The sequence below is a fragment of the Shewanella litoralis genome, assembly GCF_009828585.1.
GTDB classification, from domain to species: Bacteria; Pseudomonadota; Gammaproteobacteria; order Enterobacterales; family Shewanellaceae; genus Shewanella; species Shewanella litoralis.
Genome location: NZ_WSRZ01000026.1, coordinates 1 through 57,671, shown reverse-complemented (window position 1 = coordinate 57,671; position 57,671 = coordinate 1). Strand labels below are relative to the sequence as shown.

At 43.5% G+C, this 57,671-nt stretch carries 54 protein-coding genes, 1 tRNA gene and 1 pseudogene (1 of these 56 running past the window's edge); 26 read left to right on the top strand and 30 right to left on the bottom strand.

The features are described from left to right. Both GQA99_RS17435 and GQA99_RS17430 read right to left on the bottom strand, forming a co-directional pair. On the bottom strand, positions 1 to 207 hold the beginning of the coding sequence (locus GQA99_RS17435; RefSeq protein WP_160056058.1) for a dienelactone hydrolase family protein. The gene continues 531 nt to the left of window position 1, outside the view; only the first 207 of its 738 coding nucleotides appear in the window; it begins with the start codon at positions 205 to 207; its stop codon lies off the left edge, out of view. Between the two features lie 54 nt (positions 208 to 261). Continuing rightward, positions 262 to 1,251, bottom strand: coding sequence for a 2-hydroxyacid dehydrogenase (locus tag GQA99_RS17430; RefSeq protein ID WP_160056056.1), 990 nt, complete (start codon positions 1,249 to 1,251; stop codon positions 262 to 264). A 320-nt stretch (positions 1,252 to 1,571) separates the two neighbouring features. On the opposite strand from GQA99_RS17430, the gene GQA99_RS17425 reads away from it, so the two are divergent. From GQA99_RS17425 to GQA99_RS17395, 7 genes and pseudogenes are all read left to right on the top strand, one after another. Beyond that, entirely contained in the window at positions 1,572 to 1,991 is a 420-nt protein-coding gene (locus GQA99_RS17425; RefSeq protein ID WP_160056054.1) for a hypothetical protein, read from the top strand. Between the two features lie 14 nt (positions 1,992 to 2,005). After that, the gene (locus GQA99_RS17420; RefSeq protein ID WP_160056053.1) at positions 2,006 to 2,296 is read left to right on the top strand and encodes a hypothetical protein; all 291 of its coding nucleotides are present in this window, start codon (positions 2,006 to 2,008) and stop codon (positions 2,294 to 2,296) included. 134 nt (positions 2,297 to 2,430) lie between these two features. Then, positions 2,431 to 3,108 (top strand): bifunctional tRNA pseudouridine(32) synthase/23S rRNA pseudouridine(746) synthase RluA, encoded by a 678-nt coding sequence (gene rluA / locus GQA99_RS17415; protein WP_160056052.1) that lies wholly within the window; start codon positions 2,431 to 2,433, stop codon positions 3,106 to 3,108. Between the two features lie 111 nt (positions 3,109 to 3,219). After that, a complete protein-coding gene (gene asnC / locus GQA99_RS17410; protein ID WP_160056051.1) occupies positions 3,220 to 3,681 on the top strand; it encodes a transcriptional regulator AsnC in 462 nt (153 codons plus the stop codon). 230 nt (positions 3,682 to 3,911) lie between these two features. Further along, positions 3,912 to 7,538: a S8 family serine peptidase gene (locus GQA99_RS17405; RefSeq protein WP_160056050.1), complete on the top strand. Its 3,627-nt coding sequence runs from the start codon at positions 3,912 to 3,914 to the stop codon at positions 7,536 to 7,538. A 407-nt stretch (positions 7,539 to 7,945) separates the two neighbouring features. Then, positions 7,946 to 8,242 (top strand): annotated as a pseudogene (locus GQA99_RS17400) (ISAs1 family transposase); the annotation flags it as partial. A gap of 280 nt (positions 8,243 to 8,522) precedes the next feature. Further along, a complete protein-coding gene (locus tag GQA99_RS17395) occupies positions 8,523 to 8,726 on the top strand; it encodes a hypothetical protein (protein WP_160056049.1) in 204 nt (67 codons plus the stop codon). 91 nt (positions 8,727 to 8,817) lie between these two features. Here the strand turns inward: GQA99_RS17395 and GQA99_RS17390 are convergent, their stop codons facing one another. After that, on the bottom strand, positions 8,818 to 9,621 hold the full coding sequence (locus GQA99_RS17390; RefSeq protein WP_206194586.1) for a DUF4437 domain-containing protein: 804 nt from the start codon (positions 9,619 to 9,621) through the stop codon (positions 8,818 to 8,820). Positions 9,622 to 9,905: 284 nt separating this feature from the next. Between GQA99_RS17390 and GQA99_RS17385 the strand changes: the two genes are divergently transcribed. From GQA99_RS17385 to GQA99_RS17370, 4 genes are all read left to right on the top strand, one after another. Continuing rightward, entirely contained in the window at positions 9,906 to 10,859 is a 954-nt protein-coding gene (locus GQA99_RS17385; protein WP_160056048.1) for a LysR family transcriptional regulator, read from the top strand. Between the two features lie 146 nt (positions 10,860 to 11,005). After that, on the top strand, positions 11,006 to 11,440 hold the full coding sequence (locus GQA99_RS17380) for a dCMP deaminase family protein (protein WP_160056047.1): 435 nt from the start codon (positions 11,006 to 11,008) through the stop codon (positions 11,438 to 11,440). A gap of 530 nt (positions 11,441 to 11,970) precedes the next feature. Then, positions 11,971 to 12,222 (top strand): type II toxin-antitoxin system Phd/YefM family antitoxin, encoded by a 252-nt coding sequence (locus GQA99_RS17375; RefSeq protein WP_160056046.1) that lies wholly within the window; start codon positions 11,971 to 11,973, stop codon positions 12,220 to 12,222. Then, positions 12,219 to 12,479 (top strand): Txe/YoeB family addiction module toxin, encoded by a 261-nt coding sequence (locus GQA99_RS17370; protein WP_160056045.1) that lies wholly within the window; start codon positions 12,219 to 12,221, stop codon positions 12,477 to 12,479. Before GQA99_RS17375 ends, GQA99_RS17370 begins: the two co-directional genes overlap by 4 nt. Before the next feature lie 41 nt (positions 12,480 to 12,520). Here the strand turns inward: GQA99_RS17370 and GQA99_RS17365 are convergent, their stop codons facing one another. Next, positions 12,521 to 12,844 (bottom strand): hypothetical protein, encoded by a 324-nt coding sequence (locus tag GQA99_RS17365; RefSeq protein ID WP_160056043.1) that lies wholly within the window; start codon positions 12,842 to 12,844, stop codon positions 12,521 to 12,523. Between the two features lie 210 nt (positions 12,845 to 13,054). Continuing rightward, positions 13,055 to 13,327: a hypothetical protein gene (locus tag GQA99_RS17360; RefSeq protein WP_160056041.1), complete on the bottom strand. Its 273-nt coding sequence runs from the start codon at positions 13,325 to 13,327 to the stop codon at positions 13,055 to 13,057. Between the two features lie 342 nt (positions 13,328 to 13,669). On the opposite strand from GQA99_RS17360, the gene GQA99_RS17355 reads away from it, so the two are divergent. Together GQA99_RS17355 and GQA99_RS17350 are read left to right on the top strand one after the other, a co-directional pair. Then, positions 13,670 to 14,278 (top strand): protein tyrosine phosphatase family protein, encoded by a 609-nt coding sequence (locus tag GQA99_RS17355; protein WP_160056039.1) that lies wholly within the window; start codon positions 13,670 to 13,672, stop codon positions 14,276 to 14,278. A 96-nt stretch (positions 14,279 to 14,374) separates the two neighbouring features. Then, positions 14,375 to 15,049 carry a hypothetical protein gene (locus GQA99_RS17350; RefSeq protein ID WP_160056037.1) on the top strand — a complete coding sequence of 225 codons (675 nt, stop codon included), beginning with the start codon at positions 14,375 to 14,377 and terminating at the stop codon, positions 15,047 to 15,049. A gap of 130 nt (positions 15,050 to 15,179) precedes the next feature. Here GQA99_RS17350 and GQA99_RS17345 read toward each other — a convergent pair whose 3' ends face one another. From GQA99_RS17345 to GQA99_RS17330, 4 genes are all read right to left on the bottom strand, one after another. After that, complete coding sequence (locus GQA99_RS17345) at positions 15,180 to 16,139, bottom strand: hypothetical protein (RefSeq protein ID WP_160056035.1); 960 nt, start codon at positions 16,137 to 16,139, stop codon at positions 15,180 to 15,182. 235 nt (positions 16,140 to 16,374) lie between these two features. Next, positions 16,375 to 19,059, bottom strand: a complete 2,685-nt coding sequence (locus GQA99_RS17340) for a TonB-dependent receptor domain-containing protein (RefSeq protein WP_160056033.1) — start codon at positions 19,057 to 19,059, stop codon at positions 16,375 to 16,377. Between the two features lie 130 nt (positions 19,060 to 19,189). Further along, complete coding sequence (locus GQA99_RS17335) at positions 19,190 to 22,006, bottom strand: beta-helix domain-containing protein (protein WP_160056031.1); 2,817 nt, start codon at positions 22,004 to 22,006, stop codon at positions 19,190 to 19,192. 230 nt (positions 22,007 to 22,236) lie between these two features. Next, entirely contained in the window at positions 22,237 to 22,557 is a 321-nt protein-coding gene (locus tag GQA99_RS17330) for a hypothetical protein (protein WP_160056029.1), read from the bottom strand. 394 nt (positions 22,558 to 22,951) lie between these two features. Between GQA99_RS17330 and GQA99_RS17325 the strand changes: the two genes are divergently transcribed. After that, entirely contained in the window at positions 22,952 to 24,160 is a 1,209-nt protein-coding gene (locus GQA99_RS17325) for a potassium/proton antiporter (protein WP_160056027.1), read from the top strand. 61 nt (positions 24,161 to 24,221) lie between these two features. On the opposite strand, the gene GQA99_RS17320 is transcribed toward GQA99_RS17325, so the two are convergent. The 7 genes from GQA99_RS17320 to GQA99_RS17290 form a co-directional block, all read right to left on the bottom strand. Further along, on the bottom strand, positions 24,222 to 25,439 hold the full coding sequence (locus tag GQA99_RS17320; RefSeq protein ID WP_160056025.1) for a M56 family metallopeptidase: 1,218 nt from the start codon (positions 25,437 to 25,439) through the stop codon (positions 24,222 to 24,224). Further along, complete coding sequence (locus GQA99_RS17315; protein ID WP_160056023.1) at positions 25,439 to 25,813, bottom strand: BlaI/MecI/CopY family transcriptional regulator; 375 nt, start codon at positions 25,811 to 25,813, stop codon at positions 25,439 to 25,441. The genes GQA99_RS17320 and GQA99_RS17315 overlap by 1 nt, the downstream gene beginning before the upstream one ends. Positions 25,814 to 26,014: 201 nt before the next feature. After that, entirely contained in the window at positions 26,015 to 29,215 is a 3,201-nt protein-coding gene (locus GQA99_RS17310) for an efflux RND transporter permease subunit (RefSeq protein ID WP_160056021.1), read from the bottom strand. Positions 29,216 to 29,231: 16 nt separating this feature from the next. Further along, entirely contained in the window at positions 29,232 to 30,506 is a 1,275-nt protein-coding gene (locus GQA99_RS17305; protein ID WP_229785945.1) for an efflux RND transporter periplasmic adaptor subunit, read from the bottom strand. Between the two features lie 174 nt (positions 30,507 to 30,680). Next, a complete protein-coding gene (locus GQA99_RS17300; protein WP_160056062.1) occupies positions 30,681 to 31,091 on the bottom strand; it encodes a hypothetical protein in 411 nt (136 codons plus the stop codon). Between the two features lie 44 nt (positions 31,092 to 31,135). Next, the gene (locus GQA99_RS17295; protein ID WP_160056019.1) at positions 31,136 to 31,312 is read right to left on the bottom strand and encodes a DUF3012 domain-containing protein; all 177 of its coding nucleotides are present in this window, start codon (positions 31,310 to 31,312) and stop codon (positions 31,136 to 31,138) included. Positions 31,313 to 31,381: 69 nt separating this feature from the next. Next, entirely contained in the window at positions 31,382 to 31,747 is a 366-nt protein-coding gene (locus GQA99_RS17290) for a SpoIIAA family protein (protein ID WP_160056017.1), read from the bottom strand. 263 nt (positions 31,748 to 32,010) lie between these two features. Between GQA99_RS17290 and arfB the strand changes: the two genes are divergently transcribed. From arfB to GQA99_RS17270, 4 genes are all read left to right on the top strand, one after another. Next, positions 32,011 to 32,427, top strand: coding sequence for an alternative ribosome rescue aminoacyl-tRNA hydrolase ArfB (gene arfB, locus GQA99_RS17285; protein ID WP_160056015.1), 417 nt, complete (start codon positions 32,011 to 32,013; stop codon positions 32,425 to 32,427). A gap of 100 nt (positions 32,428 to 32,527) precedes the next feature. Then, a complete protein-coding gene (gene aroQ, locus GQA99_RS17280) occupies positions 32,528 to 32,980 on the top strand; it encodes a type II 3-dehydroquinate dehydratase (RefSeq protein ID WP_160056013.1) in 453 nt (150 codons plus the stop codon). A 6-nt stretch (positions 32,981 to 32,986) separates the two neighbouring features. Further along, a complete protein-coding gene (locus GQA99_RS17275; RefSeq protein WP_160056011.1) occupies positions 32,987 to 33,379 on the top strand; it encodes a DUF3859 domain-containing protein in 393 nt (130 codons plus the stop codon). Positions 33,380 to 33,469: 90 nt separating this feature from the next. After that, positions 33,470 to 34,477, top strand: a complete 1,008-nt coding sequence (locus GQA99_RS17270; protein WP_160056009.1) for a class I SAM-dependent rRNA methyltransferase — start codon at positions 33,470 to 33,472, stop codon at positions 34,475 to 34,477. An 83-nt stretch (positions 34,478 to 34,560) separates the two neighbouring features. On the opposite strand, the gene GQA99_RS17265 is transcribed toward GQA99_RS17270, so the two are convergent. Continuing rightward, positions 34,561 to 36,315 (bottom strand): alkaline phosphatase D family protein, encoded by a 1,755-nt coding sequence (locus tag GQA99_RS17265; RefSeq protein WP_160056007.1) that lies wholly within the window; start codon positions 36,313 to 36,315, stop codon positions 34,561 to 34,563. A 323-nt stretch (positions 36,316 to 36,638) separates the two neighbouring features. On the opposite strand from GQA99_RS17265, the gene ohr reads away from it, so the two are divergent. Beyond that, positions 36,639 to 37,061 carry an organic hydroperoxide reductase Ohr gene (gene ohr / locus GQA99_RS17260; protein ID WP_160056005.1) on the top strand — a complete coding sequence of 141 codons (423 nt, stop codon included), beginning with the start codon at positions 36,639 to 36,641 and terminating at the stop codon, positions 37,059 to 37,061. Between the two features lie 155 nt (positions 37,062 to 37,216). Here the strand turns inward: ohr and GQA99_RS17255 are convergent, their stop codons facing one another. The 4 genes from GQA99_RS17255 to GQA99_RS17240 form a co-directional block, all read right to left on the bottom strand. After that, positions 37,217 to 38,395: a tetratricopeptide repeat protein gene (locus GQA99_RS17255; protein WP_160056003.1), complete on the bottom strand. Its 1,179-nt coding sequence runs from the start codon at positions 38,393 to 38,395 to the stop codon at positions 37,217 to 37,219. Between the two features lie 181 nt (positions 38,396 to 38,576). Next, positions 38,577 to 39,590 (bottom strand): LLM class flavin-dependent oxidoreductase, encoded by a 1,014-nt coding sequence (locus tag GQA99_RS17250; protein WP_160056060.1) that lies wholly within the window; start codon positions 39,588 to 39,590, stop codon positions 38,577 to 38,579. A 33-nt stretch (positions 39,591 to 39,623) separates the two neighbouring features. Beyond that, positions 39,624 to 40,148, bottom strand: a complete 525-nt coding sequence (locus GQA99_RS17245; RefSeq protein ID WP_160056001.1) for a DUF3087 domain-containing protein — start codon at positions 40,146 to 40,148, stop codon at positions 39,624 to 39,626. Between the two features lie 167 nt (positions 40,149 to 40,315). Next, positions 40,316 to 41,083 carry an SDR family NAD(P)-dependent oxidoreductase gene (locus GQA99_RS17240; protein WP_160055999.1) on the bottom strand — a complete coding sequence of 256 codons (768 nt, stop codon included), beginning with the start codon at positions 41,081 to 41,083 and terminating at the stop codon, positions 40,316 to 40,318. Positions 41,084 to 41,188: 105 nt separating this feature from the next. Between GQA99_RS17240 and GQA99_RS17235 the strand changes: the two genes are divergently transcribed. Beyond that, entirely contained in the window at positions 41,189 to 41,524 is a 336-nt protein-coding gene (locus GQA99_RS17235) for a winged helix-turn-helix transcriptional regulator (RefSeq protein WP_160055997.1), read from the top strand. A 47-nt stretch (positions 41,525 to 41,571) separates the two neighbouring features. On the opposite strand, the gene GQA99_RS17230 is transcribed toward GQA99_RS17235, so the two are convergent. Continuing rightward, positions 41,572 to 43,023 (bottom strand): MBL fold metallo-hydrolase RNA specificity domain-containing protein, encoded by a 1,452-nt coding sequence (locus GQA99_RS17230; protein WP_160055995.1) that lies wholly within the window; start codon positions 43,021 to 43,023, stop codon positions 41,572 to 41,574. A gap of 365 nt (positions 43,024 to 43,388) precedes the next feature. On the opposite strand from GQA99_RS17230, the gene GQA99_RS17225 reads away from it, so the two are divergent. Continuing rightward, positions 43,389 to 44,597 carry a porin gene (locus GQA99_RS17225; protein WP_160055993.1) on the top strand — a complete coding sequence of 403 codons (1,209 nt, stop codon included), beginning with the start codon at positions 43,389 to 43,391 and terminating at the stop codon, positions 44,595 to 44,597. Between the two features lie 178 nt (positions 44,598 to 44,775). Here GQA99_RS17225 and GQA99_RS17220 read toward each other — a convergent pair whose 3' ends face one another. Both GQA99_RS17220 and GQA99_RS17215 read right to left on the bottom strand, forming a co-directional pair. Further along, on the bottom strand, positions 44,776 to 45,285 hold the full coding sequence (locus tag GQA99_RS17220; protein WP_160055991.1) for a peptidylprolyl isomerase: 510 nt from the start codon (positions 45,283 to 45,285) through the stop codon (positions 44,776 to 44,778). Positions 45,286 to 45,555: 270 nt separating this feature from the next. Then, on the bottom strand, positions 45,556 to 46,899 hold the full coding sequence (locus GQA99_RS17215) for a M20 metallopeptidase family protein (RefSeq protein WP_160055989.1): 1,344 nt from the start codon (positions 46,897 to 46,899) through the stop codon (positions 45,556 to 45,558). A gap of 115 nt (positions 46,900 to 47,014) precedes the next feature. Here GQA99_RS17215 and GQA99_RS17210 point away from each other — a divergent pair, with 115 nt between their 5' ends. Further along, positions 47,015 to 47,551 (top strand): GNAT family N-acetyltransferase, encoded by a 537-nt coding sequence (locus tag GQA99_RS17210; RefSeq protein WP_160055987.1) that lies wholly within the window; start codon positions 47,015 to 47,017, stop codon positions 47,549 to 47,551. Positions 47,552 to 47,631: 80 nt separating this feature from the next. Here the strand turns inward: GQA99_RS17210 and GQA99_RS17205 are convergent, their stop codons facing one another. Continuing rightward, complete coding sequence (locus tag GQA99_RS17205; protein ID WP_160055985.1) at positions 47,632 to 48,843, bottom strand: FAD-binding oxidoreductase; 1,212 nt, start codon at positions 48,841 to 48,843, stop codon at positions 47,632 to 47,634. 113 nt (positions 48,844 to 48,956) lie between these two features. Further along, complete coding sequence (hcp, locus tag GQA99_RS17200) at positions 48,957 to 50,615, bottom strand: hydroxylamine reductase (protein WP_160055983.1); 1,659 nt, start codon at positions 50,613 to 50,615, stop codon at positions 48,957 to 48,959. 308 nt (positions 50,616 to 50,923) lie between these two features. On the opposite strand from hcp, the gene GQA99_RS17195 reads away from it, so the two are divergent. After that, entirely contained in the window at positions 50,924 to 51,613 is a 690-nt protein-coding gene (locus tag GQA99_RS17195) for a DUF3157 family protein (protein WP_160055981.1), read from the top strand. 90 nt (positions 51,614 to 51,703) lie between these two features. Here GQA99_RS17195 and GQA99_RS17190 read toward each other — a convergent pair whose 3' ends face one another. Beyond that, positions 51,704 to 51,964, bottom strand: coding sequence for a DUF5062 family protein (locus GQA99_RS17190; RefSeq protein WP_160055979.1), 261 nt, complete (start codon positions 51,962 to 51,964; stop codon positions 51,704 to 51,706). 286 nt (positions 51,965 to 52,250) lie between these two features. Here GQA99_RS17190 and GQA99_RS17185 point away from each other — a divergent pair, with 286 nt between their 5' ends. Together GQA99_RS17185 and GQA99_RS17180 are read left to right on the top strand one after the other, a co-directional pair. Further along, positions 52,251 to 54,407, top strand: a complete 2,157-nt coding sequence (locus GQA99_RS17185; protein ID WP_160055977.1) for a M3 family metallopeptidase — start codon at positions 52,251 to 52,253, stop codon at positions 54,405 to 54,407. Between the two features lie 244 nt (positions 54,408 to 54,651). Then, a tRNA-Ser gene (locus GQA99_RS17180) sits at positions 54,652 to 54,741 on the top strand. 112 nt (positions 54,742 to 54,853) lie between these two features. Here GQA99_RS17180 and GQA99_RS20960 read toward each other — a convergent pair. The 3 genes from GQA99_RS20960 to GQA99_RS17170 form a co-directional block, all read right to left on the bottom strand. Continuing rightward, entirely contained in the window at positions 54,854 to 55,141 is a 288-nt protein-coding gene (locus tag GQA99_RS20960) for a transposase domain-containing protein (RefSeq protein ID WP_206194587.1), read from the bottom strand. 279 nt (positions 55,142 to 55,420) lie between these two features. Then, a complete protein-coding gene (locus GQA99_RS20610) occupies positions 55,421 to 55,585 on the bottom strand; it encodes a hypothetical protein (protein ID WP_164839172.1) in 165 nt (54 codons plus the stop codon). 21 nt (positions 55,586 to 55,606) lie between these two features. Next, entirely contained in the window at positions 55,607 to 56,332 is a 726-nt protein-coding gene (locus tag GQA99_RS17170) for a zeta toxin family protein (protein WP_160055975.1), read from the bottom strand. 134 nt (positions 56,333 to 56,466) lie between these two features. On the opposite strand from GQA99_RS17170, the gene GQA99_RS17165 reads away from it, so the two are divergent. Then, a complete protein-coding gene (locus GQA99_RS17165) occupies positions 56,467 to 57,408 on the top strand; it encodes an RHS repeat domain-containing protein (RefSeq protein ID WP_160055973.1) in 942 nt (313 codons plus the stop codon). Positions 57,409 to 57,671: the final 263 nt, after the last annotated feature.

Sequence of the window (57,671 nt, the reverse complement as noted above, 5' to 3'; positions counted from 1 at the left end):
TAACTCATGGAATACTTCTGGTACTAACACCACAAAACCATGACCGGCAAGAATCGCTGCTGAACGGGCGATTGGCGCTGTTTGCTGGAATATTTCTGAGTAAAAAATTATCGTCGCAAATTGCCCTTTGCTATCGGGACGATATAAGGTGGTACGCATTACGCCTGTCGGCGTTGCAATGTCGTGTACTTCAGTTTTAGTTATCATATTATTCCATTGTGACTTATCAAAAAGCGGCTTGCCGTTACTGACTTCTGTTTTTTAAAACAATTCGTTACCACATACCTGACCAGACATTAACTTGGTTACGTTTGTCAGTGTAGTTGAAGCGATAGCATTGAGTGCCTCGTCCGTTAAAAATGCCTGATGGCCGGTAAAAATCACGTTATGGCAAGCTGATAAGCGACGGAATACATCATCTTGAATAATTTCACTCGACTTATCTTCAAAGAAAAGTCCTTTCTCATTCTCGTAAACATCAAGCCCAAGTGAACCGATATGCCCCTCTTTTAACGCTTCCATTGCATCAAATGCATTAAGTAAACCACCACGACTGGTATTGATAACCATAACACCCGGTTTCATTTTATTGAACGTGGTTTGATTCAGTAAATGATGATTCTCTTTTGTTAGTGGGCAATGCAAGGTAATGATGTCGCATTGAGGATATAGCGAGTCTAAATCGACATACTCAATACCAAGGTCAATGACGGCTTGATTTGGATAAGGATCGTGGGCAATGACCTTACAGCCAAAGCCGAGAAGGATTTTTATGGTCGCGATACCAATTTTTCCGGTACCAATGACCCCAACGGTTTTGCCAAACATATTAAAGCCGACTAACCCCGATAATGCAAAATTAGCATCACGCGTCCGTTGATAGGCTTTATGAATTTTACGGTTTAATGTCAGCATTAATGCCACTGAATGCTCTGCAACTGATTCAGGAGAATATGCCGGAACATTAACAACTTGCATACCTAAACGCTCAGCGGCAATTAAATCTACATTATTAAAACCGGCGCAACGCATGGCAATAACCTTTGTTCCACCTTTAGCCAACTCCACTAACACCTCTTCACAAAGCGAGTCATTAACAAATGCACAGACCACTTCGTAGCCTTCGGCTAACTTGACGTTTTGCATACATAGTCGGTAATCAAAGTATTCGATATCAACATTAAATTGTTGGTTAGTACGATTAAAATGAACGATGTCGTAAGGCTTCGCGCTAAAAAATCCAATTTTCATAAGTATCCAAATTTACCGGTCGAAGATGACTGGCTTGAGCCTAAGTCTCAATCCAAAAGATAGGTTAATTGTATGTGAATTCGAAGTTATTGTCGTCAATATCACATTGGGCAAGCGTCAAATTGTGATCCAACTGACGTTGTGACGTTATTGAGTATTGTCTCAACATTATGCGGTTATTTGGCAAGCGCTAAACCAATATTAACGCTTGATTAATCAAAGGGATCATTACAGGTAAACTGTAAAACTGGCGCGTATATCACGGTTTATATTAGCGTGACTTGTTATTATTACTTTATTTTAAGCCATAAAAGTAACCCATGAAAAACAACAATAACATGCCCGTATCAGAGGGGCGATTTTGGATTGAACGGATCAGTAAAACAACACTCAGAGCGATCCACATTATTGGCGTCGTCGGCAGTGGTGGCGGGATCATGTTTGATCTGGATTTATCACTGTGGTTTAATTATTGGCTCGCCGCAATTTGTTCTGGCGTGTTACTCATGAGTTGGGAGATCATTCGTGACTGGCGCTGGCTTATTCAATTAAAAGGAATATTAACCTTATTAAAAATCATTCTATTAGGCTTCTTTGTTCAAATTAGTCAGTGCAAGTCTGAATTAGTCATCTTTATTATTCTATTATCTGTTATTGTATCTCACGGTCCTGCTGGGTTACGTCATTACTCAATTGTGCACCGCAAAGTGATTCAAAGTCGTAAAGAAATTAAAGGCTAACCAAAGGACACAGGATGTTTCCATATCCAGAGCAATATCGCGTCGCCCTTCCACCTATGACCACTGGGTTTATGGTGATTTGGGCTATAGTCAGTCACGCGATTTTTGCTGATGCGAGTCCGTTTGCTTTATATCCACTGTTTTTACTCTTCCCTGTTGCCATTGGCGCGCATTTATACCTCATTTTATTGTCAAAAGGCATGCAACGCCTAGACCAATGCTTTTACGCGTTAGTGCATATTCCACTGGCGTTTGTTGTATGGACATTCACCATAATGCACGTTAACGGCCACGCCTTTTCTTAAGCAGTTTTTATCGTTAAGCAATGCTTGCGTATCTTGATGTCTAACGGTATCGTTGCCGCGAATTGACTGGCGAGCACCAACATAACTAACGTTATTGATAGCCCGCCATCCACTGCGCATTGACGAGACCCATCATGGCTGACTTTATTTACAACCCGCCCACCACGCCTTGGCTAAACATACTCCATGAAGATAAAGACATTATCGTCATCGATAAACCGTCTGGCTTGTTATCGGTACCGGGTAGAGAAGCGATTTATCATGACAGTGTTTATTCTCGCGTGTTAGCAGCGCACCCTAACGCACAAATTGTCCATCGGCTCGACATGGCCACATCGGGCGTTATCGTTGTTGCGCTGCGGCGCAGTGCAGAACGCGAACTAAAAAGACAATTCCGCGATCGTGAAACCGCTAAAACCTATTATGCACGGGTGGCAGGCCATGTAAGCAAAAGTGTCACTCAAGTTGATTTGCCGCTGATTTGTGATTGGCCAAACCGCCCTAAACAAAAAGTGGACCATAAGGTTGGTAAACCCTCTACCACTCTGGTTAAAGTCATCAGTTATGCCGCTAAATCTACATTAGTGAAGTTGACCCCCATTACTGGCCGTTCACACCAATTACGGGTTCATATGATGGCATTAGGCCACCCAATATTAGGCGATGGCTTTTATGCTGACCCACTCGCGAAAAGTCAGTCGCCAAGATTACTGCTTCATGCAGCGGCATTAACCATTACCCATCCGTATACAGAGCAGCAAATACATTTCGAATCGCCAGCTGAATTTATCGATCCCACAGCAGATCAGTAACCTAACAACTTCAAAATTAAACATTGTTAATATCACTACTAATTTTACTGGCTATTATGCAATGAAAGACGTAGATTTATGGCCAATTAATGGTGTAGCAGGCTCAATACTGTGGATAGCTCATTTCAACGCGACGATTTAGATAACCAGATCCTTACGGCACTGATGGAAGATGCACGTACCCCCTTTGCTGAGCTGGCAAAACGCTTTAGTGTAAGCGCAGGCACCATCCATGTCCGTGTTGAAAAAATGAAACAAGCTGGCATTATTACCGGTGCGCAAATTACCGTTAACCCAAAAGCACTTGGTTATGATGTGTGCTGTTTTATTGGCATTAATTTAAAAAGTGCTGGTGACTACCCAGCCGCCATAGCAAAGCTCAATGCATTAGAAGAAGTAGTAGAAGCCTATTACACCACCGGAAATTACTCGGTTTTTGTCAAGGTCATGTGCCAATCTATTGATGGATTACAACACGTACTGATAAATCGCATTCAATCGATTGATGAGATCCAATCAACCGAAACATTGATTAGCCTACAAAACCCTATCATTAGAGCGGTTAAACCTTAACCAGCCCTCACTCCGCCTCAACTTTTTACAACACGCCTACCGTTAACATTTAATTACTTTTTTATTAACTTATAGTGTGACTTTTGTTAATTAAGTGTGCTACAAATGCTGCTGATGCATCAAAGAGTGCAGCACATAAACATTAAGCATTATCCATTACATCACTTAATAATCATCGTATTACCGCGATACCAACTCATTGAGTGATGTCTAATAACAAGGAAGAAGTTGTGAAGACAAAACTAGCCCTAGCCATCTCGGCCGCACTAATATCAGGTGCTTGCTTTGCAGAACCTGCGAACAAATACAACACTACTAATCAATCTCTCGATGAATACGCAGGTTTAAAAGCCACCAAATCAGAAAAGCAATCTACTGTATCGGCTTGGATGATTAAACTGAATACCCAATCAGTATCGCAACAAGCTCGCCTATCAAATGCTTCATCGACTCAAGCATCTGCTTCTGTACAAGCATCTCAGGCCCGCGTACTTAACGCGATTCAAAGCCTAGGTGCAGACATTGAAGTAGTAGGTCAAACCTCAAAATTAGTGAACTCAATTTTAGTTAAAGCTGATAAAAAGCAATTAACCGCTTTACTAAAGAATTCTGATGTTGCTGATATTTTACCGATTTACGATTACGAATTAGATGTTGCTGACAGTGCTGACTATATTGGCGCTACCGCAGTAATCGAAGCGGGTACCGCTTCTGGTAAAGGTCAAAAAGTGGCCGTGTTAGATACCGGTGTAGATTACACTCATGCCGCATTAGGCGGCTCTGGTGAAATAGCGGACTACCAAGCTGCTGTCGCTGCACAATCTGAAATGCCAAACTGGCCTCAAGGTAAAGTTGTAGGTGGTTACGACTTTATGAATGACGACCCAAATCCAATTGATGTCAGTACCAACCACGGTACGCATGTAAGCCACTCTGTTGTTGGTGTTGCACCAGATGTTGAATTGTATGTTTACTCTGTATGTAACTCTGGCTGTCCTGGTCTTGCTCAACTTAACGCGTTAGAAGCTGCAATGGATCCAAACGGTGATGGTGACATTTCTGACCGTGTTGATACGGTCAATATGTCACTAGGTGGTGACTTTGGTGACACCGCAGGCGGTGCAGTACAAGAATTGATCGACGAAATGGTTGAGCTGGGTGTAAACCTTGTTATTTCAGCAGGTAACGATGGTGCAACACCATTTGTTGTTGGCGGCCCAAGTACTTCAGTTAATGCATTATCTGTTGGCGCAATGACTCACCCTACTACGCCTGTAGGTAAAATCACCGCTTCAGCAGCAGGCGTTGAACTAACCGCAGTTGCGGCAGGATTTAACACAACTAACACCTACTCGTTTGATAGCTCTACATCAACATTGGTTGTGCCGACGACCAACACAAATGGTTGTGTGGCTTTTGCAGACGGTACAGATTTTACAGGTCAAATCCCGATTATTGACCGTGGCGCTTGTAACTTCACAGCAAAAGTACTTAACGCTCAAGCTAAAGGTGCAGCGTTTGTCATCGTTGCAAATAATGCGGCTGGTGCTGGTGCGTCGGTCATGGGCGGTTCAGATCCTCTTGTGACAATTCCATCTGTGATGATTTCTAAAGAGGAAGGTGATGCACTAAAAGCTGAAATCGCGAAAGGTGCAGTTACATTCTCTATTGCATCTGTTGAAGTGACAACGGCTGGCGCAATAGCAGACTTCACATCACGTGGCCCTTCAATTGCTGGCACATTAAAGCCTGAAATTACAGCTCCTGGTACCTCAATCATGACTGCTCACCCAGGTTTGGGTGACGGGTTAACGCCAATCAGCGGTACATCATTCTCTAGCCCTATTACCGCTGGTGCTATGAGTATTGTAAAAGAGGCATTGCCAAATCGTAGCGCGCTTGAAATCAAAGCTACTATGATGAACGCGGCAAACTTGAATGTGACTGTTGAGCCTATAGGGTTAAATCCAGACGCTGAATTAGCCCCTATTAGTTATATCGGTGCTGGTCTGGTTGATATTGAGAAATCAATCAACTTACCTGTCGTTGCATACGACAAAGACACAATGCAGGCAGCTTTAGCGTTTGGTCTTGTTTCATTAAGTGAAACAACATCAATGACGAAAACCATTTCTGTGAAAAACTTCTCAGCTGAAGCTAAAACATACACATTAATGGCAGAGCAACGTTTTGCTGATGATATTGAATCAGGTGCAGTTTCTTTTGAAATGCCAGCTAGCATCAAGATCCCTGCAGGCCAAACCAAAACATTTGACGTGACGGTTACAGTTGATCCAACAAAACTACCTGAATGGACGCTAACATCCTCATACGAACTTAGTGGCGAAGCAGCAGAAGCCTCTGAAGCTTTAACATTGTCTGAATATGACGGTGCAATTAAGTTCATGGATGGCGATGAGCAAGCGTTACACGTCGTTTATCACATTTTACCTAAAGCTGCTGCAGCTGCGTCAGTTTCAACTGAAGTGACCGCTGACGGTATTGTAAGAACTCTGACTAACGTGGGTGCTACGTCTATAACAGATCCATTTAGTGCTCCGTTAACGGCAACTAGTCCTAAAAATATGGCAATGCGCCATGACTTAATTAATGCGTCTAGTGAGCTTTCTGGTAGTGCATCGTGTGATGAAGAGATCGCAATATGGAACACCTTCCAAATGCGCGACCCTATGGTGCATGGCCTTGTAGCAAGTTATAACGTTGACTACGACTTAGACAATGATGGTGAATGGGATTACACAGCAACAACAGTAAACCTTCAATGGTTTAATGATGCATACCCTCGCTCACTATATGGATTCGTTGTACCTTTTGGTTCGGGTAGCGGTACGTTAGAGCCTGCATATCATGTGACAGGCAATAACTTCTTAACCACTAAAGTGTGCTTTGAAGATATGGGATTAACTGCTGCAGATTTAGGTAACACTGTTAAAGTTCGTTTCCGTGTCGAAGAAGCTGATTATGCACCAACGCCTACAGGTTTAGGCGATGAAGCAGAAGGGACACTAGCCTTAGTTGCACCTGATGCTTATGCGGGTATTGTCAACGCTGAAGGCGAAGCCGTTACTGAACTTAAACCAGGCGAAAGCGCAATGCTAGTTAGCGAAGTGGGCAGCAATTCACTAGGTTACATGCTACTTTCTGATAATGGTTCTATGTCAGTAGTGGCAAACACTACTGATGAAGGTAACGTTGCTCCTACTGTTGAAGACTTAGTTCTTTATGTAGACAAAGGTGCTGCTGCGGGTACTGTACTTGGCCAAGTTGTTGCAACTGACCCTGACATGCTAACCAGCCCAGTATCTGAGTTCATCGTTGTCGGCTCAAACTCAAGCATGTTCATGATCGATGCTAAAGGTAAAGTAAGCCTAAGCGACACAGCCGTTATTGACCAAACTAGCGAAACCATGGAAGCACAAGTTGTTGCTATCGATACTATGGGAAATCGTTCTGACACCGCAATGGTATCGGTAATGATTAACAACACTAAACCTACTGTTGCGCCTACAGGCATGACAAGTACTGAAGGTTTTGTTGTTACAGCGAAAGCCAATGGTAGTGATGCTGACGGTGACACACTAACGTACAACTGGGTACAAACTAGTGGTCCTTCAGTAACCTTTACTAATGGTGGCGAAAAGATCAGCTTTACTGCACCATCAGGTAAGAGCACGATTAAGTTCTCTGTTACCGCTTCTGATACTCGTTTAGAGAGTAATGCAGGAACAGCAACAATTACCGTTACTGAAAAAGAAGAGAAATCTTCTGGTGGTTCTATGGGCTGGTTAACAGCACTATTATTACCATTAGCTGCATTACGTCGTCGTAAGCACTAATCATCAGTAATACATAATTTGGATTTTCCAAATTAACTTAAAAACCAGCTGCATTTGTAGCTGGTTTTTTATTGTTTTAACAAATCGTTTTAATCTGATTTATCTGAATGGGCAAAAACTTCAAATAGCTCGATATTGATTAATTTACCAAAGCGAAAGTCTGAACTAATCGATATAATAAGAAGCTTAATAACGTAAACCTCTCTTCTTAAAAAAATTCCCCCTAATTATATTACACTTATATTTATATCAATTACTTGTATACAACTCACTCACCTAAGTATATTTTAAACCGAAAGATGCTGGGTGAGATCGTGAATGTTTTTTGAACTGCTGATATTGACACACAATCTGTTTGACGCCTTGGCTTAGATGAGATCTTATACTCTCTTTTAGGAGAGTAAATTATGTACCTTGAAGCCTTCACAACCTTTTTCAGCGAGCTTACCGACACTCGTCAATCGGCTAAAATCACTTATCCTCTCGAAGATATTTTATTTGTTACTCCCTGTTGTGTTATCGCTGGAGCAGAGGACTGGAGCGAGATCCGAGATTACGCTGATGGTCATCTTGATTGGTTTCAACAGCATGGATATTTAAGTAATGGTGTCCCAGTCGATGACACCATCGCGAGGACTATCTCACATATTGACCCCGAGCAATTTAAGCTGTGTTTCATAAAGTGGATGCAAGCCGTGCATGAATGTCATTATGATGTCGGGAACATCATTGGCCATGTGCTACAAGGCATTCAGGCATCATGCCTATCAGATGCGAGCTTAGCTTTCGCGGTACAGGATGTACCATCGGAAGCGGTAGCATTTTCACTCTTTATTGCAAGATGGGCCGAAGTCGATTACAAACGAGGTTCAAAGCTGGATCGAGCCCCATGATGACCTTTTCGCAGCTGTTGTTTTGTAATAGCGAAAATGTTGCGGGGCAGCTGGGCCAATTCTTTTATAAAGAGTAAAGAGGGAGCAGTCGTTGGTTTCCTCTTTATCTGGTGTCGGTGAAGCGCCAGCCGTAGGCCATGAGTACAAAGCAAACACCTGGATCCCGGCTTACAAGCGTTACCGGGAAGATGATGACACGAGCCTGCGTAAGCTGACAACTTACTACCTTTGCTCTGGTATCGGCGAAGCGCCACGACATAAGTTACCGCAGGCCATAAGTACAACACACAAGTAGAGCTGCCTACAGCTAAAAACCACTACCGCGTGATAATAAAAAGCCTAATCATCTCTGTATTCGTGATGATTAGGCCATTGCTAACAAAGAGCTATTTTACGCTAAACTGTCCTGTTGATTTTACATACAGCACGACTTCAGTTTTGGCATCAATCATATGTTTGCCTTGTGCATCAGAACTAAAAAAGCTACTTGGGGTTAATGCTGTTAGCGCTTTTTGATTGTCCCATTGATAAGTTGCACTGCCTTTTACTACCACGGCTTTAAGTGGATTCTGGCTTTCAATACTGCCTTTAAAACCTGCGGGTAGTTTAACAAAACTGCCATTGGCGGCGTCTGGTTTACCCCAAAGGTAACTGATTTGAGCGTTGCCAGATTTCAACCAGGTTGCATCATCTACATTTAACCAAAACAAGTTGTTTTCAGAAATGTTAATTGGACGTTCGCCATTATCAAACGCCTGGTCAGCCGGTTTAACCAAATAAGGGCCGCTGTCGATTTCGAGGTAAATAAGGTTGTCTTGCGCATTGGCTGAGGTGATATGGTTTTCACCCGCTGGCTGAATCCAAAATGAACCGCTTGGCATCCACATATTATCGGCGCTTGGGTCATCGTTATGCATTAAGCCTTCAATCACGATACCGCGGTAAGTGATGTTATGAATATGAGGCGGTGATGAAAAGCCTTTTTGGAATTTCACAAGCATTCCGGTTGCCACATCTTTAGTGCGGTCGCCCCAAAGATCTGCCGCTTTCGGGCTGGCGTCACCACGTGCAGGGTTAAGCATGCCCCAATCAATGTTGTCAGTAGAAATAACAGTATGGTCATTGGCCATCACGGGTAAAGTCATCGCACCTAAAAGGGCTGCAATAGCGGTCGTAGTTAATCTATTCATGAGTTACATTCCATCATATTCAAAAGTTCGAAGACAAAAAGTGGTCTTGCTTTCATCGACGCATTAAACAACATTCGTTTCTAGAGCCTTTTATATATCAAGGTTAGTACGTATTCACATCGGTGTAATGACGTACATATTAATCAATTATATTTATTCGATAAATGGGGTAATCTTTAATATACTTTCGCGAAAACGTGGATAATCAGATAGGGTTTAGTATCAACACTGATGCTAGCTAGTTAAGCTGGATCTGGGATTACAGACAAACAACAGGAAAGTGCATGAAGATTGCTGATTTACGGGTACTGCTAAAAATTGCAGAGCTTAAATCTATCACCGCTGCCGCCAATCAACTCGATATTAGCTCTTCTGCTGCGAGCATTGCATTAAAGCGTATTGAAAAAGAAGTTGGGGTGCAATTATTTGTTCGCACCACTCGGCAATTACGCTTGTCTTCTGAGGGCGAGCGTTATCTTCCGTTATGTCAGCAGGCACTGGATTTATTGCAGCAAGGCCAGCTAGTAATCAATGACGAAGGACAATCCATTAATGGCGAAGTGCGCATGGCGATGTCATCTGAAATGGGCCGTAACCTCATGCGCGATTTACTGAATGATGTGCTAGCACAACATCCAGAGGTGAGCTTACGCCTGCATATTAGCGATACCCAAGTTGATTTCTATCGTGATGGTGTTGATGTGGCGCTGCGGGCAATGATTGCAGGCACAGCAGACGAGTCGAGCTTTTATGGCTTTAAAATCTGTAACATCCCCCATTTTTTGTGCGCTTCACCTCAGTACCTCGCCAAACACGGCACACCAACTACCCCTGATGAACTTGTTGGGCATAATGCGTTACTTTATAAGTTGTATAAAGTGACCCATAACAGCTGGGTATTAATGCGTGGCAACGAAGAGCATAAAATTAAGATGACCAGTAATCGGGCGTGTAACGATGGCGACTTGGTACGCCGCTGGTGTGTTGACGGTGTTGGGATCGCAAAAAAATCAGCCATTGACGTCGCCCAAGACATGCTGGCCGGCCGACTGCAAAGAGTGATGCCTGACTACCAAATCCCAGTGACAGAATTATGGTTAGTATTACCAAGCCGGCAAATGATCACACCTGCTATCCGTTTAATCCGCGATGAACTAAAACAAAAAATCAGTGAGTTGAGAGTACAACTCATTGAAAATAAAACGCTAGCGGAACATGAATGGCCAACAGATGAATAAATGTAATACGCATCAGATTGAAGGTTGATTTATCACTGTTCTGCATAGAAAATAGCGCCTAGTTGAAGAGATAGATAACGTGATAGTTAATACGACAGTTAATGTGATAGTCAAAGCGATAGATAACGCATAGGAACGGCAATAACATGATGACAAAATGGGCGACACGCTTTTTACAGATGGCCGAACTCGTAGCATCTTGGAGTAAAGATCCCTCCACCCAGGTTGGCGCGGTAATCACCGAAAACAATCGCATCGTATCCCTAGGCTTTAATGGTTACCCTCACGGAATATCAGACAGCGCCGAAACTGATAACCGCGAAATGAAACTGCTCAAAACGCTTCATGCTGAAGAAAACGCCATATTACATGCCAAACGCGATCTCAGTAGCTGTGAAATTTGGGTGACCCACTTCCCCTGCCCTAACTGCGCCGCCAAGATTATCCAAACCGGATTACGCGCTGTGCATAGCCCAAAGCCCAACGACGATTTTCTGTCACGCTGGGGCGATAAGATTAAAGTCAGCGAAGATATGTTTGAACAAGCTGGCGTTGAAGTCGATTGGATGCAAGTAGATTAACCCTACTTTTCAGCGGCGTTCCGGCAATGCAGTTAAGCTGTTAAGCCGGAATCCAGGTGTTTGCCTTGCATAATTAACCTGTGGCCAATTCTTAACGCTTCGATACAACAAAAAGTGAATAATCTAACGTTATTATTAGCAAAGCCTGACATTCACTCTGCGACTCTTAGCAATGATTTTCAGGTTCACTTGAGGCTAAACCTAACGTCGTTCCGGCAATGCTGTTAAGCCGGAATCCAGGTGTTTGCTTTTTGCATTATTGACCTGTGGCCAACTCCTAACGCTTTGCCAAAGCTAAGCAATAAACCATCTAACTTCATTACTGGTAAAACCAGACATTCACTCTTCGACTCTTAGCAATGATTTACTGGGTTCACTTGAGGCTAATCCAGACATCGCCCTGTTAGATCTACAGACTTTCAACTAAATAGGGTGAATTTCAACCACAAAAAATTCGTAATCTAATTGATTGTCATGTGCCCCCACGCTAATATGTACAAATAAACGTACATGAACAGTTTGGAGTTAACATGGATGCGATAAGCTATACATCAGCTAGAGCAAATCTAGCAAATACAATGGCGAATGTTTGTAATGATCACGCCCCCATTATTATTACTCGTAAAAGTGAAGCACCTGTCGTTATGATCTCTTTAGAAGACTATAACGCAATGCAAGAAACGACCTATTTACTTCGTTCACCAACCAATGCGCGCGAACTTTTAGAATCTATTGCCGAACTTGAAGCAGGTAATGGAACTGAAAGAGAGCTAATAGAATGAAGTTAACTTTTTCAACCAACGCTTGGGAGCAATATCTATATTGGCAAACCACAGATAAAAAGGTACTTAAGCGTATTAATTTGTTAATTAAAGATATTCAACGAACCCCAACAGAAGGTATTGGAAAACCAGAACCACTTAAACATGGTTTGTCAGGTTACTGGTCTAGACGAATTAATGATGAACACAGAATCGTATACAAACCTCAAAATGATACCATCTTGATTGCACAACTTCGTTACCATTACGGCACATAGATGCTTTAGTCGTGGCAGAGCTGGGTTAGCGGTTCGAGTTATCACTGTGCGTCATTATTGCCAGTAAACTTGTTTTCCATAGAAATTAACGCGGCAAGTATGCCACTAACAACAAATGCAACAATACCAAAGCTAAAGGTCACTCCAGCAAAGGCATAGAAGCCGGGTGAATGATCAGCACCTAAAATCATTAGTCCATTTTCTAGCTGCGTGGGTTCTGTTGTTTTGCCAAAAAAGAAACCATAACCGGCAGAAAGTAAAGAAACGACAATGGCCAAACAACCACAAATAGCACTCAACCTAGCGGCAAAAAGTAACAAGCCTAAGTTATTAGTTTGAATATTTGAAAATGGATAAAATTTCATACAATTCCTTTGTAATTTGATGACTTACCTCTGGGTAGACTCAGTAAAGCCAGTCCGTTAACTTATTGATTACTGTCATCCTACATTTGCTATCTTATTGTTGTAAAGTGATAAAATAACACTGATAAGAGCAAACCGAGTTTGCAAAAGTGGGGTCGTGTTTAAGTTGGGCCGAATAAATTTAGTTTATATGACCCCACTAGATTTAGATTATGTTTTTGAATGTTGTGTATTAGCTTTGCTTTCTAAAATTTTTAATAATTCTTCGTACTTTGGCCCAGGTCCAAATTGAGGAAGCGCTACAGCAAAAAAAACAGCCGCTACGGTTAGATAGACAATTTTTTCAGCTATCACTACACCAGCGAACATCAAGCCAATCCCACACAGCATAACAATAACGAGTAAACTCCTGAACAATATTGATGTCTTAATTTTTTTCTTGGCACCTGCAATCACTGCAAGTTCTTTATCGCTAAATTCCATGGGTAAACCTTTTTATACCTAACGCTTATTAAACAACTCGCCCAATAAAGCAGACCGTTTAAGTTATTGATTAGTATCATCCTACATTTGCTATCTGATTGTTGTAAAGCAATAAAACCTCACTACACCGCTACATCATGACGTTAGTAGTCATAGGCGCAGAACACAAAGATAGAGCTGAATCCTGGCTCTACAACATTACCGAAATAACGGGAGGCTTGGCCTGCTCAAGCAGTCACTGTAAGCAGGTAATTTTTATCTGCAAACATAACAATGATATGGTTAACTTGAACGCTACAGCAGTTCATCACACGCTATCACGTATCAACTCAAGGGGATAACATGAACACACCACAAGGTTTTAACCTACTGTCCGCCAGCATATTAATGTGTTGTTTGTTTTTCAGCGTAGGAGTGTACAGTGTGGGAGTGAATAGCGCGAGTGAGAACAGTGCTGATGTGAACCACGCGAGTAGCGTGGCAAATATCGACACCAGCAAACTGGGTGATATTAAAGCGGTTAAGTTTAATAACCCACAGGTGATAACCTCGGGGTTACCCACAGAGCTGCAATTTGAACAACTTGCTCAGGCGGGTATTAAAACCGTGATAAACCTTATCCCTAACGACAATCCAAATGCATTAGCCAATGAGCAGCAAATCGTCACTCAGCTGGGCATGAACTATCACAATATTAGTGTTGATTGGCAAAACCCTACACAAGAAAACCTAGCGCAGTTTTATAGCCTGATGCAGCAAAATGGCGATGCACCAGTGCTAGTCCATTGCGCCGCTAATTATCGCGCCTCTGCCTTTTATTATTTATACCAAACTCGCCAAAATATCGCGCCGTCAATGGCCGAGGCACTGACGCCCTGGGGCGATTTACAACAAAGCTTTGCAGAATACCCACAGTGGAAAAAGTTGATAGAAGACGTACAAGCTCAATAATATATTAGAGAAATCGATAATATTGATGGTACGATGATGTTGTTCAAATTTCAGGCTCTTCATGTACCTACAGTTTGTTTTAAGGAAAAAACAACTATGTTGAAATCGATTATCGTCTTTATTTGTGTTTTATTTTTAACTTACTTTTGTTACTCATATTTTAGTCAACAAGCGACTAACTCTATTGATCTGCCAGATGTCGTGTCTACAACAAGCTCTGAGCCTCAAACCACATCAAATAGTATACCGAATACAAGTGATGAGATAATCGCAGAAGTAACCAATGATATTAAATTAAACACTCGTGTAGTCACCGAGGTTAATGAAGATTTCTTCAACCAATTTACCCATTTGAACAAAAATCATTTTCAGAGTTCTGAACAGTTAACGTCAGGCTTTATAAATGAAGATGGTGAGGTGTCTAAAGCGGCTCTAGAGGATACATTTAAAGCGAGTAATTTTGACGAGTTTATTGAACAAGTTGATTCTATAGAAAAATCAGAAAATGCAGCAATACGTGAAGCCACTTTAGCTCAAAGTTTATATCAGTTAGAAGATATTCAAGTTTATTCTGAACGTTATTCTTGCGCTGGAAAAATTTGTTTAGTGTCTTTTAACTTTGATGGTAATGATGAAAACACTGCTGAATTGTCTAAATTTACTGCCAACTATTCCTTTACCAATATCATTGAAGGTGAAAATGGTGCTAAGCAATTTAAAGCCGTTTACATTGAAACAGATGACCCATCGACGCTCAGTCTAAGTTACTAATAATGATATTAAGTTAAATGGTTTATGTGCAGCAGGAATGCTGCACTTGATGATGAAGGCTTAACGTTATGCCCTTGTCTGTGACTGTATCAGGTCAATATCAGACAAATGCCAGTGCAAATAACGTTATCTACTGCGGCGTACCAGCACTGTTCAAATCCATTTTATACACAGGTGCAGGGATCATCTCTGAGGTGATATAAATACTCTGGCCGTCCTGGCTAAACGCTACCGCTTCGGCTTGTTTTATTGCCGGCAGAGCAATCTGTTGTGGCGCTGTAGAAAACAAGCTTAACCAATCACCGGGTTGAGTGCGGCTAAAATAAAACGCGTGGGTGTAGGTTAATACCACTACCGACAAGCCATCTGCAGAGATATCCATCGCGGTGGGGTTTCCGGCAAAGCCTGCCCAGGTATAAATACTGACATAATCGAGTACCGCGGTAGGTAAAGGCGCGATTTCACCTAGCCTTTGGGCTTGCTGCTTAATCATTTGAGTAGATGAGTTATTTGATCCACTTTGTAGCGTTGGTGCAATTAAAGGCAGCTCATACAATACGGGTGGTGTATCACGTTTGGTCAGTAACAGTATTTTACCTTTTACACTGTCCACCGCGACTGACTCACAATCTCGAGCCCCATCTGGGTAAGTAAATGTCATGCTCCAAACCGGGGTTGCCGACAGGTTTTTTTGGCCATTGAGCAGGCTTAAATCGGGCTCTTTGATCAAATGTAACTGATACTGCGATCGCCTTGCCTGATTATCACCCACATCGGCGATCAATAAATACGATTCGCCTTGATAAACAAACGAGGCGATATCTTCCCAATCGGTATTCTTTACACCGGTAATATTGAGTGTGGCTAACTGCTGCCCCTGGGTATCGATAGCAAAAATCCTTGCTGTATCACCGCTGTCGTTGTGCACCCACAATATTTGATCATTAATCCGCGATACCGCTAGGCCGCTGGCTTCGTCAATTGACGGCGCTGTAATGCTGCCCGACTGGCTCATACCGGTAGGCATTGCGCAGGCACTGGTTGATAACGCTAAGATTAAATATACAAACACAGAAATACGCTTAAACATAATGATGAGTTACTCGAGCAGCCGCTGGAAAAAGTAGAGGTATATTAACAATATTGATTTAAAAAAGATTGGTAAAACATATCCCTAGAAAAAACGCTAAAATGATAATAAATAGAATGAAAAAGGCCACTTTCTTTGTTCCGAAGAAAGTGGCCATGCACGTTTTTAGTGATTGAAATGATGAGTAAAAATCACTAAAAACCAGTACTCGTTTTAATCTTATTTATTCACGTCTTTAGTACTCATAGCTAAACTGTAAAGTGTATTCTGTGCCAGGGTCTTTGGCATACACTTGGTAGTCTTGCTGCTCGTACTCGGTGGTTTCACCTAAAATATTCTTCGCTTTCAACTTAATCGTTGTGCTGGTTGTTGGGAAGAATGTATAAGTAAAGTCCAGGCTATGAAATGGCTTTTCATATACGTCATCTAGGCCACCACGTCCGCCATAAGCAATACGCTCGCCAAACACGTTATACACTAAGGTCGCGCTGTGATAACTGTCGGATGAGTCGTAGCTCAATTGCACGTTAGCCACCCATTGTGAATGCCCTGTCATGCGGCGTGTTTGATTTGTTGGGTCGATTTCACCGTTAGGAGCGATATCAATCTCAGAGTCTCCTACCGTTAAGTTACCGGCAACAAAAAAGTCTTCCCAAATGCTGCCATCACTGCCTAGAAATTCAAGTTCTTGCAAAAACTCAGTTTCGACACCGTAAATGTAACCCGACTCGGCGTTATAAAACTTAAGCTGGCGACCCGCTTCTGAAATACGCTGGATTGGCTCAATCGGCGCGTCAACGTCCTTGTAGAATGCACCCACGCTGAAGTTGTTGCCCGAGTCTGAGTAGTATTCCCAACGTAAATCGAGGTTTAGAATATCTGAGCTTTCTAACTCTGGATTACCAAAGAAATCAAACCCTGTGACCGGATCTTGAAAGCGCACTGGCGAGACTTCACGTAAGTCAGGACGCACGATGGTTTTACTCGCACCTAAACGCCATTGCGTGGTGTCGGTTTGTTTCCAGGTTAATGATAACGATGGGAACCAACCGTCTTCGGCAATCACATAATCAGCTAAGTCGTAACGTCCGCCTTCGTCTGAAATCTCACCATCGGGGTCAATTGGTAATGTTACACGGCGAAAGTCTTCGTAACGCAAACCAGCATATAGGCGCCATACATCGTCAAAGTCGATATCCATACTGATAAATGCGGCATCGTTTTTCTCGGCAGCAATGTAATCTTCAGTGTCGGTAGACGCATCTTTAAGTTCTAAATCTAGCGTGTCGTTGCTGATGTTGCTGTCTGAGAATATCTCATCAAAATCACCGGCTAAAATATTACCGTTTGCATCGGTTGGGCTTAAATCAACATCTAAACCTAAACGCGTGGCATAGCTTTCGCGGGTGCGCTCAAAGTACTCATAGCCAGCGGTAAGCTTAACAATTGCATCATCGAGATTGATTGGGTAACTCAGATCCCAGCCGTAGTTGATGCTGTCGTCGTTGAGGCGGCTATAAACGTATTTTGGCGCATCTTGAGTATTAAGATTACGCGACAAAAGCTCGTTGTTGTCGTCTAGCACTACGTTATAAGTGTACGACACTTCATTAGGTGCGTAACGTTCAGAACGGGCGTCAGAATACTTCCAGTTAAACTCGGCATCATTTAAGTCTTCAATAAAATGATGGCCTTTAATCTGGTTGCTGATCAGCGATCGCTCTTCATAATCGATATTATAAACTTGCAACGCATTTGGCTCGCCAAGAGTATCGATGGTTTCTTCAATACCGAGCGACACATCATCTGAGGTGTCTTGCAGGTAGGTAGTGAAGGTTTCGATTTTGTGGTTGTAGCCAATTTCTAATCCTAGATTAAGCATGCCCGACACTTGCACAATAGAGTCGGTGCCCACGGTGTCTTTTTGGTTTTCAATTTGCACCTGGCTGCTGTCGCCGTCTAACTCAACTTCACGCTTGGTGTAGTTTTCGGCTTGTTTTTTATAAGACACTGCCGACAATGCACCAAAAATAATGTCGTCGCTAATGTCCCAACGATCGCCAATGGCAATGTCGCCACGTACCGCAGGATCGGTACTTTGATTTTGTATCGTCATATCGCGATATAAGCCTAGGGCCAGGTCGCGGTTAATTTTTTGTGCTGCAGGGTAGTTAATCGCCCCGTTTGAGCCACTTACGATATCAATTGGGCTAATGCCACCATATTGATTAATGGTGTCATTAATTGTGCTCGGCATGCTGCGGGTGCCATCATCCTGGCCGGTCCAATCATCGCCGCCGCCATTGTAGGTGTAGCTGTCGTCTGAGTCGTTAGTATTGTAACGGCCGCCCACTGAGGCTTTAAAAAAAAAGTCTGACGGAATAGATTTAGTGCGAATATCGACATGTCCGCCACCAAATGCGGCAGGCGAATTAGCTGACGCTGATTTTTGCACCGACAACGATTCGATGATCGATGCAGGGAACATATCTAAAGGCACAACATTGCGTGTTGGGTCTGGCGAGGGCACGGTAGCCCCGTTTAATGAGGTGCTTGAATAACGCTCACCTAAACCACGCACATAAATAAATTTACCATCTTTAAGGGTTAAACCTGTCACACGACGCAGCGCGGCGGCGGCATCACCGTCACCGGTTCTTGAAATTTGTTCTGAGCCCATAATATCGGCCACAGCAATTTGTTCGCGACGTTCTTCAGTGGCTTCTGAGGCTGAGCTGCGTAAACGCCCGGTCACTGAAATAACCTCAATTGGCTCAATTGGAATCACTTCACCTGGGTCACGAGCGGGTGTCGGTTCTTGCGAGTATACGGGGGTAGCTGTTAATAACGTTGCCGCAGAAATCACAGAGAGAATGGCAAGGCTTAACTTATTAACGGTAAAACTCGGCTTGGTTTTCATACTTATACTATCCTGTATGCGGTTCAGAGATAGCCGCCCTTGCGAGCGGCTATTAATAGGTCACTGATTCATACCCAATCAACTTGAAGATACGTTTTTCAGGTTGTTTGGGTATAGATTATCAAGGTGATTACTGTGGCTCAAAAGCCCAACCTTGACGCCAGTCAGTCTGGCCATCGAATGCACCAATAAAGTTGGTTGATTCGAAGAAGCTGTCATCAATACTTAAGTCCTTACCTGTACCGAGTAGCGTTGTATCGCTTGCTGCTGGCATGCCGTCGGTAATGCTCACCACTGATGTTGAGTTACCTTCTTGGCCCATAAACCAGGTTTCAGTATCAATGTCGGTAGTACCTGATGTCTTGAATGGCTCGTTACAATCGATGATTGAGTGAGTCATCATTAGCGAACCGTCATTAACGTTATCCACCAGGCTCGACACCGAACCGTCAAGCTCTAAACACTCGCCTGATTCTGTCTCTGCTGTGCTGCCTTTACGACCTTGTACCAGAATGTTGTAAAGCTCACCTGCTGTACCGACACGCAGTAAGATACCTTCGCCGTTATCGCCGCTAGCATTTGGCGTATCAACACCCGGTAAAATCGTGAAGTTAGCAAGCTTTGGAGCAGACACCGGTGTTGCCGCTGCGCCTGAGCTATTGCTGTCGGCTTCGATACCACGGTTTGCATTGCCATCTTCATGGGTGATGTACACAAACTGCGCTTTACCGGTCCAACCGTTAGTCCAGTCTAATGAATCGTCAAAGTTTTCAGTTAGGTACACATATTTAAGGTTAACTGCACCACCCCAAAACTCTACGCCATCATCGCCATTAGCATGCACTTGAATGTGGTCAACTTGCGTACCACTGCCCACTGCTGCAAACGAGATACCGTTCATTTCTTGCGTATCGTTCACTTTAAATCCGGCATACTTAACAACCACGTAACTGATTTGGCCGCTGTTATCGGCATTGTCGTTACCGCCATAAGGGAAGTCACCGACTTCGAACGAAGCATCACATGCGTTTTTATCTGGGCATGTATTGGTTAAGCCTTTGCCTAAAATAACCAAACCACCCCACTGACCACGGTCAGCGGTTGCACCGGCAATCACATCTTCTTCAGACGTCATCACAATAGGATAGTCAGCGCTGCCTTGAGCCATGATTTTAGACCCACGGCTTACGGCAATATAGCTGTTAGACGTCGCAAATAACTTAGCACCTGCTTGAATAGCAAGGGTTGCTGATGTGCCTTTGTCTTCACCTACCAGCACTGCGCCGCCATCAATTTTGTACATCACGTTTTGACCGGCAAGCAGTGTGGTGTTGCTTAACACGTTGCCTTCAAGCGTACAGATTAAGGTCACAGATGCGTCTTTATATAAACCCGCTACCGCGTCAGATGCCGTAGTGCCCACTGGGCAAGAGGTCATCACTGGGAGCTCGGCAGGAGTAGTATCAACATCGTCATGAATGGCGGTAGTCCAACCGGTTGTCCAGTCATTTGTGCCATCAAAGGCACCAATGTATTCGGCATTATCTAAACGTGCATCAAGGTTGCTTAAGTCAGCTTTACCGCCAGTTAATGCAACCGATGATGAATTAGGCATGTAGTCAGTTAAATCAGAAGCGCCTACCAGGTTGCCATCCTGGCCGTTAAACCAGGCTTCAACATCTAATGCCAACGTCGTGCCAGCTGCAGCGTCGACTTTGGCATTTTTAAAGGGTTCAACACAGTCAATTAAGCTGTTTTGCATGGTTAACTGTGCAGTATTGGCATTGTTAACGGTGGCATCGTCGTTCACTTCTAAACACTCGCCAGAATCCACATCGCCTTTAACTAATACGTTATAGGCGTGAGCGCCAGTACCTTTACGGAATAAAATACCTTCAGCATCGTCACCGCCGCTATTGGTACCGTTAGCCACTTGAATGGTGATGTTAGCCAGTGCAGGTTGCGACATAGGTGATGCCGCTGCATCGCTGTTGCTGTCAGCTTCAATACCACGGTTTGAACCATTGTCAGCCAAACGAATATAAACGTGCTGAGCACTGCCTTGCCAACCGTTGGTCCAATCTAACGAGTCATCAAAGTTTTCGGTCAGTACCACATTAGAAACCGATACATTTCCGCCCCAAAATTCAAGGCCGTCATCGTTATTTAAATGCACTTGTACATGATCAACTTCAGTGCCTGCACCAACACCCGCAAAGCTGATGCCGTTCATTTCCTGGGTATCGTTAATTTTAAAACCACCAAACTCAACGCGCACATACTTGATTGAACCAGAGTTATCTTCGGTGTCATTACCGCCGTAGCTGTAATTACCGACTTCAAATGATGCCGCACAGTTGGTTAAATCAGGACAGGTATTCACCGGCGCATTACCCAGTAAGACTAAACCGCCCCATTGACCGGCCTTACCTTCTTCACCTAAACCAGCTTCAACCGAGGTAAACACGATAGGTGCAGTGGCTGTACCTTCGGCCATGATTTTTGAGCCACGGCTAATCACTAAATAAGAATCGCTGCCGCCTAATAGTTTAGTACCAGGTAAAATCGATAATTCAACTGAGTTTGCGTTGTCGCCACCAGCAACGACTGCGCCGTCTAATTGCCATACCACATCATTACCTAACACAATTTTGTCGCCATCTTGGCCGCCAGTGCTAATGGTTGATGCTGCTGCAGAAGGCGCGAGTGTGCCTTTTAATACCCAAACTTCTTTACCATCAACCGTTGTCGCGCTTTTTGTCGCAAAGCCGCTGTAAGATAATTCTTGAGCACTCTGGGTTGGTGTTGTTGGCGTAGTCGGTGTGGTAGGTGTTGTGGTTTCATTTCCAGTGCTGATATTGATATCACCACCACAACCCGCTAGACCTAGCGTGGCAGCAAGGGCTGTAGAAAGAGCAGTCAGTTTAAAAATATTTTTCAGTTCCATTGTCATCTCCGAAGACGGACGTAAGCGTGTGAGTTAGTTGGCTGGATGACAAGCTAACGTGCAAAAATGACAAAAAGACTGCGCAAAAATGACAGTAACATTTCAATAACATTGCAGAAATATGCAAATCCAATATCCATGCGGCTTAGGGGGTATTTAGCGCGGAATAAAATCTTAACAAAAAAGACAAAATAATAACGTTGCTTGAATCTTAGCAACAAAAATAAGCTTTAGATCATACTTGCGTAGAGGGTCCATAAACCAAACGCTATGGCTGCCAGGCCTGCGGGCTTAAACCAACTCACACATTGTTTTGCGGCGGTTACAGCAAACTTTTTATGGTGTTTTTCTGCCATAAAAACTAACACAATAGCAACTATAAACAACAGGTTACCAATAAACTCAAATACAAGTGGGTACGCAGTGTTGTGTGCGTCTAATAACAAGGCTGCACCAATAGCTAAGCGCGAGAGGATTTCAAAATAATGGAAGTAGCGTTTGCGACTAAAGACAATAATCGCATCAGCAAATGCGACTGGTTTAAGGAGCATAAACAGTCCAAAACAGCAGATGCTAACACCCCAAATACTGATTAATATGGCCATGTTAAGCCTGTAAAATAATGCTCATACAATATATTAGCACCGAAAAAATGTAATAAAAATGTTAATCTCTATAAGTGAGTTTTGACGACGAGACTTAATTGACCCGTTTGTTCGATTAGGTTGCTAAATAAGTTGTTTATGAGTCAATATCACTAGCAGAATACGTTAAAATAAACAGAGAACATCAGCGGTTATATCCACAACACTCTTAATAAAGTTAAACAGCAACTCACTGACAAGGTATGAATAAATATTAATAAATGCTCATAAAACCAGTTTAGGCTAATTTAATGCTAAAATAGCCATAATACACAGCCTTACCTGCCTATGGAGTGCCAATATGCCACCAGATATTATTATATTCGGAATATCAATCCTTATTGCAATAGGCATTTTACTCCATCACCCATCTAAAACATTAGGTTTACCATCATTATTGATTTTTATGGGCGTTGGCCTGGCTTTTGGTAATGGTGAATTTGGTTTTGTTTACGACAACCTTCAGCTCACATCTACTATTGGTACTGTCGCGCTAAACACTATCGTCTTTGTTGGCGGTCTCAATACCCCGATGAAACATATTCGCTTTGCCTGGAAAGAAGGCGGCATGTTGTCGAGCGCGGGCGTCATCTTTACCACGGTGATTTTTGGCTTTATATTGAATGCGTTACTCGATTTTGATCTCATTACTTGCATGCTGTTTGCCGCGGTAGTGTCATCAACCGATGCGGCGGCGGTATTTTCCATATTAGAGTCTAAAAAGCTTAAATTAAAACACGGTACTGGCACTATTTTAGAATTCGAATCGGCCACCAACGACCCCATCGCCTTGCTCATGGTTATCATGCTCACCGACTTTATTATCAATAGCGCTAACGGCACGCCAACGGCGTTATCTATCGCCACAAGCCTAGGTCAGCAAATTGGTGTCGGCGCGGTCATCGGCCTCATTATGGGTAAATTGTCGGTTTGGGCACTAAACAACATCAAACTGCCAGAATTTGGACTTATCCCGGTGTTTATCCTGGCGACATTTGCCATTACCGTTTCCAGCACTGAAATTTTAGGCGGTAACGAGTTAATTGCGGTGTACATTGCAGGTGTCATTATTGGTAACTATTTAAAGAAAGGTGCAGAGGTCAGTAAGCATTTCTTTAATGGTATATCTTGGCTAGCACAGTCGTTGATGTTTATTATTTTAGGGCTACAGATATTTCCGCAACAATTAATGCCGGTATTCACTATCTCATTATTGCCTGCAATACTGCTTATTCTAGTCGCTCGGCCATTAGCGGTGCAGTTATGTTACTTACCTTTTAGGCAAGCAAGTTGGCGTAAACGCTTGTTTGTATCAATGATTGGATTAAAAGGCGCGACACCGATTGTATTTGCACTTATTCCAGCCGCCGCGGGAGTTGAAGGCGCGCGAGAAATGATCCACATGGTGTTTTTCATCGTGCTAATTTCGGTCATTGTTCAAGGAGCGGCCATTGAGCCGCTGGCGAATAAATTGAAGTTAAACTTAAAGCCTAAAAAGCCTGATTTGTAAAAATGATTCAATGCCCCATAGCAATGAGGCATTGAATCATTTTCAGTATCTTTGTTATTCGTTATTTTACCGTGATTCTCTCGACTGATTTCTCAGGTTGATGGATCACATAATCTAACTGTACTTGTAGGCCTTTAAACCCAGTTGCAGAAGGTTGATACTTCCATTGCTTAAGGGCTTCAACAGCCGAAGTATCAAACACCCCTATAGGTGAAGCCTTAATCACATTCACATTAGCTACACTGCCTGCTGGATTAATATCAAACGACATTTGTACGTAACCATTTACCCCTTCTTTAGCAGCATTAATCGGATAAGTAGGTTCAATTCTAATGACTGGTAACGCCATGTCGCTCGTTGTATTGGCAATATTCACTTGACCACCGGCATGGACCTGTTGATTAAACATAAAGGCACTCACACCGATAGCCAATGTCATACCAATCAATACTAAGGTGCTTTTTCCATGTTGTTTTTTCATCTGTAAAATCCTCTCTTTTAAGATAGTTTTGTCCCCATAATGGGTATGTAACATGCTTAATGGTGCATGTTGTGAATAGGCCAATAACGTGTTGCTATAGGCAATTTTAGAATGGGCTTCCATGTGGGCTGTCACTTGCGCATCACAAGACAATTCTTGATCGTGTCTAAATCGACGGTATGCCAACCACATCAATGGATTAAACCAAAACAGCACCGTCAAACCATAAGCCAAAATATTGCTCCACACATCGCCACGTTGATAGTGATAAACCTCGTGTTGAAGAATGGCCTGCTGCTGGCTTTCATCGAGTAATGTAAAGCTCGTTGGCACTAAAATACTGGGAGCAAATATTCCTGCTAGCATTGGTGATTCAATATCTGGATGGACTAATACATTGAGCTTTACTGAAGGAATATCTAGCTGACGTCCACGCTGGATGAGTTGCTGTAACCAACCGTATTCCATCACGATATTAGCGACTATTACCGTCACGACGATACCGTAGAGATATGGCAGGTATAACTGGTCAAATAAGCCTGCCGACAATGCAACCGTGTCGGTCGCAAACACGTAGTATTGCTGCATTATTACCGACGTATTATTACTGGAAAATCCGTTAAATATCGAGGGTAATAGCATTTGTAATACATCGGCAAACATGAATACTGGCACTATGATCCACATAAAATAGGTGTAGTGTGCGCCTAGTTTAGACAGTAAAAGACGGTGCGAAACCAATAACACCATACACACTACGCTCAGTGAAATGGTTTGTTCCATAAACCAATTAATCATCACTTTTGCTCCTTTTTCCAGTCATCAAGTAAGGTTTGCAGTTCAGCAACATCGTCAGCAGACAACTTATTTTTTTGAGCAAAACCAGCCACCAATGGAGTTAATTTACCTGCAAACATACGTTCAACAAACGACAGAGATTCTTTCAGCGTATATTCTTGCTCGGCAATTAATGGTGAGTAATGGTAAACCCGCCCTTGTTTTTCAAAGCTCACAGCTTGTTTTTTAACTAAGCGATTGAGCAAGGTTTTAACCGTTTTTTCATGCATATCGTGACTATGTTCTAAGGCATCCACAATCTCACTTGAGGTCAATGGCGACTGCTGCCAAAGCTGCTGCAGCACGACTAATTCACTATTGCTGATTTCTTTCATGTGATACCGCTCATTTGTTGTTAGAACTTGTTTGGCCAAAAAATGGATTACAAATGTAATCCATTTACTTAAATTACAACTGTAATCTTAAATAAGCAAGGTTTATTTTTAAGCAATTTACGAATAAAAATGAAAAAGCCTAATTAGATGATTAGGCTTAAGATTGAACTTTTATCTAACTAACAGGCTTTATATTGATCGTTACGTCGATGAGCGTTTATCGTTATACAACCACTGATAAACCGTCGGCAACACCAGTAAAGTCAAAGCCGTTGAGCTAAACAAGCCGCCAATGATCACCACCGCTAATGGTTGTTGAATTTCACTGCCCACACCAGATGATAACAAGATAGGTATTAGCCCCAATGCAGAGGTGAGTGCTGTCATTAACACCGGACGTAACCGCCCTACCGTACCTTGATAAACACTGTCGTACAGGCTTTCATCTGATGATTGCCTGCGCTGGTTAATCGAGTCCACCAGCACCACACCATTCAACACCGCAACACCAAACAAGGTGATAAAGCCGATTGAACTAGGCACCGACAAATAAGTGCCAGTGCCATATAAAGCCACCACGCCGCCGATTAATGCCAATGGCACGTTAGCCATAATCAATGCCACCTGTTTGAGTGACCCAAACGAGAAATACAACAATAAACCAATAAGTGCGATAGAAATGGGCACCACCAACATTAGCCTTTGTTGCGCCCGTTGCTGGTTTTCATATTGGCCGCCCACCACAACCGTATAGCCCGCAGGTAACTCCGCTTGCGGCACAATGGCATAAATATCGTTGACCACCGAACCCATATCACGCCCCGATACGTTGGCTTGCACCACCACTCGGCGCTGTACATCGTCACGACGAATATTCGGCGGCGCCATTTCAATCACCACATCAGCGAGATCGCCCAAGCGTACAATCGCGCCATTGGCACCACTGAGCAGTAAGTCTTCAATCACATCTGGCGCATTACGATATTGCGCTGCTAATCGCAGGTTAATGTCGTAACGGGCGTTACCATCAATCACTTGGCCTGCACTGTTGCCACCAATACCTTGAGTCACCAAACTCATGACTTCATCGACGCTAATACCATAGCGGGCAAGGACTTCACGTTTAGGCCGCACCACTAGCTGAGCTTCACCGCTGACTTGCTCTAGCGACACATCAACCGCACCAGGAATGGCAGCGACTAAATCGGTTAACACCTGACCTTTTTCCGACAATATGCTCAAATCTGGACCAAATATCTTAATCGCTAACTGCGCTTTAACGCCCGATAACAACTCATCGACTCGAGTCGCTATCGGTTGTGAAAAGGTTAACAATAATCCTGGAAATATCGAAAGCCGTTGCTCCATCAAACGCTGTAGCTCAAAGCGCGAGCTTGCCGATGTCCATTGCTCTATAGGCTTAAGACCAATATATATTTCAATATTACTCACAGGTTCAGGGTCGCCGCCAAGTTCGGGAGCCCCGATTCGACTTAACGCATATTCGACCTCGGGAAACTCCAGCAGCATGGCTTCAATTTTAGGCGCTACATTAATCGAAGTGGCCAAACTGGCTGTAGGCGCAAGTGTCACCCGTAAATTAATCGTGCCCTCTTCTAATTCTGGCACAAATTCGGTACCGAGTTTTGGCAATAACAGCATGCTTGCAGCAAACAAAACAACTGCCGCTAACATCACCGATTTAGGGCTTGATAGCACCAGTGTCAGTACTCGTCGATAGACTGCATCAATGGGGGCCAACACTTTGCTTTGACGCACTACAATACCGCGTTTAAACAGAAATACCGCCAATGCAGGCACCGCAAATAACGCCACCACTAATGCAGCCATCATCGCTAGAATAATGCTCACAGCCATAGGTTGAAATAACTTACCTTCAACGCCTTCAAGGGCAAATAACGGCATAAATACTACGATGATAATCGCTGTTGCAAAGAAGATAGGGCTGCACACTTCTTTTGCCGCCAGCATGATCCTAATCGCCATGCTTTGGGTTTGAGATTCTGACTCACTATCTACATCACTATCAACATGAGCTTCAGTAGATTGGTTGGCGCCAGTTTCGCCGCTGACATGTTTAAAGATGTTTTCGACCATCACCACTGAACCATCAACTAGCATACCGATCGCGACAACAAGACCACCTAAAGACATTAAATTAGCCGACATGCCATAGTAAGACATGATCAATAGCGCGATCCCGATTGACACTGGGATCGACAGTAATACCAACAATGTCGCCCGTATATTGACCAGAAACAACGCCAAAATAATCACGATAAATCCAAAGGCCATCAATAGCGCTTCAACCACTGTCGAGACCGCTTTATCGACTAAATCCGCCTGGTCGTAAAATACCTCAAATGACACGCCTTTTGGCAAGGATTGCTCAATTAAACTAATACGTGAATTGATGTCATCAATGGTGGCTTTGGTATTGGCGCCCATGCGTTTAAGCACAACGCCTGCAACCACTTCACCTAGCGCTTGTAAATCGGATGACGAGCCATTATCAGCAGTCTGCCTTCGCGACATGGTCACTGCGCCTACTCTGATTTCGCTACCAAATGCCACGGTGGCAATGTCAGCCACTCGAATTGGCGTGCCTTTGATTTCGGTTAACGGTATATCGGCAATGGCTTGTAAACCTGCGTCGCCAGCGGGCAACAAACCATAACCACGAACCACTAATTGCTCTTGGCCTTGGTCCATAAACCAACCACCAGCATTACGGTTATTACTTTCCAATGCTTGGCTAACTTGGGTCATCGACAAGCCATAACTGCGCAGTTTATTGGGGTCAACTTGCACTTGGTATTGCAACACCTCGCCGCCAAATGACAGCACTTCAGTCACCCCACTCACAGGCATTAAGATCAGCTTCACTAAATAGTCATTTAAGCTCCGCAGCTCAGATGCGCTGATATTGGTTTCGGGTTCCGCCCGTAAAATGTATTGATAAATTTGCCCTAAACCTGAGGTGTTTGGACCAATTTCAGGTATGCCGACACCCGCAGGAATCGACTCTTTTGCAGCTTGCAGTTGTTCAAACACTTGCTGACGTGCAAAATAAATATCGGTTCCGTCGGCAAACACCACAGTCACTAACGATAAGCCCGTACGCGATAATGAACGCACCTCGGTCACCGCCGGTAATGCATACATTGCCGATTCGACAGGATAGCTAATCAGCTTCTCAACCTCTTCTGCCGCCAAACCTTCAGCTTCAGTATTAATGGTCACCTGCACATTGGTGACATCCGGAAACGCATCTAGATTTAACTTAGGTAACATGAATACCGATGCCACCACAGTGACCAGTAATCCAAGTAACACCAATAACCGCTTTTCAACGGCAATCTCAATTAATTTATATAACATTATGATGCCTTAGCGCTTAGTGGTTATGGATATCAAAGCCAGATTTGGCTTGCTCAGATGCTAAGAAAAAAGCACCAGATACAACAACGCGAGTTTGTGGTGTTAAACCACGAATAAAACTCAGTCCGCGTTGACGCTCAACCACAGAAACCTCTACTGCACTAAATCCACCGTCTTGCTCTATGAACACCTGCCAATCACCATCACCACCGCGTGTTAACGCCGCATCTGGCACAATAAATCCAAGCGGCTCAGCCCCTTGATTTGCTGCAAGGTATAATTCGGCAAACTCGCCAGCATGTAAGTCATGGCCTGGGTTTGCCATACGCACTAATACTTGCTCAGTGCGGGTTTGCGAGTTAATTTCATGCGAACGCCCAATAATGACCCCCTCTCGAGTACGGCTTCCCACTCGCACCAAAACATCGGTGCCCATGTTGACTTGATCTGCTTGTAATGGCGTCAGTTCTGCCTCTACCCACAAATACGATTCATCGGTCAGTTGCATCAAAGATGTGCCCGCGGTTAGCACTTGTCCTAACGTGGCAATATCTTGCTGAACCCGACCATTTATGGGAGCCAATAACTGAAACTGACCAATTGAACTTGGCGATGTTGCTAGCTCGGCTATCTGTTTTGTGGACATCATTACCGACTGTAAAATGGCCCGTTTAAGCTCTGCGTTGACTTCGGTTTGCATCCGCTGGCTGGCACTAATGGTGCCTTGGCTCATGCGCTTTATGCGATCCCACTCCATCGCAGCATTAACGTAATCGGCTTGCGCCGCAGCAATATCCGCCCCGCCGATAGTCAATAATGGTTGGCCTTTTTGCACCTGTTGCCCTGGCACCACATGGCGCTTAAGTACCTGCATATCTAATTGCGGCGCTATGGTGATGGTTTTGTCTTTATCAACAACCAGCTGAGCGGTAGCTACAGCCTGTAAATTAAACGCGGTCGCACTTAACTGTGCCACTTCCACTCCCGCGAGTTGGCGCTGCTCTGCACTTAAGGTTAACAACGACTCTTGATGATCGGCCTCTGTTGATTCACTGCTGGCTTGCACAGCCGAACTAGACAGTGCAAATAATGATAACAATAACGCTGCACTGAACAATAATGCCCGCGAAACGCTAGAGTTAGTGCGGTCATATTGTCGAATGCTTGACGGAGAGATGAGCTGAGTGCATGGCGCAACATTAAACTGAGCACGACTCACTAAATGGCTCAATATAGCGTTGGCATTTAATGCTGCCAATAAAGGTAGTGCTGGGACTGATTTGATTTTCATGGTTAATCCTAAAAACAATCTAGACCGTCGACAATAAATATCAACGGAAATAGGCTTAGCCACCGTCATTCGAGCGAGATATTACGACATGATGGAATGCAAAAAAGCATTCATTAGCACAATAACAGCGAATATAGAGGTGAAGCTAAACAGTAAAAACGTGTTTTAAAGGGATTAAACGATAGGAGGGCGATAAGTAGGGAAAGACTCAGGAGGTAAATAGTTAAGTTTGGTATCGGCAAAAAGGTCATGAAAATGTTCACTAACAACATTATCGTTAAGCTTAGCAAGTGCCACATGACCACCATGACACTGACAATCTAAACAGACATCAACTTGCTCAACATCGGTAACATTGTCAGCATGCTGATGATCATCATTTACCGAATGCAGTAATGAACCGTCAAGTGCACAAGCACAATCGACACACTCAACAAGGCTTATCACTTCGGTAGTAAACTGAAGATGTGGATGGTTATTTTGCTCTTCGCTGCTGTTACCCGCGTGTAATTGATGCGCACCTAAATTGGCACCCACAAATTGCAGTAGAACTAAAGCAATCAATAATTTGGCTATGTTAGCCATAAAAGGCAAAACGGTATGACTCAACCACCCACTCCTAAACGATATTATTTAAATACGCAGTGCTTAGCGTAATCAGCTGCTTCATTGGCAGTCCAATCACCACTTTCTTTTTCTTTCATTTGCTTACACCAAGCATCGCTGCCTACTTCAGGTGCACAAGCGGTAAGGCTAAGAGTTAATAACAATGCGCTTGAAGCGGCAACTAATTTTGATAAAGACATAAATAAGCTATCCTTTTCTAATAAATATTCGGAATTTGTTGACCCTTTTCGGTACCAGCAAACCATAAACTAACACTTTGAACGTTTAGCAATCCACGCAATAGCATCTTGTTTTTGCGATAATGGAAACCATGCTACCTCACCTTGCATAAATGGTCCCATTAAACGTACAGCATTACCCACCCAATCTGGGCCGCCAACAAACACTAGCGCATCAAAAGCAGGTAATTGCACTTCACCACTGCCGGTTAATGAACCAAAATCCCAGCCTTCAAGCAATACGTCGGCTTCGATATACAAACACACCTGGTCCCAATCTTTACGATAGGCACGAATAGCAGGTTGTAAACGGGTACGGTAATCTGGCGCAGATAAGCGACCACTGACAAATAAACTAATGACACCCTTGGTAATATCGGGGATTTGACACAACATAACGCTAACTCCAGCCTGATCATCAGGCGATAGAACAGGCTTTATACGCTGATGCTATCGTGTAAAGCAATAATGGCGCTTATGATAGCAAAACTCTGCAATTGATTTCATTAAATATGTAATAACTCAGAGCGCAGTCAGAGTTTTACTGGTGTCGTGGCGAGTTAACGCTAAGACTCATAAATGGCCACCGCTGAAATACATGCCCTATTACGGTATAATGACCTGATATTGAATAAATTTAAGGGGACTTCCTCAACAGAATGATACAAATTACTCAACGAGTCATATTGCAAGACAACGAAATTGAATGGCAGTTTGTTCGCTCAAGTGGCGCTGGCGGTCAAAATGTTAATAAGGTATCAACAGCGGCCCAGCTTAGCTTTGATATTGCGTCATCGTCATTGCCTGAATTTTATCAACAAAAGCTATTAGCAAAGGCCGATCACCGCATTACCAAAAGCGGAAAGATCATCATTAAGTGTCAGCAATCACGTAGCCAGGATTTTAATCGCCAAACCGCGTTAGAACAATTTATTGAGCTGGTAAAAAGTGTCGGCATTGTACAAAAGAAGCGTATACCGACCAAAGCGACCAAAGGCAGCCAAACAAGACGGATAGAAACCAAAAAGCAGCGTGGTGCCACCAAAGCCATGCGCCAAAATAAAACCGGCTACTAATGCATATTTAGCCGTGAGATGAACATTTTTAGGTTTACCACGCGCGCATCTTCAGTAAGAATGGACTCACTCGCTTATCGCCCACAACACAGGAAGTCCCATGAGCAGCACAGCCAAAGTTTTAGTGATTAACGGCCCTAATCTAAATTTGCTTGGCCGTCGCGAGCCGGGTCACTATGGCCATCAAACCTTAGCCACTATTGTGAGCGATTTAACCGATGCCGCAAACCAGGTTGGTGTCACGTTAGAGCACATTCAATCGAACGCTGAATACCAGCTTATTGATGCGATTCATGCAACCGATGCCCAGTTTATTATCATCAATCCTGCTGCATTTACCCACACCAGTGTAGCCCTGCGTGACGCGATACTCGGCGTTGCCATTCCGTTTATTGAAGTGCATTTATCCAATGTGCATGCGCGCGAACCTTTTAGACACCATTCGTATTTTTCAGACAAAGCCCAAGGGGTTATTTGCGGCCTAGGCGCACAAGGCTATGACTTTGCCCTGCAAGCGGCCATTAAGTACCTAAAAGAGCACAGCAAAGGTTAATCTGATTTGAGTAAGCTAAAAGCCGAAGTCAGCATTATTTATAGCGGCATATTCAGTCAATGGAATAGCGAGAGCGATGACTTGCCACGTTTTTTAGAGGCTACAGTTCACGTTCCCGCCGTTATTGATACTGAGTTTGGCTTTATTGCTCGGATCAAAAAAGCCAAAAACCAGGTGTTGACTTACTGCATATATCATCCTGATATTCCAGACGACAATGGCAATGTGAGACCACCGTTTGATGGAACGGTTTATATCAAAGAAAATGATTGGCGCTTTTACTTGGGTGATTGCATTTGGGCTCCAGTGAGTAATAAGCAGGGTAACTGGCGAATGACCTTAGAGCTCAATGGCAAAATTGTTGCCGATAAAACCTTTAAGGTATATCTCCCCGAATAAAGTGAAGCGTTATCGTTAATCTCGCTACCACATTCAAGGTGATTATTTGCTATACTCCGCGCAAAATTGCCCCGCCATTATCGAGTGCCCATGTCTATTCAAGCTGTTTTAACTGATGCGTTAGTGAAACGCGCTGCTTTTTTTGAGCACGCTAAGCAACATAACACCGATTGTTATCGGGTATTTCATGGCACTGTAGAAGGCGAAAATGGCCTCAATATTGACCGTTACGGCGATGCGTGGCTAATCCAAACATTTCACCAGACATTATCAGACGAGCAACTGGCAGAGATTTCAAGTGTGCTGACCGCTCATGCTGACTTTCATATCGTTTACAACGATCGCTCAGGCAGCCACTCGCGAGTCGCCAACGCTGGCGTAAACGAAGCCCAGGATTACGCCCAAACCGAACAAGTTATCCGTGAAAACGGCATTCTGTTTACCTCTAAGCTACGCCACGAAGGTCAAGACCCGCTGTTATTTTTAGACATGCGCATTGGTCGTGAATATGTGTGTGACAACAGTAATGGTAAAACCGTGCTCAACCTGTTTTCGTACACTTGTGGCATTGGTATTGCCGCAGCCATGGGCGGCGCGCGTAAAGTGATGAATGTCGATTTTTCATCATTTGCATTAGCAGCAGGGCAAAAAAATGCCGAGTTAAACAAGGTCACAGATGTGTGTGAGTTTGTGCAAAGCGATGCGTTTCCGGCGCTGCGTCAATTAGCGGGTTTACCGGTTGGCGGACGTCGCAATCAAAAACTGCCTAAATACCCAAAACTGCGGGCCATGCAATTTGATTTAGTGTTTTTAGACCCACCACGCTTTGCTAAAAGCGCCTTTGGCATTGTTGATTTAGTGAATGATTACCAGGGGTTATTTAAACCCGCAGTGCTCACCACTAAAGCTGGTGGTAAAATTGTGTGTTGTAATAATGTCGCCAAAGTGGATCGTCAGGCATGGTATGACAGCCTGGTGCGCTGCGTTGAAAAACAGGGCCGTAAAGTCACTGCAACACAGTGGTTAGACTGCCATCAAGACTTCCCTGCATTTGATGATAATCACCCATTAAAAATTGTCGTGCTGACGATAGATTAATCGACAGTCTATCGACTATTGACGACAAACAATTCAGCCACCCAAAAGGTGGCTTAATTGTTTTGGGTAACCCAAAAGCTGGCTTACGAGATTTGTGGATTACCCACGGCACTCGTTGCGCTGTAATTACGCGCATCTAAACTCGTAAAGCTTTTGTCTAAAATGGTATCCACGTATTGCCAATCACTGCGTACTGCATCAGCTGTGAAAGTCAGTAATAAATAACCGCGATCTTTTAAGTTAGCGTATTTAAGGTCGCTAATTAAGCCCACGATGGCTGCTTCGGTTGCAGGCATCTCAGCATCAGACAAACCTAAGTAATACTCGAGCCCAGGTGACGATACTGAGCTGGTAGCAAATTCAACACCCACGACACTTCCGTTGGTGTCTGTTAACTCACTTGCCCAGGCATTATGGGTGTCGCCCGCAATTACCACTAAATTATGATTTAACGATTTGGCGGTCGCGTAAATCACTTCACGCTCGTAGGCGTAACCGTCCCACGCGTCTAAATTGTACGGAATCGATGGCAATTGTAATAACGCCATCACCTCTGGGGTCAGCTTATCTTGATTAGCTTGTAGGTACGCCAGTTGTTCTGCCGTTAATGTGCTGTCCCCAGCTTGTGCTCGCCCTGCCAATTGGGCAATGCCGGCCAGCTCAGCAAATTGTGGAATACTCATTTGCTGAGTTGCAATGGCGGCGGGCATTAACATTTTACCCATTAACACCTGTTGTCCTAATACCTGCCATTTAGCTGTACTCTGCAACAAGGTTTGTTGTAGCCACAATAGTTGTGTTTGCCCAAGTAGCGTGCGATTGGTGTCGGTGACCGCAGCCAAAAACGTGTCGCTGTTAAACGAACCGGTAGCAGGGTCAATGTAGTCGCCGTATTCTAATTGTTTATCGCGACCCAGCACACGAGTATCGAGCATGTGCAAATCAACCAAGTTACCGAAATTAAAACTTCTGTAGATTTCTTCATGATTACCTTCGCTCCAGGGGCGGATTGGCAGCCACTCAAAATAAGCTTGCAAGGCAGCGGCTTTGCGCTCATCAAAATCACCTTCACCGTCGTTATGATTTTCTGCGCCGTCTTTCCAGGTGTCATTGGCAACTTCATGGTCGTCCCACACCGTAATAAACGGCACTTTGGCATGCAGCTTTTGTAAACTGGCATCGCTTCGGTATTGGCTATAACGAGTACGGTAATCGGCTAATAGAAACAGCTCACCTTCAGGTAAAACTTCACGACCTAATGCGGCAGCATTTTCGCTGGCATATTCACCACGAGCATACTCATATAGGTAATCCCCTAAATGCACCACTGCATCTAAATCATCTTGCTGAGCGGCCATTTCGTACACATTGAAATAACCTGCAGGGAAATTAGCACACGACATTACCGCAAGCTTAACCGAATCAACACTGCCCTGTGGTAAAGTGCGAGTTTGCCCCACCTCCGATACGTTTTCGCCTGCTTTGAAGCGATAAAAATATTGTTGGCCGGCCACTAATCCCACCGCATCAATTTTAACGGTGTAGTCACGGCTGTCATTGGTGACGGTTTGGCCATTTGTGACCAAATCAGTAAAGTCACTGTTTGTTGCGACCTCCCATGACACCGTAATATCGCCTTGTGTATCTGGAGTGACGCGCGTCCATAAGATCACGGCATCTGTTGCCGGGTCACCACTGGCAACACCTTGTAAAAACTGGCCAGAAATAACATCGTCATCATCACTATTACAGCCCATTAAACCGTAAGACACCACAACAGCACCGACACCTTTGGCCGACATAGCCAAAAAATCACGACGAGTTACAAACCGTTTCATAAATATATCCTTATTTTTATTGTTCACATGCGGCTATGTCAGTCATAGCCAAAGAGGTCTAATGAGTGGCTATTGTGAAAGTAAACGATGACATTACAGTGACAAAACCATGACAAGCCCACCTTGCCTGCCCCTGTTAACGATTTGCAAATAATGCCTATTCATACGCGGCTTTTTAACGTGAGGCTAACTGGCTTATATATTAAATTGTACACAATGTAGTTGCATTTTAATTTTCGCTTAGTTATAGTGAACACAATTAGATTGTGCACAACCTAAATCGCACACAACTTAAAATAGTTTACTTATACACGAGGTTTATTATGTCAACGTTATACACCACTTCAGCAACAGCATTAGCCGGCCGTAATGGTCAAGTTTCTACCGACGACAAAAAAGTCGACTTACAATTAAGTTACCCAAAAGAAATGGGCGGCAGCGGCGAGTTTACTAACCCAGAACAATTGTTTGCCGCAGGTTATGCCGCATGTTTCTCAAACGCAATATTGCACGTTGCTAGCCAAGGAAAAGTGGCTATCAAAGCGGCACCAACCACAGCAACAGTAGGCATTGGCCCTAACGAGAATGGCGGATTTGCACTTACAGTCGCCCTTGCTGTTGAACTTGATTTAGACCAGGAAGCAGCAGAAAAGCTGGTTAAAACCGCACACCAAGTTTGCCCATATTCAAATGCAGTACGTGGCAACATTGATGTGAAATTAACCGTTAATGGCCAAGCAATTTAAGCTGTCTGAGTTAATTCCAGTGGTTTAAAAACAAGAAAACCAGGACATTTATTTGTCTTGGTTTTTTGTTATTTATCGTTCAGATTATTTAACCTGAGTTCGGGATAAGGGATGAATTTATGTTATTTAAAATCAACATGTATCCCGAGCTCAAGTTACTTATCTTTAAGCATATTAAGCTTAGCTAAATAGTTGCGCTTACTGGCAGGCATGTCAGTTAACGCTATCGCCTGTTGTAAAATATCTTGCGCCTTTTTATGCTGTCCTAAACCAACGTGAGCCCGGGCAAGCGCATAGTATGCAGGATGAAAATACGGCGCACTGTCGATAAACTTTTCTAAAAATATAACGGTAGTCTTATAATCTTTAAACTCGAGCGCTTCAATACCTAAACTGTAATAGCTGTATGGGTTACTCGACTCTATTGCTAACAAATGTTGATTAATGTTCTGTGCTTCAGCGGTTCTATTTTGCAATTCCAACAACAAACGATAATTGCTTAATACACTGATCGAATTTGTATTAATGGCTAAGGCGTAGCGATACAGTTTTTCAGCCGTGTGTTCATCGCCTAAACGACGGTGAGTAATGGCCATCATATTGATTAATGCTTCGTAATCTGGGGCCAGCGTTAACCCTTTATTCAGCAGTAAAAACGCTTGTTGATATTGCTTTTCGAGCATGGCGTCTGCCGCCAAATTACGATAAAACATTGCCAGAAATTGCTTCTCCGATACGATTGCGCCCGTTCTATCAAAGCGATCGGGGAAATAATCAATCACCGTCGCCACGCTACCACTCAAAAAGTGCCCATCAGGTTTTTCATCATACAAAAATGTGCGTACATGGTCTGAAGTGACAAGAATATCAGACGTAATATTGGTCAGTATTGGCGCGGCATGCACTACTTGAAACACAGTATGCACGTTAAGCTCTTTTGCTACCGAATAGGTTAATAGTGCCAACGCCATACAGTTACCAGACTGGTTTTCCCAAGATTCTGTACTGGTATAATTTTGCCCTTCGTAATTAAAATTCATCATTTTATAATTGATAAATTCGGCTACTTTTAATCGATCTGGTAATGCTTTAATACTGTCCCTCAAGACAAAAGCGGCTAACTCATCTCGCTGCGATAAGGTTAAATACGTTAAGCTTGAGGTGGCTGGCACATCATTAACCAGCTCAGCTGACACCAATGAATAATTAAACGAAGGCAAAGCCGTTGATTGTTGGTCGTTAGCAGGATGCAGTGAACAAGCACTTAATAAACTCATCAGTAGGCACAACATAATATTGCGCCAACTGAATAGCAGATGACTTGATAAGGGCATTAACAACATTCCATGTAGTTGATTCATTGCTTAAATATGAAGCAAATGTCTCTACATGGCAAGACAGCCTATTTTGACTAAGCAGTAATCAGGGATGTTGGTCTTTGGTGAAAACATTCATCTTGAAAGATCAACAAGCCCTAATAACGATATACGATTACAATTACGATTACGATTACGATTACGATTCTTTAATACTCATTAAAATATCGAGTGCACGCAGACGGTGCTCGTTGCGGTATAAATCGTTAGTAAACATCACTTCATCTACGCCAAGCTGCTCAACAAACACTTCTAAACGATGTTTAATGGTCGCAGGGCCGCCGCAAATAGATAAGCTCAAAAAACTATCGACATAGCTTTTTTCTTGCTCGCTCCACAACCCATCCATGCTGTCGACAGGTGGTTTTAGCCACATTTCCTGGCCACGAATAAGCGCTAAAATACGTTGTTTTGATGTGGTGCTTAGGAACTGCGCTTCGGCATCGGTAGGCGCTGCCACTAACGGTAACCCAACCATCACATAAGGTTTAGCGAGCACTGCCGACGGGACAAATTCACGGCGATATAAGGCAATGGCTTCTGATAAAAAGCGTGGCGCAAAATGGCCCGCAAACACATACGGCAAACCACGTTGCGCCGCGAGTTGCGCACTGAACAAACTTGAGCCTAATAACCAAATCGGTACATTGGTATTCTCGCCCGGAATTGCCCTTACCGCTTTAGCTTGCCCGCTTTGGCGCGCTTCACATGGGCCGAGTAATGATTGCAGCTCACTGACCTCACCGGGGAAATGCTCTGCCCGTTGGGTATCGCGATTAAGCGCTAAGCTGGTTACCGGATCGCTCCTCGGCGCTCGGCCTAGGCCCAAATCAATCCGACCTGGATACAAACTGGCTAAAGTGCCAAATTGCTCTGCCACCACCAGCGGTGCATGATTAGGCAGCATAATGCCACCAGCACCCACTCTAATGCGCTCAGTACCACCTGCAATATAACCAATCAAAATTGATGTTGCCGAGCAAATAATCCCCGGCATATTGTGGTGCTCTGCTAACCAAAACCGATTCACCCCCAAACGCTCAGCATGCTGGGCATACGCTAAACTGTCTTTTAGGGTATCGGTGATGGTCGAGTCTTCACGCATTGGCGCAAGTTCAAGTAACGAAAAAGGAATATCTGCCAATATTGACATCATGGCTCCTTATTTGAGGAATGAAAAATCAGCCTAAAAGGCTTGTAGCATCTCGGGAGTGAATTCGTCGGTGTCTATCGTATACCCTGCAGCTTCAATCGCTTGCTGTAGTTTATCCAGCTCATTATTGACGTTAGACATGGTTAAGGTGTTGTTGTCTAACTCGTACACTATCGCCAAACTTTGATAATAAAAGCTCAATATCACCAAAGCATCACGGTTATTGTCTTTGGCCGCTTGTTGCACTGCTTTGAGTTTACGGAAAATTTTGTTTTGTAGCTGTTTGAGTTGCCACACGTAATAGACTTCATAAAACTTAGGTTTTTCGCGTAGATTGCGGATCAATAAACTGCAAACCATTAAGGCTAAAATGACACCAGTAAAGTTAAGATGGAAATTCCCAGTAGACTCGGCGCCAGGTAACGGCTTAACCCCAAAGAAATAAATCATTAACTGACCAAACACCAACGACAAAATGGCCAGAGTAACCACTAAGCCAATCTGCACCTGATTGTTTACCGACCGGTACTGGTTTTTATCTATTTTAACTAACTTCATTTTGCTACTCGCACATTTCACGCTACAGAATTATGCATAGCTTAACGCGCACCAATGTGAGAACAAAAGAGTAAATCGCTTTATATCAGAATAAAAAGACACAAGCCCTTAAATCATCAATAATTTAAGGGCTTAAAATGATCCTACCACCCGATTAAGGGTTTAGCTTAATTGCGGCCTGCCATTACGCCACCATCAACATCCCAAATTGCGCCAGTCACCCAGCCCGCTTGTGGAGACAATAAAAACGTTACACTGTTTGCAACATCAACAGGCGTACCAATGCGGCCAATTGGGTGGAACGCATTAAAGCCTGCCAATGCGGTTTCGACTTCTTTAGGCTCAATAAAGGCTTCATAAATTGGGGTAATCACTACCGCTGGCGACACGGCATTGACACGGATATTATGCTCTGCTAATTCCATCGCCATGTGCTGAGTCAATGCATGTAAACCGGCTTTTGCCATAGAGTAAGCGCTCGACGGGGTCGCTTTAATGGCTTGTTTGCCCCACATAGAGCCAATATTAACAATACTGCCACCGCCATGCTTAATCATGTTTCTGGCGACGGCTTGCGAAATCACAAACATCGCTTTGTTAAGCTCCATGTAAATGTCGTAATCACTCAATTGATGATCTAGAAATGGCTTAGGATTAAAATAACCTGCCGCATTCACTAAATGATCAATACCGCTATCCATAGCATCAATCATCTCAACCACACGTTGCAAATCTTGGGCATTATACAAGTTTGCTTGAACACCACTGACCTTGCCCAGTACTGATAACTGCTCAACGGCAGCGTCGAGCTTTTGCGCATTGTTACCCACGATAATGGTAGCAACACCTTGAGTGATTAATTGCTTAGCAGTTTCAAAACCAATACCACTGCTGCCACCAATAATTAATGCCGTTTTTGGGGTTAAAGTTGCCATTTGTTCACACCTAAGTTACGAATAAGTGTGATAAGCTTATTGATAAACTATCCATTTGAATAGTAAGTACAATTTAGTTCCATAGGTACTTTTAGGTACATATTGATGAATACAAAAGAAAAAATATTTCCACGCAAAACTGCACCCGAAAAATCAGCCCGTATGGTCGAAACGATTTACGGCTGTAAATGGTCGTTAACTGTGTATCAGCTGCTCGCCAATAATATTAATCGTCCCGGTGAGATGGTGAAATCGGTTGATGGGCTCAGCACTAAAGTGCTCAATCAATGCCTGAAGAAAAACCTCGAGTTTGGGATTTTAAATAAGATTAATTATCCCGAAATTCCGCCACGGGTAGAGTATGAGGTGACAGAATTTGGCCAAAAATTTATGCGGATTTTAGACGACATTGAAAAGCTGCAAAATGAAATTGATGCTTAACCCGCTGGCTAAGCATCCATTATCTCTATCTCATTTTAAACTTGTGATTATTCACTGGCAGCATTGAGCCAGACCAGTTTGGGTAATGCAGTTAAATCTAAACAATCTCCGCGCTGGGCAATTGCACTGCTTTTTGGCTTAGTCGCCTCATCTTGATTAAGCGCTTGTATTAGCACTTTTTGCGCCTCGGGTTCACCATGCACCAATATAATGGCAGGTGAATCCTCAAAATGATGATACCAACGTAACAGCTCAGCCTGATCTGCATGGGCAGACAAACCGCCAACTGTGTGAATACGCGCAGCCACTTTGACACTTTGGCCATGAATGGTCAGCTCTTCTGCGCCATCCACCAATAAGCGCCCTGGGGTGCCTAAGGCTTGATAACCACAAATAATAATGTTGGCTTCTTTACGCCATAAATTATGCACAAAATGGTTACGAATTCGGCCACCATTACACATGCCGCTACCCGCAATCACAATTAACCCTTCGTGAATGTCGTTAAGCTCTATCGACTCTTCTGTGCTGCTTACAAACTCAGCACACGATAGTAATGGATGCTTGCCGGGCGACATCCGGGTAAAGCGCTTAAAGTCATCGTCCAGTATGGGGTAATTGTTGACGTAAACTTGTGTGGCTTTAATGGCCATTGGGCTGTCTAAACAAATACGCCAACCTGATAAGTCCCACTCTTTGGCATATAAATGGAACAAATACAGTAACTCTTGAGCACGACCCACTGAAAAAGCTGGGATTAAAATATTGCCGCGACTTTGGTTAATGGTCGTTTTAAATATCGATTTAAGCTCCACCAGCGTTTCATGCCAACTGCGGTGTAAACGGTTACCATAAGTGCTTTCCATTAGCACTAAATCGGCTTTATCGATAAAGGTGGGGTCATCTAAAATAGGCATACCTGCACGGCCTAAGTCACCGCTAAAGACCAGTTTTTTCTGTTCAGGCTGTTGTCCTAGCCATAACTCAACCACTGCAGAGCCTAAAATATGCCCAGCATCAGACAAACAGACTTCTATTTCGTCTGCCACCTTTACTCGCTGACCATAATCGAGAACCACAAACTGGGTTAATACCTGCTCGACATCTTCTTCGGTAAACAATGGCTCGAGCTCTTCTAAATCGTGCTTAGCACGCTTTTTATTCTGTCTTTCTGTTCCGCGTTCTTGCAGCATTGCAGCGTCGCGCAACATAATGTCGCATAATTGTGCCGTCGCCCGCTGGGTATAAATAGGCCCGGTAAAACCTTGTTTTACCAAATAGGCAAGTCGTCCTGAATGATCAATATGTGCATGACTTAACACCACCGCATGGATTTGCTCTGCTTGAAATGGAAAGGGATCATGATTACGTAATTCATCAGCTTTGCCGCCTTGAATTAATCCGCAATCGAGTAACACTTGCTGACCACTGACGGTTAACAAGTGGCACGAACCTGTGACTTCTTCTGTTGCCCCGAAAAACTGCAAGGTCATTTGCATAATGTCACTCCTCTCAATTTACGTTTAAAACAACATCTTTAGTTTAAGCCTAGGCCTTTTTCAAAATAAAATAGCGATCTAGGTCAAAGAAACACCCAAAAACCTTACACATCCAGATTTAAATAAAAAGTCACAATTAATGCATAAATAACCGAAAATTAACAACCACACAAAATCATTAACCCCTTGTTAACACAGGTGTATGCTAAGTCATTGATGATTAATTTTTATGAGCAATATCGCTATTTTTGAGCATATTTCACTTTGAGAAAATGCAATGTGTTTGCTACTCTCCATCGCCTCAAAGGACAGATGTATTAATGGACTAAACAGTGCTTACTCAAACAACAAGACAAGAGATGAAGATGAACAAGACTTTAGTTGCCGCATTGATTTCAACAGTGCTAATTGCACCTTCTGTTTCAGCCACCGAAATTTTTAAAGACGATATAAATGCCGTTCAAATTGGTGGTTTTGTTGATGCACGTATCATCAACACTCAAGGCGAAACTGAAGTGGTTAACGGTGCATCACGCATTAATTTTGGCTTTGAACGTCAGCTACAAGATGGCTGGAAAGCGTATGCAAAATTAGAGTGGGGTGTTAACCCAGTTGGTAGTACTGACATTGTTTACAACAATCGTTTTGAATCAATTCAAGATGAATTCTTTTACAACCGTTTAGGTTATGCCGGTCTGTCGCATGACACTTACGGTAGCCTCACGATTGGCAAGCAATGGGGTGCTTGGTATGACGTGGTATATGGCACAAACTACGGTTTTGTTTGGGACGGTAACACTGCAGGTGTTTACACTTATAACAAAGATGACGGCGCTGTAAACGGTGTGGGTCGTGGTGACAAAACCGTGCAATACCGTAACAGCTTTGGCGATGTGAGCTTTGCAGTACAAGTGCAGTTAAAAAACAGCGAGTTTTATACCTGTGACTATGAAGATATTACCCAGGATGCTTGTGTAGCGTTATGGGAGTCTGGTTCAGTAGAAGCGCAGCAAGTTGAATACAACTATACCTACGGTGGTGCCGTAACCTATCAGGCCACTGACAAATTAGTGTTAACTGCAGGCCTGAATCGCGGTGAATTTGATGTGACCTTTGGTAACGGTAATACCTCAACAGCTGAAGACATTATTTACGGTGTGGGGATTACCTGGGGTAACTTCGACCAATTCGGTTTTTATGGTTCGGCAAACATTAACGGTAACGAAAACCACGACACAGATAATATTGGCCGTTTAATTGATAAAGCTGTGGGTGTTGAATCATTGTTTTCATACATGTTTGAAAACAAAATCCGTACCTTTGTGTCTTACAACATCCTAGATGCTGGCGATGATTATGTAATTCAACCTAACTATAACGCCGATCCTAACGATGTGTTCAAACGTCAGTTTGTGGTAATGGGTTTACATTATGTATTTAACCCAGAAACTGTCGTGTATTTAGAAGCGCGTCGCGATTACAGCGATTTCACCAGCGCCGATAAAGATCAGCAAGCCAGAATGGAACTGTCTGAAGACGACGGCGTAGCCATTGGTATCCGTTACTCACTTTAATGTTTATGAGTAATGGCATCTTAAGTGATATCGCCTAGATTTTATCCTTTGGTTTTTATCGCTTGGATTCTATCGCTTAAGTGCAGACAAAAAAGGTTCGACATCACTGTCGAACCTTTTTTATTGAGCTAGAAAAATCACTTAAATAATCATTTCTAAAAGACAATCTAATCGCCACTTAAGCAACCGTTGTCTCATCAACAATAGTCACCTTTTCAACCACAATCGGCTCACGAGGTACATCATCGTGACCTGCTACCATGGTGGTTTTTACCCGCTCCATTTGCTGAATCACATCCATTCCCGCAGTCACTTTGGCAAATACCGCATAACCCCAGCCTGAATTGGTTGTGGCAGTGTGATCGAGAAAATCATTATTGGCGACATTAATAAAAAACTGACCCGTAGCAGAGTGCGGTGCATCGGTACGTGCCATGGCTAAAGTACCGATCACATTTTTTAAGCCTTTGTTGGCTTCATTGGCAATCGGGTCGCGGGTTGGCTTTTCTTTCATTTTGGCGGTTAAGCCACCGCCCTGCACCATAAAGCCTTTAATTACCCGATGAAATATCGTGCCTTCATAAAAGCCATCCTGACAATACTTTAAAAAGTTTTTCGACGACACTGGCGCACGCTCCATTTCCAGCTCTACAGTAAAATCGCCAAGATTGGTGCTAAAAATAATCATAAATTGCCCACTAGGTTAAATACAACAATAGCGGCCATTATAGCCGCTATTGTGACTGTCTCGTTTGAGTTTATTGCGCTGTTGGATTAAATAACCTGAGCTCGGGATAATAAACGCCTTTCAAACAGTCCTTTGCTCTGCTAACTGCGTTGAATCGACTTACAATAGGCTAGCTATTGACGCGTCAATTCGCCTTGTTAGCTGAACAAATGACAAGCTTGAAAGTGAGGATGGGTAACATGTTGATTTTAAATAGTATAAATTCATCCCTTATTCCGAACTCAGGTTAAATAAATCCATCGCAGTCCGCGTCATAGCCCTAACACCCGTGCGAATAGTTAATTTGTAATCGGGTGCAAATTGACTTGAATGCAAAGATGGTAGCGCATTGCCCGAGTCGACACTGGCCTGATATTGCTTAGGATCAACGCCGCCAAGCCAAAACAGTGTAATGGGGCGTTTTTCAGGGGTGAGACCATACAAACCAAAGTCTTCACCTGCCATCACAGGTGGTGCAATAAGCACATTGTCACTACCAAGCTCAGCTTCAATACTGGCTTTAACCTTAGCGGCTAATGTTGGATCATTGTACGTTGATGGAATAGTTTCATCGTCATGTACATACACCACAGGCGCTAACTCTTCAGGCAAACCTGCACTCATCGCAATACCCGCGGTGATACGCTTAATCGCCGCAATTTGCTGCTCACGTACTTTAGGGTTATATGAGCGCAAAGTGAGCTGTAGCTTTACTTCATCTGAGATAATATTGTGCTTTGAGCCACCATGAATCGAACCCACCGTGACCACATTAGGCTCTAGTGGCGACACTTCACGACTCACTATGGTTTGCAATGCCAGTACCGTGCGCGCAGCAAGCACAACAGGGTCAATCGTGGCATGCGGATAAGCGCCATGGCCGCCCTTGCCTTTAATGCTAATATCAACCGAGTCGACATTCGCCAATGCATAACCGCTTACGGTGCCAACCTTGCCCGCAGGAATTGATGCACTTACATGTAAACCAATGATGCTGTCTGGCGTGGGGAACTGGCTAAACAAGCCTTGTTTAAGCATGGCTTTAGCGCCGCCGCCGACCTCTTCAGCCGGTTGAGCCACCATCATTAAAGTGCCCTGCCAATCGGCTTTATGTTTAACCAATTGCTCAGCCGTACCAATAAGGCTAGTCATGTGAATATCGTGGCCACAGCCATGCATAATGCCCACGGTATTATTGTTTGCATCAACTGTGGTGACGGTTGAGGCGTAGTCTTTTCCGGTTTGTTCAATAATCGGTAAGCCGTCAATGTCAGCGCGGATCATCACTACCGGCCCTTCGCCATTTTGCAATATGCCGACTACACCGTAACCGCCAAAATTAGACGTCACCTCAAAGCCAAGTTGCTTCAGCTCAGCGGCCATACGCTCGCTGGTGGCTTTTTCTTGGTACGACAGTTCAGGATGCTGGTGCAAATGTAAGTACAGCTTTTCCAGCTTAGGTAAGGCTTGAGTCACTGATTGATCTAGCTTGGTATTCGCAACTGCACTCAGTGACAGTGACGAAGCAGTAAGTGCAAGCGCCAATATGGGGTAAGCAAGACGTAGGCGGGTCATATTATTATTCTTAAATGTCGGGAATTGAGTATGTTAACCTAGCACAAGCTCACGCTAGGTGGTAAGGCGTATTAGCGACATCATTGCCAATGCATAATAAAAATAAGGGAAACCAATGAAAGTGATTACCGAAACACCCAGGTTGATTATCCGAGAGTTCACCCTTGAAGATGCCCCCGCGGTATTGCACTTTAATACCCCTGAAGAGGTGAATCGATATACCGGTGATGCGGGTGTGTGCACTACGATAACGGATGCCGAAAATATCATCCGCAATATTTGGTTGGTTGAATATCAGCAATACGGTTTTGGCCGCTGGGCAGTCGTTGCTAAAGACACCAATACTGTGATTGGTTTTTGCGGTTTTAAAAATGAAACCCGCATTAATGCGGTGGATATTGGCTATCGCTTGCATCCAGATTATTGGGGCCAGGGTTTAGCTACTGAAGCCAACCAGGCTTGTATTGATTATGCTAAAAAACATATGGATTTAGACATAGTGTATGCCGATGCGGCGGACGCTAATACAGGCTCAATTAATGTCGCCACTAAGCTTGGAATGGTTTATCACTCGCAGTATCAAGAAGGCGAATTTACCTTTAATCGGTATGCTATTTCACTCAAAACTGGTGGTTCTGCGGATAACAGCTAACCCAAATAAAAATCCCTTAACAGAGCCACTATTAAGGGATTTTTAGTATTCATTTAACGTTAACGATGGCGAACAAGTCGTTACATTTTGAGCTGCACATTCGAGGTCATTTTAGTCGAGCACGCCAATACAAAACCTGCCGCAATTTCTTCAGCAGTTAATGCCATCTTGCTAGACGACACTGTAGTGCCTGACACAACCTGACATTTACATGCACCACATACGCCCGTTCGGCACGCCGCAATCATTGGTAATTTTGCCGACTCTATGCCGTCAAGTAAGCTTTGGTCGCCGCTTAATTCAACCTGCTTGTCACCTATACTCAACATAAACCGTTCTGTTGATGGGTTACTGTCTAGCGCCGCTTTTAAGCCTAGAGCGCTACTTGCGCCAAAGCTTTCTTGATTAAACTGACTCATATCAAATTCGGCAGTTTCAAGCATTAATTTTACCGCAGCCATGTAGGGCTCAGGTCCGCATACAAATACAGTACGTTGTTGATAATCGGGTACTAACTTGACTAAGGTTTCTAAGCTTAAGCGACCACCTTCGCAACCTGTAGAGGTATGTTTAGCGGTTAACTTTTGCTTATTACTGTCGGACTCTAGTACATAATTAAGATTAAAACTCGGGCTGCGTGATGCCATTGACGCCATCGAATCGGCAAACATAATGTCATGAACCGTTTTTGCACTGTGTACAAAGGCAATATCGCTGTCGGTGGTGGTATCGCACAGCCAGCGCGACATAGAATGCATTGGCGTAACACCGCAACCAGCACTTAACAATAAGTACTTATCGGCTTCAATGTCGATCAAGTTAAATATGCCATCAGGGCCCGTTACCGTCACATCATCGCCAACATTGAGCGACTCTGTTAAGTAATTAGACACCAAACCACCCGCGATTTTTTTAACGGTAACCACTAACGAAAATGGCCGTGAAGGTGACGATGAAATAGTGTAACTGCGATAAACTTTGTCGCCATTAATGTCGAGTTTAAAGGTAATAAACTGTCCCGGTTTAAAATTAAACTTAACCGGTGTCAGCCCTTGAAATCGAAAGCTCACCACATCATGGGTTTCATTCCACTTTTCAATACAGCGCAGTTGCACCTCACCTCGTTGCCAGTTTTCAGCAGCCAAAAGTGCTTTCGAGCCTGACAACGCAGGTGGTTGCACCGTAGGCGTGGTTTTGAAAACAGGGGGCTCGATAACAGGAGTCACCTTTTTTGCCGCTTGGGCAGAAAGCGCTTGTGAAAATGAAAAACCAATTGAGGGAGCACTACTCATTTTTACACCTTTAACGCAGTAAAAAATACCGAGCGCGATATGAACTTCTCATATCGCCTGTAATCGTTATCGTGCAAATACGGGTAACATAAATGCACGATTTTTAGGGCTAATTACGCCACTTTCATCATCGCTTTTAAGTCTGACGCAACATCAGTAGTGCCACGTAAACCAAACTGTTGCTCTAAAATAGTCATTAGATTTTCAGATAAAAACGCTGGCGCAGTAGGTCCTGTACGGATGTTTTTCACACCAAGCGATAACAGAGTTAACAACACTACAATGGCTTTTTGCTCAAACCACGACAACACCAGGCTCAACGGTAAATCGTTAAGGTCACATTCAAAAATATCTTTTAACGCTAACGCTAATTGAATAGCAGAATAGGCATCGTTACATTGGCCCACATCTAATAAACGTGGTACGCCATTGATGTCACCAAAGTCTAATTTATTGAATTTGTATTTACCGCAACCTAAGGTCAAAATAATTGAATCGTCAGGCACTGATTTCGCTAAATCGGTAAAGTAATTACGCTCTAACTTGTCGCCATCACAACCACCAATTAAGAAGAAGTGTTTAATAGAACCATTCTTAACATTTTCAACTACGGTTGGTGCAGCTGCCATTAAGGCATTACGGGCAAAACCGATAGTGATCATGTGTGGAATTTCATCATAAGCAAAACCTTCAAGTTCAAGGGCTTTGTTAATCACTTCGCTGAAATCATCACCTTCAACGTGAGTCACACCAGGCCAACCTACGATACTACGGGTATAAATACGGTCAGAATATTCACCGACTGTAGGGTCGATAATACAGTTTGAGGTCATCACTACTGCACCAGGGAAAGTGGCAAATTCTTTTTGCTGATTTTGCCAAGCGCCGCCGTAGTTACCGACTAAATGCGAGTATTTTTTAAATGCAGGGTAAGCAAGTGCTGGTAACATTTCGCCGTGAGTAAAGACATTAATGCCCTTGCCTGCGGTTTGCTCAAGAATAAGCTCTAAGTCTTTCATGTCGTGACCAGACACTAAAATCGCTTTACCTTTAACAGATTTGGTATTCACTTGGGTTGGCTCAGGATGGCCAAAAGAAGTGGTTTCGCCTAAATCTAACATCGCCATAATGCGGTAGTTTAATAGGCCAATTTGCATTGCAGTAGCAAATAACTTGTCGGCATCAACAGAGTCTTCGCCTAAAAACGACATAATTTTATGGAATTCAGCAGCCACATCAACATCAGTTTGGTCTAATACGCGTGCATGCTCCATGTAAGCCGCGGCGCCTTTTAAGCCATATAGGCATAATAAACGTAAGCCTAAAATGTCTTCATTTACGTCACCACGATTAAGCAGTGCAATGGGTGCTTGAGCTAAAATTTCAGGTTTTGAGGTAGCAAGTAATAACTCACCTTGGCCGCTCACCATTTCTGGCTCTACACCTTTGCTTTTACAAGCAGCAATGTAAGCCGCTTTTAATTGGTCGCGATACGTCTGTGCCTGGTAGGCATAATCAATTAAGCGTTCATCGTCGAAGTTTACGTTAGTTAACGTGGCAAAAAAGGCTTTAGGCACAAAAGTGTCAATGTCGTTGTCTACAATGCCAAACTCACGCGCTTTAACAGCATAAGCAGACAAGCCTTGCAGCATATAGATTAATAAATCTTGAATATCAGACGTTGATGCTAACTTGCCGCACATACCTTGCGAGTAACTACAGCCATTGCCTTCTGGTGTTCTAATGGTTTGCTCACATTGCACACAAAACATAACTCTACTCCTCAAATATTATTCATGTATAAATTTTACATGTTAAGAATGAGTTTACTCTTTACTCTGTAAATCTAAACCCGTTTTTAGGGCCAATGTTGCGTTTTATGAGCTAAATCACCTTAAGCATTTGCTAATAAAACCTGCTATTGAATCGCTTTTTTTACAGCGATAACCTCGTATTACTGGCCGCTAATAGCTATAAACAGAGCCGTTCAACATCGAATACACGCTTAAAATATTTTCCTGTTACCCCTTAAAAAAACGTAGAATTACCTCATTAACGACTTTCAAATCAGGATGAATAGATGAAAACCAAACTTAATGCGATTGCATCAGCCCTCTTTTTATTGCTTGCCCCTGCGGCAATGGCTGCAGATGTTGCGGTGATCACCTTAGAAAATGGCGCTAATGTTCGCTTAAAAGACGACTTCACCTGGGAATACATTATTACCGAAACCGTGGCTCAACCAGTGCAAGCTGCTAAAGCAGACATCACAGAGCAAGCAAACGGAGTAACACCGCCTGCCATTGCACCTGCAGAGTCGGTAGCTGCAGTAACAACACCTGCTGCTGCACAAACGGTTGCCATGCCTACTGCGCCTACAGTCAATACTCAAGTAGCAACCACACGCTTAACTGCAGCGGCGTTAGCACAACCAGAATTATTAGGCAGTACGGCTAAAGACGGCATTAAAATCACCCTCGCTGACACCCAGTGGAAAGATAACGAATTAGGTTTAGTATTTGATTTTGACAGCACCAGTGACGAGCATGTCACGGTGGTCAATGTTGAAGCCAGTTTCTTTAATGACCAGGGCGGCTTAATCAAAACCGAAACCCTAGAAGCCTGGGAAGCCATTTTCCGTATGCCAGAAACGTATTTGCGTAAAGGCCAGCACCGCCAATCGCCAGTGTTGTGGGTAGAAGGAATTAACCAACAGCAATGGCAACAACAGCTCATCAGCTTAAAAATTGTTGAGATTGAATCGCGCTAAGTAGGTTAATTAATCAAACCAAGCGTTAATAAACTAAAAAAGCCCAGATGAAACAGTATTTCACCTGGGCTTTTTTAAACATCATCAATGTTAATTCAATAATTCATGATCTTTTGGTAACTGTTTACTAATCCACAATATCAATTTATGTTTACGGTTAGGGCCGTCATCTTTATCTTCGGCTAATGGTTGTATTAGCTTATCTTGCACCAACAACCGATAAATACATTCCACTTTATCTTTTGGCGAAATCCCCTTACCAAAATCGTCAAAGCCACGCTTTTGTGCGTAACCCACCCCAATCTCCATTGCGAGCTTGAGCAGTTGTGTATCATGCTTACCTGCTTTCATTTAGTGCCCTCATCATGCTTTTACTATCTTTTAAACTACGTGAAAAATCACAAATAGCCACTAGAATTCACCATAAACAGCACTAAAACCCAACAAACATCACCCTTGGTAACTTTGGTTACAAAAATTAATCTTCGTTAATCGCATTACCCTATGCCTACAGCCGCAGGCTTGGTATTGTACCCAGGTATTTACTTTCGTTTTTATGGTCACTATTTTGCGGTAACAACCACATTTGAAATAGGCATAAAAGCACTACAATCGGGCCGTGCCCAAGGATATATTAATGCGTAAAACTCTTATTACCACTGCCGTAAGTGCGGCATTGATGCTTAGTGCGTGTTCAGAACCAACAGCAGACACCGCCATGACAAGCAAAACCTCAGCAGAAGCACCTACAATAACGACCAAAGCACCTGCCACCGCCGAAAACGCGCTGTTAGTCGCAAGCCCATTGCAATACATGGCGCCGCAGTTTGACAAATTTAAAGCCGGTGACTTTTTACCCGCCTTTGAACAAGGCATGAAAGAGCACAAAGCTGAAATCGCAGCCATTACCAACAACGCTGACGCACCAACGTTTGAGAACACCGTGGTGGCATTTGAAAAAACCGGCGCGATATTAGACCGCACCCAGCGCGTGTTTTTTAACCTTACAGGCTTAATTTCAGACGACAACTTCATCAGTGTTGAAGAGCAAGTTGTGCCTCAGTTAACCGCGCACATGGACAACATCTACCTCGATGAAAAACTGTTTGCACGCATTCAAGCCATTTACAAAAACAAAGCCACATTAACAGGCGAAGACTTACGTTTAGTTGAAGTCTATTACGAACGCTTTGTGCGCGCAGGTGCAGAATTATCAGCAGAAGACAAAGCTCAAATGCGTGAGCTAAACGGTGAGCTGGCTAAGCTTGAAACCAGCTTCTCACAAAACGTTTTAAAGTCATTTAAAGATGACGTGCTAGTGGTTGAAGACAAAGCCATGCTCGACGGCTTGTCAGACAATGACATCGCATCATTAGCTGCAGCAGCAAAAGCAGCAGGCAAAAGCGGTTACATGATTACCCTGGTTAACACTACCACCCAACCGTTACTGTCTAGCCTTAAAAACCGCGACTTACGTAAACAGCTTTGGGAAACTTCAGCTTATCGCGCAATGGACACCAATAGCCCGCTTAATATCAAAATCGCGGGGCTGCGTGCACAAAAAGCCAAACTATTAGGTTACCCAACCTGGGCCGCTTATTCTACAGGCGATCAAATGGCGCAAAACCCAGAAGCGGTTTATGGCATTTTAGATGACTTAGCACCTAAAGCTTTAGTTAAAGCCAAAATTGAAGCCGCTGATATTCAAGCCGAAATCGTTAAAGACGGTAAAGACTTTACGCTTGAAGCATGGGACTGGGCTTACTACGCCGAAAAAGTTCGCGCAGCAAAATATGACCTGGACGACAGTCAAGTTAAGCCATACTTTGAAATGAATACCGTACTAAATGACGGCCTATTCTTCGCGATGGAAAAACTGTACGGCATTACCTTTAAGTCACGTAACGACTTACCTGTATGGCACAAAGACGTTACCGCTTATGAAATCTTTAACAAAGACGGCAGCTCACTAGGCTTGTTCTATCTTGATATGTACGCGCGTCAGGGTAAACGTGGCGGTGCATGGATGGATGAATTTGTTAGCCAGTCATTCTTAAAAAATACTAAACCAGTCGTGTATAACGCGCTTAACGTGCCAAAACCTGCTGAAGGTCAACCAACACTGTTAACCTTTGACGAAGTGAGCACGTTATTCCACGAGTTTGGCCACGCGATTCACGGCTTATATTCACAAGTTAACTACCCAAGCCTTGCAGGTACCTTAACCGCTCGTGACTTTGTTGAGTTTCCATCACAAGCAAACGAAGACTGGAGCATCGACCCTGCCGTGCTAGCAAACTACGCTAAGCACTACCAAACAGGCGAGCCTATTCCTGCCGAGTTACTGGCTAAAGTATTAAAAGCGCACACCTTTAACCAGGGGTTTGGCACTGTTGAATACCTAGCAGCTGCACTGCTTGATATGGAATGGCACTCAATTCCTGCTGGCACTGAAATTACCGATGTTGCTACCTTTGAAAAACAAGCACTGGCTAAACACGGTTTAGACTACAGCCCAATCGCACCGCGTTATAAAACCACCTACTTTAGCCACAGCTTCGGCGGCGGTTACTCTGCTGGTTACTACGCCTACCTGTGGACCGAAGTGTTTGCCGCAGACGCATTTGCCCACATGATGGCGCAAGGTGGATTAACCCAAGAGAACGGCCAAAAATACCGCGACACCGTATTGTCAAAAGGTAACAGCCAGGATCTAATGCAAAGCTACATCGACTTTGCCGGTAAAAAACCTTCAACAGACGCGCTATTAAAGCGCCGTGGTTTAGTGCACTAAGCACGATTTGTTGTCGCAACCTCTACTGCTGAACATATTTAGCAGTAGAGATTGCTAACAAACACAACAGAACGCAGCAAAGCAAAACGGCGATAAAGACAACACGCTAAAACGCATTGAAAGAATAAAAAGAGCAAAAATCACCCAAACGCAGCCTTTTTTGAGCGATATTGCACATTTGTTGCGCCATCGCACACTTCAAGGCTTTACATTTTCGTGAATACCCTTATTATTCACCGCGTTCGGAGGGATGGCAGAGTGGTCGAATGCACCGGTCTTGAAAACCGGCAACGGTTTACCCCGTTCTAGGGTTCAAATCCCTATCCCTCCGCCACATTTAAATAAAAAGGCCCGCTATTTATAGCGGGCCTTTTTATTTGGGCGAAAGATAGAGATTTAAACCCTGGGTTCCTCTTTATTACAAGCAAGCTATCCCTCTTCAAGATTCAAGACCAAATGCAAAATGCCAAATCGACAAACCTAAGGCTGCGCTGTCTAGCTTTAACAATACTGCTCGTGGCTAAGGGGGGCAAATCGCCTTTTGAATCAGGGAAAGCCAATTCCAATTTATCGCAAACATCGCTAATAGAACGGTTACGCATCAAACCAATCCCAAGTACCAACCAAACGGCTTGTTCAGCAGGGAATCTCCTCTTTCTGACGGCGGCACGACCTGTTTGATTAACGGCTTCCGATACCCATTCGATAGGGATATTTTTGCGGAATGAGTCGATTGACTCAGGAAAATGAAATTCAGCAGTCGCTTAAACGATCGGTATTAGTACGCAACTATCCCACTTTTTGTTCCAAAAAGGTCGGATAGTTGCTCGGGAAAAGGGGAACCCCTTTGAACCCTAAACCTATAATGCGCCTGTTAAAAACAGGCGCATTATAGGCGAGATCTACTGGTACTTTTTATTGTAAACGATTTAAGATGTGCCAATTTTGAATTGAGTAGTTCATTATTTTAATAATGGATCTATTTGGGGTTATCACAAATCCAGCCTTAAATGTTACATGGCTATTGATTTGGCTTCACTAATAACCTTATTCTGTGATTCAGTTGCCTTCTTGATAACTTCCGCATACACACGCTCTTTCTCTGCAGAACTTGCGTTCATAACAAAGGCTGAAAGCTTAGATGTGGTAACTTTATTTTTAGATACATTTGTCGACATAGGTTTCTCACATAAAACAGTCTAAAAAATAGGCTCAGGAGGTAAGTTTAACAGCCTTATTAATTCTGTGCGAGTGTATTCATTCTTAATATGATGCTCTACCGCTGTAATATTGTCATGGTAAATACGAGTGCTACCATCGTTGTTTTTTATAAGTAAATCTATCTTAATCGAAGCACCGTATTTGGTTTTTACTTGCCTAACGACTTTTTGTGAATTTAAGAATTGATCAATAAATATAGAGGGTAAAATACCACGGCCTTCAAGCTTTTCTCTTGCTTGTACAAATTCCCAAGCTAACTCAGGCTCTTGATACACAAAAATAATGAGTACTGCTCGATTTCGCATTAAGGAGCGATCAATATTTTTGCAGGCAACATCAAAGTTTGACAACGTTCCATCTAAAATAAAGCTTTGGTCATTATTGAAAATTCTGTCTAAAGTGCGTTCAACTATAAAGCTGACTGCTTTTTGAAACAAATACGAGTTTTTACCTGTGTATTCTTGGAAGTAAACTCTTAGTTCATCAGGGTCAAGTCTTATAATTCCTGTTTCATCAAACACTTCAATAAACGCTTTTGACGCCTCTGTTTTACCTGCGCCAGGAGAACCACACATAAAGATAGAGACGGGCTGTTGATCTGCGGGATATTTGCCTAAATCGGTCAGTTCACGAGCTATACGAGTTCGATTTGCTTTTGCAAATATAATTGCTTGAGTTTCAATTTCAGTCTCTTGCTCTGTCATAGCCTGTGGTAACGTTTCTAGAATAAAACAGCATGATACCAGTCAATATAAATTGGGTATAAAAATATCTGAGTTTTTTATACGCATGTGAATCGACAATGCCACCGCCTTATTGAGGAGCAGCCTGCAACAATTTGGCCGTCTCAAAGCCATGCAGTATCCTTGTTAAAGGCGATTACGGCAGTCAGTATCTCTACGGTAGTGTAGGCAAAGGTGCTGGCGGTAATGCAGGCCCTAACGCCATTAGGCAGTTTATTCGTGGTGGTACAAAAACCTTCACCTATGACAATAACGGTAACAGGCTCACAGGTGATGGCGTAACGTTAACCTATAACGACCAAAACAAGCCGTTAACGGTTGACCGCAATAATGTAAAAAGCACATTCAGTTACGATGCCAATGGTAACCGCTATAAACAGGTTAAACAGCAAAGCGGTAGTGTGGTATCGACCACGTATTATGTGGGCAGTTTTGAGCGTGAAGTGACCCTAAGCAGTACGGTAGATAAAACCTACATTGGTGACCACACCATTAAGATGAAAGCCCATGTGGGCAGCTTGGGGAATCAATCACCGTTTCAGCATGTACTGCGCGACCACTTAGGCAGTGTCGATACCTTGATGGATGCTAAAACCGGTGCCGTACTACAGCACCGTGGTTATGATGTATTTGGTCGTCCAAGAGACATAGCATCAGGTAATGCGCTATTAACTAGCTGGCAAGGCGTCACAAAAGGCTACACAGACCATGAGCATTTGATTGACCAAGAGCTTATTCACATGAACGGGCGGATATACGATTTCAACATCGGCCGTTTTTTAAGTGTTGACCCGTTTTTGCAGTTCCCAGAGAATAGTCAAAGCGCTAACCCGTATTCGTATATTTTGAATAACCCGATGAGTGGGGTTGATCCGACTGGGTATAGTGCTGTTCGAAGTGGTAATGCATCTGCTTGGCGTGTCGCCATTTGTGACAGTAATTATGGTAATAGTTGTGCCAAAACGCCTGTTGATAACATTATGGCACAGTGGGACTTGAGTAATGGACAAAGCAATGAGTCATTAGCCAAGCAATAACGTCAAATAACATGGCCATATATGGACGCTCCCGGTGAGTCAAGACAATACTCTGCTCACCGAAGGCTTTTTGGCCTTAGTTTTCTGTACAACATTCTCACTGTTATCGTTGCTTTTGATGCGCTCATTTACCGCTAAAAGCGGTTGTACTGCCATATATACGGGCTTAACAGCCAAGCTGCGCCCCTAATGAAATCCGTACCACTGCGCCGGTCAATTGAAACACCCATGCGGATTAGGTTTTTCCTATCCTTGGCCTATTC

Coding starts and splice junctions, on each gene's coding strand:
- GQA99_RS17210 (WP_160055987.1), top strand. CDS start 47,015: ATGAAAGTGATTACCGAAACACCCAGGTTGATTATCCGAGAGTTCACC.
- GQA99_RS17350 (WP_160056037.1), top strand. CDS start 14,375: ATGTTGAAATCGATTATCGTCTTTATTTGTGTTTTATTTTTAACTTAC.
- GQA99_RS17235 (WP_160055997.1), top strand. CDS start 41,189: ATGAATACAAAAGAAAAAATATTTCCACGCAAAACTGCACCCGAAAAA.
- GQA99_RS17365 (WP_160056043.1), bottom strand. CDS start 12,844: ATGAAATTTTATCCATTTTCAAATATTCAAACTAATAACTTAGGCTTG.
- GQA99_RS17245 (WP_160056001.1), bottom strand. CDS start 40,148: ATGAAGTTAGTTAAAATAGATAAAAACCAGTACCGGTCGGTAAACAAT.
- GQA99_RS17325 (WP_160056027.1), top strand. CDS start 22,952: ATGCCACCAGATATTATTATATTCGGAATATCAATCCTTATTGCAATA.
- GQA99_RS17205 (WP_160055985.1), bottom strand. CDS start 48,843: ATGAGTAGTGCTCCCTCAATTGGTTTTTCATTTTCACAAGCGCTTTCT.
- GQA99_RS17390 (WP_206194586.1), bottom strand. CDS start 9,621: ATGAATAGATTAACTACGACCGCTATTGCAGCCCTTTTAGGTGCGATG.
- GQA99_RS20610 (WP_164839172.1), bottom strand. CDS start 55,585: ATGTCGACAAATGTATCTAAAAATAAAGTTACCACATCTAAGCTTTCA.
- GQA99_RS17295 (WP_160056019.1), bottom strand. CDS start 31,312: ATGTCTTTATCAAAATTAGTTGCCGCTTCAAGCGCATTGTTATTAACT.
- GQA99_RS17430 (WP_160056056.1), bottom strand. CDS start 1,251: ATGAAAATTGGATTTTTTAGCGCGAAGCCTTACGACATCGTTCATTTT.
- GQA99_RS17225 (WP_160055993.1), top strand. CDS start 43,389: ATGAACAAGACTTTAGTTGCCGCATTGATTTCAACAGTGCTAATTGCA.
- GQA99_RS17215 (WP_160055989.1), bottom strand. CDS start 46,899: ATGACCCGCCTACGTCTTGCTTACCCCATATTGGCGCTTGCACTTACT.
- GQA99_RS17195 (WP_160055981.1), top strand. CDS start 50,924: ATGAAAACCAAACTTAATGCGATTGCATCAGCCCTCTTTTTATTGCTT.
- hcp (WP_160055983.1), bottom strand. CDS start 50,615: ATGTTTTGTGTGCAATGTGAGCAAACCATTAGAACACCAGAAGGCAAT.
- ohr (WP_160056005.1), top strand. CDS start 36,639: ATGTCAACGTTATACACCACTTCAGCAACAGCATTAGCCGGCCGTAAT.
- GQA99_RS17345 (WP_160056035.1), bottom strand. CDS start 16,139: ATGTTTAAGCGTATTTCTGTGTTTGTATATTTAATCTTAGCGTTATCA.
- GQA99_RS17170 (WP_160055975.1), bottom strand. CDS start 56,332: ATGACAGAGCAAGAGACTGAAATTGAAACTCAAGCAATTATATTTGCA.
- GQA99_RS17300 (WP_160056062.1), bottom strand. CDS start 31,091: ATGGCTAACATAGCCAAATTATTGATTGCTTTAGTTCTACTGCAATTT.
- GQA99_RS17425 (WP_160056054.1), top strand. CDS start 1,572: ATGAAAAACAACAATAACATGCCCGTATCAGAGGGGCGATTTTGGATT.
- GQA99_RS17330 (WP_160056029.1), bottom strand. CDS start 22,557: ATGCTCCTTAAACCAGTCGCATTTGCTGATGCGATTATTGTCTTTAGT.
- GQA99_RS17315 (WP_160056023.1), bottom strand. CDS start 25,813: ATGAAAGAAATCAGCAATAGTGAATTAGTCGTGCTGCAGCAGCTTTGG.
- GQA99_RS17290 (WP_160056017.1), bottom strand. CDS start 31,747: ATGTTGTGTCAAATCCCCGATATTACCAAGGGTGTCATTAGTTTATTT.
- GQA99_RS17380 (WP_160056047.1), top strand. CDS start 11,006: ATGATGACAAAATGGGCGACACGCTTTTTACAGATGGCCGAACTCGTA.
- GQA99_RS17360 (WP_160056041.1), bottom strand. CDS start 13,327: ATGGAATTTAGCGATAAAGAACTTGCAGTGATTGCAGGTGCCAAGAAA.
- GQA99_RS17220 (WP_160055991.1), bottom strand. CDS start 45,285: ATGATTATTTTTAGCACCAATCTTGGCGATTTTACTGTAGAGCTGGAA.
- GQA99_RS17270 (WP_160056009.1), top strand. CDS start 33,470: ATGTCTATTCAAGCTGTTTTAACTGATGCGTTAGTGAAACGCGCTGCT.
- arfB (WP_160056015.1), top strand. CDS start 32,011: ATGATACAAATTACTCAACGAGTCATATTGCAAGACAACGAAATTGAA.
- GQA99_RS17230 (WP_160055995.1), bottom strand. CDS start 43,023: ATGCAAATGACCTTGCAGTTTTTCGGGGCAACAGAAGAAGTCACAGGT.
- GQA99_RS17310 (WP_160056021.1), bottom strand. CDS start 29,215: ATGTTATATAAATTAATTGAGATTGCCGTTGAAAAGCGGTTATTGGTG.
- GQA99_RS17385 (WP_160056048.1), top strand. CDS start 9,906: ATGAAGATTGCTGATTTACGGGTACTGCTAAAAATTGCAGAGCTTAAA.
- GQA99_RS17305 (WP_229785945.1), bottom strand. CDS start 30,506: ATGAAAATCAAATCAGTCCCAGCACTACCTTTATTGGCAGCATTAAAT.
- GQA99_RS17320 (WP_160056025.1), bottom strand. CDS start 25,439: ATGATTAATTGGTTTATGGAACAAACCATTTCACTGAGCGTAGTGTGT.
- GQA99_RS17240 (WP_160055999.1), bottom strand. CDS start 41,083: ATGGCAACTTTAACCCCAAAAACGGCATTAATTATTGGTGGCAGCAGT.
- GQA99_RS17190 (WP_160055979.1), bottom strand. CDS start 51,964: ATGAAAGCAGGTAAGCATGATACACAACTGCTCAAGCTCGCAATGGAG.
- GQA99_RS17420 (WP_160056053.1), top strand. CDS start 2,006: ATGTTTCCATATCCAGAGCAATATCGCGTCGCCCTTCCACCTATGACC.
- GQA99_RS17250 (WP_160056060.1), bottom strand. CDS start 39,590: ATGTCAATATTGGCAGATATTCCTTTTTCGTTACTTGAACTTGCGCCA.
- rluA (WP_160056052.1), top strand. CDS start 2,431: ATGGCTGACTTTATTTACAACCCGCCCACCACGCCTTGGCTAAACATA.
- GQA99_RS17340 (WP_160056033.1), bottom strand. CDS start 19,059: ATGAAAACCAAGCCGAGTTTTACCGTTAATAAGTTAAGCCTTGCCATT.
- GQA99_RS17265 (WP_160056007.1), bottom strand. CDS start 36,315: ATGAAACGGTTTGTAACTCGTCGTGATTTTTTGGCTATGTCGGCCAAA.
- aroQ (WP_160056013.1), top strand. CDS start 32,528: ATGAGCAGCACAGCCAAAGTTTTAGTGATTAACGGCCCTAATCTAAAT.
- GQA99_RS17355 (WP_160056039.1), top strand. CDS start 13,670: ATGAACACACCACAAGGTTTTAACCTACTGTCCGCCAGCATATTAATG.
- GQA99_RS17255 (WP_160056003.1), bottom strand. CDS start 38,395: ATGCCCTTATCAAGTCATCTGCTATTCAGTTGGCGCAATATTATGTTG.
- GQA99_RS17335 (WP_160056031.1), bottom strand. CDS start 22,006: ATGGAACTGAAAAATATTTTTAAACTGACTGCTCTTTCTACAGCCCTT.
- GQA99_RS17375 (WP_160056046.1), top strand. CDS start 11,971: ATGGATGCGATAAGCTATACATCAGCTAGAGCAAATCTAGCAAATACA.
- GQA99_RS17370 (WP_160056045.1), top strand. CDS start 12,219: ATGAAGTTAACTTTTTCAACCAACGCTTGGGAGCAATATCTATATTGG.
- GQA99_RS17185 (WP_160055977.1), top strand. CDS start 52,251: ATGCGTAAAACTCTTATTACCACTGCCGTAAGTGCGGCATTGATGCTT.